Annotated in this window: 52 protein-coding genes, 1 tRNA gene and 1 pseudogene (2 of these 54 only partly in view); 26 read left to right on the top strand and 28 right to left on the bottom strand. The window is 64.0% G+C overall.

Features of this window, described 5'->3' with window-relative positions; genetic code table 11:
• From AC1DPX_RS03105 to AC1DPX_RS03095, 3 genes are all read left to right on the top strand, one after another.
• Positions 1-166: the 3' portion of an acyl carrier protein gene (locus AC1DPX_RS03105; RefSeq protein WP_010912831.1), read on the top strand. The gene continues 89 nt to the left of window position 1, outside the view; the window shows 166 of its 255 coding nt (coding positions 90-255); the start codon falls outside the window, past its left edge; it ends in the stop codon at positions 164-166.
• Positions 167-170: 4 nt separating this feature from the next.
• Positions 171-1379, top strand: a complete 1209-nt coding sequence (locus tag AC1DPX_RS03100) for a beta-ketoacyl-[acyl-carrier-protein] synthase family protein (RefSeq protein ID WP_202356773.1) — start codon at positions 171-173, stop codon at positions 1377-1379.
• A 263-nt stretch (positions 1380-1642) separates the two neighbouring features.
• Positions 1643-2347 (top strand): glutathione S-transferase family protein, encoded by a 705-nt coding sequence (locus tag AC1DPX_RS03095; RefSeq protein ID WP_477234503.1) that lies wholly within the window; start codon positions 1643-1645, stop codon positions 2345-2347.
• 55 nt (positions 2348-2402) lie between these two features.
• Here the strand turns inward: AC1DPX_RS03095 and AC1DPX_RS03090 are convergent, their stop codons facing one another.
• The 4 genes from AC1DPX_RS03090 to AC1DPX_RS03075 all read right to left on the bottom strand — a co-directional run bounded on the left by AC1DPX_RS03090 (position 2403) and on the right by AC1DPX_RS03075 (position 6670).
• Positions 2403-2720 (bottom strand): hypothetical protein, encoded by a 318-nt coding sequence (locus tag AC1DPX_RS03090; protein WP_477234501.1) that lies wholly within the window; start codon positions 2718-2720, stop codon positions 2403-2405.
• Between the two features lie 93 nt (positions 2721-2813).
• On the bottom strand, positions 2814-3425 hold the full coding sequence (locus tag AC1DPX_RS03085; protein WP_477234499.1) for a nucleoside triphosphate hydrolase: 612 nt from the start codon (positions 3423-3425) through the stop codon (positions 2814-2816).
• 97 nt (positions 3426-3522) lie between these two features.
• A complete protein-coding gene (locus AC1DPX_RS03080) occupies positions 3523-4623 on the bottom strand; it encodes a hypothetical protein (protein ID WP_477234497.1) in 1101 nt (366 codons plus the stop codon).
• A gap of 232 nt (positions 4624-4855) precedes the next feature.
• Positions 4856-6670: a methyl-accepting chemotaxis protein gene (locus AC1DPX_RS03075; RefSeq protein WP_477234495.1), complete on the bottom strand. Its 1815-nt coding sequence runs from the start codon at positions 6668-6670 to the stop codon at positions 4856-4858.
• A gap of 216 nt (positions 6671-6886) precedes the next feature.
• Between AC1DPX_RS03075 and AC1DPX_RS03070 the strand changes: the two genes are divergently transcribed.
• The 4 genes from AC1DPX_RS03070 (at position 6887) to AC1DPX_RS03055 (ending at position 10324) form a co-directional block, all read left to right on the top strand.
• Positions 6887-7780, top strand: a complete 894-nt coding sequence (locus AC1DPX_RS03070) for a D-alanyl-D-alanine carboxypeptidase family protein (RefSeq protein WP_477234493.1) — start codon at positions 6887-6889, stop codon at positions 7778-7780.
• A 381-nt stretch (positions 7781-8161) separates the two neighbouring features.
• Positions 8162-9085 (top strand): DUF1003 domain-containing protein, encoded by a 924-nt coding sequence (locus tag AC1DPX_RS03065; RefSeq protein WP_477234491.1) that lies wholly within the window; start codon positions 8162-8164, stop codon positions 9083-9085.
• Positions 9086-9178: 93 nt separating this feature from the next.
• The gene (locus tag AC1DPX_RS03060; protein WP_477234489.1) at positions 9179-10102 is read left to right on the top strand and encodes a DUF4357 domain-containing protein; all 924 of its coding nucleotides are present in this window, start codon (positions 9179-9181) and stop codon (positions 10100-10102) included.
• 145 nt (positions 10103-10247) lie between these two features.
• Positions 10248-10324: transfer RNA gene (locus AC1DPX_RS03055), tRNA-Arg, on the top strand.
• 226 nt (positions 10325-10550) lie between these two features.
• Here the strand turns inward: AC1DPX_RS03055 and AC1DPX_RS03050 are convergent.
• The 6 genes and pseudogenes from AC1DPX_RS03050 to AC1DPX_RS03025 form a co-directional block, all read right to left on the bottom strand.
• The gene (locus tag AC1DPX_RS03050) at positions 10551-12905 is read right to left on the bottom strand and encodes a DEAD/DEAH box helicase (protein WP_477234487.1); all 2355 of its coding nucleotides are present in this window, start codon (positions 12903-12905) and stop codon (positions 10551-10553) included.
• Positions 12902-13282, bottom strand: coding sequence for a hypothetical protein (locus AC1DPX_RS03045; protein WP_477235781.1), 381 nt, complete (start codon positions 13280-13282; stop codon positions 12902-12904). The genes AC1DPX_RS03050 and AC1DPX_RS03045 overlap by 4 nt, the downstream gene beginning before the upstream one ends.
• Positions 13283-13537: 255 nt before the next feature.
• Positions 13538-13600, bottom strand: a pseudogene (locus AC1DPX_RS03040) (hypothetical protein); the annotation flags it as partial.
• Positions 13601-13623: 23 nt separating this feature from the next.
• Entirely contained in the window at positions 13624-14856 is a 1233-nt protein-coding gene (locus AC1DPX_RS03035) for a site-specific DNA-methyltransferase (RefSeq protein WP_477234485.1), read from the bottom strand.
• 237 nt (positions 14857-15093) lie between these two features.
• Positions 15094-15564, bottom strand: a complete 471-nt coding sequence (locus AC1DPX_RS03030) for a hypothetical protein (protein ID WP_477234483.1) — start codon at positions 15562-15564, stop codon at positions 15094-15096.
• Positions 15565-15688: 124 nt separating this feature from the next.
• Positions 15689-16792 carry a LacI family DNA-binding transcriptional regulator gene (locus AC1DPX_RS03025; protein WP_477234481.1) on the bottom strand — a complete coding sequence of 368 codons (1104 nt, stop codon included), beginning with the start codon at positions 16790-16792 and terminating at the stop codon, positions 15689-15691.
• 626 nt (positions 16793-17418) lie between these two features.
• Here AC1DPX_RS03025 and AC1DPX_RS03020 point away from each other — a divergent pair.
• The 6 genes from AC1DPX_RS03020 (at position 17419) to AC1DPX_RS02995 (ending at position 23703) form a co-directional block, all read left to right on the top strand.
• A complete protein-coding gene (locus AC1DPX_RS03020; RefSeq protein ID WP_477234479.1) occupies positions 17419-18381 on the top strand; it encodes a sugar-binding protein in 963 nt (320 codons plus the stop codon).
• Positions 18382-18496: 115 nt separating this feature from the next.
• Complete coding sequence (locus AC1DPX_RS03015; protein ID WP_202359237.1) at positions 18497-20035, top strand: sugar ABC transporter ATP-binding protein; 1539 nt, start codon at positions 18497-18499, stop codon at positions 20033-20035.
• Between the two features lie 60 nt (positions 20036-20095).
• Positions 20096-21091, top strand: a complete 996-nt coding sequence (locus AC1DPX_RS03010) for an ABC transporter permease (RefSeq protein ID WP_020629113.1) — start codon at positions 20096-20098, stop codon at positions 21089-21091.
• Positions 21092-21175: 84 nt separating this feature from the next.
• Positions 21176-21955 carry an SDR family NAD(P)-dependent oxidoreductase gene (locus AC1DPX_RS03005; protein WP_477234477.1) on the top strand — a complete coding sequence of 260 codons (780 nt, stop codon included), beginning with the start codon at positions 21176-21178 and terminating at the stop codon, positions 21953-21955.
• Positions 21952-22542, top strand: coding sequence for an SDR family oxidoreductase (locus AC1DPX_RS03000; RefSeq protein WP_477234475.1), 591 nt, complete (start codon positions 21952-21954; stop codon positions 22540-22542). The genes AC1DPX_RS03005 and AC1DPX_RS03000 overlap by 4 nt, the downstream gene beginning before the upstream one ends.
• Positions 22543-22671: 129 nt before the next feature.
• A complete protein-coding gene (locus tag AC1DPX_RS02995) occupies positions 22672-23703 on the top strand; it encodes a LacI family DNA-binding transcriptional regulator (RefSeq protein ID WP_202356758.1) in 1032 nt (343 codons plus the stop codon).
• Here AC1DPX_RS02995 and AC1DPX_RS02990 read toward each other — a convergent pair whose 3' ends face one another.
• The 4 genes from AC1DPX_RS02990 to AC1DPX_RS02975 are packed head-to-tail and all read right to left on the bottom strand — an operon-like array spanning position 23704 to position 27528.
• Positions 23704-24885 carry a mandelate racemase/muconate lactonizing enzyme family protein gene (locus tag AC1DPX_RS02990; protein ID WP_202356757.1) on the bottom strand — a complete coding sequence of 394 codons (1182 nt, stop codon included), beginning with the start codon at positions 24883-24885 and terminating at the stop codon, positions 23704-23706.
• Positions 24886-24894: 9 nt separating this feature from the next.
• Positions 24895-25884, bottom strand: a complete 990-nt coding sequence (locus tag AC1DPX_RS02985) for a transketolase family protein (RefSeq protein ID WP_477234473.1) — start codon at positions 25882-25884, stop codon at positions 24895-24897.
• Complete coding sequence (locus tag AC1DPX_RS02980; RefSeq protein ID WP_477234471.1) at positions 25881-26729, bottom strand: transketolase; 849 nt, start codon at positions 26727-26729, stop codon at positions 25881-25883. The genes AC1DPX_RS02985 and AC1DPX_RS02980 overlap by 4 nt, the downstream gene beginning before the upstream one ends.
• Positions 26730-26733: 4 nt before the next feature.
• Positions 26734-27528: an SDR family NAD(P)-dependent oxidoreductase gene (locus tag AC1DPX_RS02975; protein WP_477234469.1), complete on the bottom strand. Its 795-nt coding sequence runs from the start codon at positions 27526-27528 to the stop codon at positions 26734-26736.
• Positions 27529-27646: 118 nt separating this feature from the next.
• Here AC1DPX_RS02975 and AC1DPX_RS02970 point away from each other — a divergent pair, with 118 nt between their 5' ends.
• From AC1DPX_RS02970 to AC1DPX_RS02920, 11 genes are all read left to right on the top strand, one after another.
• Complete coding sequence (locus tag AC1DPX_RS02970; protein WP_477234467.1) at positions 27647-28867, top strand: mandelate racemase/muconate lactonizing enzyme family protein; 1221 nt, start codon at positions 27647-27649, stop codon at positions 28865-28867.
• Positions 28868-29004: 137 nt separating this feature from the next.
• Positions 29005-31398, top strand: a complete 2394-nt coding sequence (locus tag AC1DPX_RS02965; protein ID WP_477235733.1) for a thiamine pyrophosphate-dependent enzyme — start codon at positions 29005-29007, stop codon at positions 31396-31398.
• A gap of 30 nt (positions 31399-31428) precedes the next feature.
• Positions 31429-32439, top strand: a complete 1011-nt coding sequence (locus AC1DPX_RS02960; protein WP_477234465.1) for a C-terminal binding protein — start codon at positions 31429-31431, stop codon at positions 32437-32439.
• Entirely contained in the window at positions 32436-33164 is a 729-nt protein-coding gene (locus tag AC1DPX_RS02955) for an E3 binding domain-containing protein (RefSeq protein ID WP_477234463.1), read from the top strand. The genes AC1DPX_RS02960 and AC1DPX_RS02955 overlap by 4 nt, the downstream gene beginning before the upstream one ends.
• 184 nt (positions 33165-33348) lie before the next feature.
• The gene (locus tag AC1DPX_RS02950) at positions 33349-34113 is read left to right on the top strand and encodes a GntR family transcriptional regulator (RefSeq protein WP_202356749.1); all 765 of its coding nucleotides are present in this window, start codon (positions 33349-33351) and stop codon (positions 34111-34113) included.
• A 291-nt stretch (positions 34114-34404) separates the two neighbouring features.
• Positions 34405-35469 carry a sugar ABC transporter substrate-binding protein gene (locus AC1DPX_RS02945; RefSeq protein WP_477234462.1) on the top strand — a complete coding sequence of 355 codons (1065 nt, stop codon included), beginning with the start codon at positions 34405-34407 and terminating at the stop codon, positions 35467-35469.
• 163 nt (positions 35470-35632) lie between these two features.
• Positions 35633-36700 (top strand): substrate-binding domain-containing protein, encoded by a 1068-nt coding sequence (locus tag AC1DPX_RS02940; protein ID WP_202356747.1) that lies wholly within the window; start codon positions 35633-35635, stop codon positions 36698-36700.
• Positions 36701-36767: 67 nt separating this feature from the next.
• Positions 36768-38270, top strand: a complete 1503-nt coding sequence (locus tag AC1DPX_RS02935) for a sugar ABC transporter ATP-binding protein (RefSeq protein WP_477234460.1) — start codon at positions 36768-36770, stop codon at positions 38268-38270.
• Positions 38271-38273: 3 nt separating this feature from the next.
• Positions 38274-39290 carry an ABC transporter permease gene (locus tag AC1DPX_RS02930; RefSeq protein ID WP_477234458.1) on the top strand — a complete coding sequence of 339 codons (1017 nt, stop codon included), beginning with the start codon at positions 38274-38276 and terminating at the stop codon, positions 39288-39290.
• On the top strand, positions 39287-40255 hold the full coding sequence (locus AC1DPX_RS02925) for an ABC transporter permease (RefSeq protein WP_477234456.1): 969 nt from the start codon (positions 39287-39289) through the stop codon (positions 40253-40255). Before AC1DPX_RS02930 ends, AC1DPX_RS02925 begins: the two co-directional genes overlap by 4 nt.
• 2 nt (positions 40256-40257) lie before the next feature.
• Positions 40258-41139: an SMP-30/gluconolactonase/LRE family protein gene (locus tag AC1DPX_RS02920; protein WP_477234454.1), complete on the top strand. Its 882-nt coding sequence runs from the start codon at positions 40258-40260 to the stop codon at positions 41137-41139.
• 87 nt (positions 41140-41226) lie between these two features.
• On the opposite strand, the gene AC1DPX_RS02915 is transcribed toward AC1DPX_RS02920, so the two are convergent.
• The 11 genes from AC1DPX_RS02915 to AC1DPX_RS02865 all read right to left on the bottom strand — a co-directional run bounded on the left by AC1DPX_RS02915 (position 41227) and on the right by AC1DPX_RS02865 (position 51974).
• A complete protein-coding gene (locus AC1DPX_RS02915; RefSeq protein ID WP_202356743.1) occupies positions 41227-41442 on the bottom strand; it encodes a hypothetical protein in 216 nt (71 codons plus the stop codon).
• A complete protein-coding gene (locus AC1DPX_RS02910; RefSeq protein WP_477234452.1) occupies positions 41439-42194 on the bottom strand; it encodes a COG4280 domain-containing protein in 756 nt (251 codons plus the stop codon). The genes AC1DPX_RS02915 and AC1DPX_RS02910 overlap by 4 nt, the downstream gene beginning before the upstream one ends.
• Before the next feature lie 197 nt (positions 42195-42391).
• Complete coding sequence (gene phnN / locus AC1DPX_RS02905; protein WP_202356741.1) at positions 42392-43021, bottom strand: phosphonate metabolism protein/1,5-bisphosphokinase (PRPP-forming) PhnN; 630 nt, start codon at positions 43019-43021, stop codon at positions 42392-42394.
• Entirely contained in the window at positions 43018-44157 is a 1140-nt protein-coding gene (locus AC1DPX_RS02900) for an alpha-D-ribose 1-methylphosphonate 5-triphosphate diphosphatase (RefSeq protein WP_477234450.1), read from the bottom strand. Before AC1DPX_RS02900 ends, phnN begins: the two co-directional genes overlap by 4 nt.
• A 35-nt stretch (positions 44158-44192) precedes the next feature.
• Positions 44193-44900 carry a DUF1045 domain-containing protein gene (locus AC1DPX_RS02895; protein WP_477234448.1) on the bottom strand — a complete coding sequence of 236 codons (708 nt, stop codon included), beginning with the start codon at positions 44898-44900 and terminating at the stop codon, positions 44193-44195.
• A 148-nt stretch (positions 44901-45048) separates the two neighbouring features.
• A complete protein-coding gene (gene iolB / locus AC1DPX_RS02890) occupies positions 45049-45861 on the bottom strand; it encodes a 5-deoxy-glucuronate isomerase (protein ID WP_202356738.1) in 813 nt (270 codons plus the stop codon).
• A 4-nt stretch (positions 45862-45865) separates the two neighbouring features.
• Positions 45866-46084 carry a DUF3329 domain-containing protein gene (locus tag AC1DPX_RS02885; RefSeq protein WP_477234446.1) on the bottom strand — a complete coding sequence of 73 codons (219 nt, stop codon included), beginning with the start codon at positions 46082-46084 and terminating at the stop codon, positions 45866-45868.
• Positions 46085-46127: 43 nt separating this feature from the next.
• Positions 46128-47045 carry a myo-inosose-2 dehydratase gene (gene iolE / locus AC1DPX_RS02880; protein WP_477234444.1) on the bottom strand — a complete coding sequence of 306 codons (918 nt, stop codon included), beginning with the start codon at positions 47043-47045 and terminating at the stop codon, positions 46128-46130.
• A 107-nt stretch (positions 47046-47152) separates the two neighbouring features.
• Positions 47153-49003 (bottom strand): 3D-(3,5/4)-trihydroxycyclohexane-1,2-dione acylhydrolase (decyclizing), encoded by a 1851-nt coding sequence (gene iolD, locus AC1DPX_RS02875; protein WP_477234442.1) that lies wholly within the window; start codon positions 49001-49003, stop codon positions 47153-47155.
• Between the two features lie 35 nt (positions 49004-49038).
• Positions 49039-50973: a bifunctional 5-dehydro-2-deoxygluconokinase/5-dehydro-2-deoxyphosphogluconate aldolase gene (locus tag AC1DPX_RS02870; RefSeq protein ID WP_202356734.1), complete on the bottom strand. Its 1935-nt coding sequence runs from the start codon at positions 50971-50973 to the stop codon at positions 49039-49041.
• A gap of 155 nt (positions 50974-51128) precedes the next feature.
• On the bottom strand, positions 51129-51974 hold the full coding sequence (locus AC1DPX_RS02865) for a MurR/RpiR family transcriptional regulator (protein ID WP_202359235.1): 846 nt from the start codon (positions 51972-51974) through the stop codon (positions 51129-51131).
• Between the two features lie 156 nt (positions 51975-52130).
• On the opposite strand from AC1DPX_RS02865, the gene AC1DPX_RS02860 reads away from it, so the two are divergent.
• Positions 52131-53240 (top strand): Gfo/Idh/MocA family protein, encoded by a 1110-nt coding sequence (locus AC1DPX_RS02860; protein ID WP_477234440.1) that lies wholly within the window; start codon positions 52131-52133, stop codon positions 53238-53240.
• Between the two features lie 12 nt (positions 53241-53252).
• Here AC1DPX_RS02860 and AC1DPX_RS02855 read toward each other — a convergent pair whose 3' ends face one another.
• Positions 53253-53948 carry a helix-turn-helix transcriptional regulator gene (locus tag AC1DPX_RS02855; protein WP_477234438.1) on the bottom strand — a complete coding sequence of 232 codons (696 nt, stop codon included), beginning with the start codon at positions 53946-53948 and terminating at the stop codon, positions 53253-53255.
• 129 nt (positions 53949-54077) lie between these two features.
• On the opposite strand from AC1DPX_RS02855, the gene AC1DPX_RS02850 reads away from it, so the two are divergent.
• Positions 54078-54713 carry a LysE family translocator gene (locus AC1DPX_RS02850; protein ID WP_202356731.1) on the top strand — a complete coding sequence of 212 codons (636 nt, stop codon included), beginning with the start codon at positions 54078-54080 and terminating at the stop codon, positions 54711-54713.
• 48 nt (positions 54714-54761) lie between these two features.
• Here the strand turns inward: AC1DPX_RS02850 and AC1DPX_RS02845 are convergent, their stop codons facing one another.
• Positions 54762-55853, bottom strand: coding sequence for a 3-deoxy-7-phosphoheptulonate synthase (locus AC1DPX_RS02845; protein ID WP_477234436.1), 1092 nt, complete (start codon positions 55851-55853; stop codon positions 54762-54764).
• A 541-nt stretch (positions 55854-56394) separates the two neighbouring features.
• Positions 56395-56404: the final stretch of a PIN domain-containing protein gene (locus AC1DPX_RS02840; RefSeq protein WP_477234434.1), read on the bottom strand. Its footprint extends 413 nt past the window's final position; 10 of the gene's 423 nt are visible here — the last part of the coding sequence; the start codon falls outside the window, past its right edge; the stop codon is at positions 56395-56397.

Below are 56404 nucleotides of genomic sequence, written 5' to 3'. Positions count from 1 at the left end.
GACGTCGCTCGGCATCCATTCGCTGGAGCTGACGGAGATCATCTTCGACCTCGAGGAGCAGTATGGCATCGAGATCGAAATGAACACGGTCGATGCCTGGAGCAATCTCAAGAATGTTGGCGACATGGTCGAGGCCGTTCGCGCGCTGATCGCGAAAAAAGCCTGACCGAATGCTGAAACGCGTCGTCATTACCGGCATTGGCGGGCTGTGCGGACTTGGCGTCGATGCGCAGTCGATCTGGACCGAAATGCGGGCCGGCCGTTCGGCCATCGGCCCGATCGACAATCCCTTCCTGCATGATTTGAAGGTCAAGACCGGCTGCGAGATCAAGGCGCTGCCCGAGCACGGCATCGAGCGCAAGCAGCTGGTGTCGATGGATCGTTTCAGCCTGCTGGCGGTGATTGCCGCAAAGGAGGCCATGCAGCAGTCCGGCCTGGCTCCGCATGCCGACAACACCTATCGCATGGGAACCATCGTCGGCGTCGGCGTCTGCGGCTTCGAGACCGTCGAGGAGAACTATCGCGCCATTCTGGTCGAGGGCAAGAATCGCGCCGGCATCTTCACCGTGCCCAGGGTCATGCCGGGCGCCGCCGCCGGCCAGGTCAGCATGCATCTCGGCCTGCGCGGACCCGTCTTCGGCGTCACCTCGGCCTGCTCGTCGGCCAACCACGCCATCGCCTCGGCGGTCGACCAGATCAGGCTCGGCCGCGCCGACGTCATGGTTGCCGGCGGCACCGAGGCGCCGCTGGTCTGGGGCGTGCTCAAGGGCTGGGAGGCATTGCGCGTGCTGTCGCCCGACACCTGCCGGCCGTTCTCGGCCGACCGCCAGGGCCTGGTGCTCGGCGAAGGCGCCGGCATGGCGGTTCTGGAAAGCTACGATCACGCCATGGCGCGTGGCGCCACCATCCTCGCCGAAATCGCCGGCGCCGGCCTCTCGGCCGATGCCTCCGACATCGTCGCCCCGACCGTCGAGGGACCGGAAGCCGCGATGCGCTTCTGCCTGGCCGATGCCGGGCTCAATCCCGAGGACATCGATTATCTCAACGCGCACGGCACCGGCACTAAGGCCAACGACCAGATCGAAACCAATGCGATCAAGCGCGTCTTTGGCGAACACGCGCGGTCGTTGTCCATCTCCTCGACCAAGTCGATGCATGCCCATTGCCTGGGCGCGTCGGGCGGGCTGGAGATGATCGCCTGCGTCATGGCGATCCGCGAAGGCGTCGTGCCGCCGACCGCCAATTACCGCGAACCCGATCCCGATTGCGATCTCGACGTGACGCCCAATGTCGCGCGCGAGCGCAAGGTGCGCGCCGCCATCAGCAACGGTTTTGCTTTCGGCGGCACCAATGCGGTGCTGGCATTCAAGGCCATCTAATCCCGGGCGGTCACCACCGCCCCGGGCGGTCACCACCGCCCCGGGCGGTCACCACTGCCCCGGGCGGTCACCACCGCCCCGAGGGTCACTGCGTCCGGGCGGTCTTGAGCGCGCTCGGCGATCCGCCGCGTTGGGCTGGTTTGCTGTCCGTGCATGGCGAAACTGTCGCCGACATATTGATCCTGCCTGGCCGTGCGCCTAATTCTTGGCCACCCGCCAACAACCGCGCCATTGGGTGCGAATCCCCGCTCAGGAGTTTTTCGATGGCCGACTTGTCCGCCTTTCCGATCACCGCCCGTTGGCCGGCCAAATATCCCGACCAGATCCAGCTCTATTCGGCGACGACCCCCAATGGTGTGAAGATATCGATCGCGCTGGAAGAGATCGGCTTGCCCTACGAGCCGCATCTGGTCAACATCAGCAAGGACGAAAGCTGGACGCCGGAGTTCCTGTCGCTCAATCCCAATGGCAAGATCCCGGCGATCATCGATCCCAACGGCCCGGACGGCAAGCCGATCGGCCTTTTCGAATCCGGCGCGATCCTGCTCTATCTCGCCGACAAGACCGGCTTACTTATCCCGGCGGACGCAGCGCGGCGTTATGAGACGATCCAGTGGGTCTTCTTTCAGATGGCTTCCGTCGGGCCGATGTTCGGCCAGGTCGGGTTCTTCCACAAATTCGCCGGCCGCGAGATCGCCGACAAGCGCCCGCTGGAACGCTACCGCGACGAATCGCGGCGGCTGATCGGCGTGCTCGATGGCCGCCTCAACGGCCGCAAATGGATCATGGGCAATGACTACACCATTGCCGACATCTCGCTGCTCGGCTGGGTGCGCAATTTGATCGGCTTCTATGAAGCGCGCGAACTCGTCGGCTTCGATGATTTCGCCAATGTGGCGGCATGGCTGGAGCGCGGCCTGGCGCGGCCGGCGGTGCAGAAGGGCCTGACCATTCCGGCAAAAGGCTGAATTGGACCCGTCGCCATGGCGGCGACGGCCTTCGCTTAATGGAGAAGCAGGCCTACTACTTCGCCTTGGCCTTCGAAGCCTTCGAACCGCCCCTGCCGATCACGGAAGCCGCAAGCGAGACGGCACCGCGCGCGGTGGCGACCACCGCGCCGGCGGCGACGTTGGCCGCGGTCCGGACTGCACCGGCTTTGGCAGGCGCCGGCTTGCGCGGGCTTGCAGTCTTCGCGGCCGGCACGACCTTTCTGGGTGCGGCCTTGCCGAAAGCGCCCTTGGCGTCCTTCGAACGCTCTGCAATCGCCGGGCCAGCACCGGTTTTGGCCTGTGTTGCCTTCGCAGGCCTCGTCTTGGCTGGTTTTTTTGCCTTGGTTACCATTGGAAAATCCCTTGCGCCGGACAAATGGGTTCTGAGGCATAACGGCGTGAAACTCTTAAGGTTCCCGCCAAGAAATACCGAAAATTAAGCGTGTTAACCAATGATCAGGTCGGCGGCCAGCCGCCGGGCCAGCACACGTTCGATGTTGGGCATGTCGTTGGAGGCGATCCAGGCGCGCGCATCCTCATCGGAACGCCCATGGCCATGCCAGCGCTCCATCAGGCGGCGCTCGAGCTCTTTGCGCGGCACGTCGACGAAGATCGAGAAATCGAACAGCGGCGCCAGCCGAGACCACGGCTCCTCATCTAGCAGCAGGTAATTGCCTTCGACCAGGATGAACTTGGTCTCGGTCCCGACGATCGCGGCGGCGGCGCGCGACAGCTCCATGCTGCGGTCGAAGACGGGAATGGCGATGTCGGGTTCGCCGGCCCGGATGCGCTTCATCAGGGTCTCGAAACCGGCAAAGTCGAAGGTTTCCGGTGCGCCCTTGCGCGCCCGCAGGCCGCGCGCATTGAGCACGATGTCGTCATAGTGGAAGCCGTCCATAGGCACGACCTCCACCGCCCCTTCCGGCAGAAGGTCGTGCAGGCCGGCCGACAGCGTGGACTTGCCGGAGCCTGGTGGGCCGGCGATGGCGACGATGAAGCGTTTTGCCTTGCCGGCGCGTTTGAAGATGGTGGCGGCGAGGTGGGCGATTTCGGACATGGGAGCCTCACTTGCCTGGAGGAGCGGCATGATATTCTGGCGGCATCTTGGCGGCAGTCGGCGGAAATTTCAAACCCCGCGCTCGCGCAATCGCGGCTCAGGCGGCAGCAGGCTGGCCAATGCGCAGGAACGCGCTGTCGTACGGCACGTCCCTGGTGGAGCCGCCGTCCGCGAGCCGCATCCGGCCGTCGGCCGTGGTGATCTCGCGTGGCGGTTGTCCATCGGAAAGAGGCAGGGCGCCGATGACATGGCGGAACGAGACGCTTCGACCTTCGCCAAGCGCAAAGGCGGTCGCCACGCCTTCGCGTTTCAGCCAGTTGTCGCCGATCGAGGCGGCATGGCCGACAGCGGTGCGGCCGTCCTCGATGCCGAGCACGCCGAGATGCCGGCCGCTCCAGGGCGCATAGTCGCGCCCGCCATTGCTCAGCCACAGCATGGTAACAGGCAGTTCGGCCGGGTTCTTCAACACCAGCACCAGATCGTCCTCGGCCTGGCGCGCCAGCGCCGTCCAGCCCGGTCCGTCATGGTCGGCCTCGACCAGGGTGATGAAATCCTCGCGCCGATCCTCCATGCGGTATTGCGTCAGGTCGAGCGTGCCGCCGCTGGCGGCGGGAAACTGGCCGAGGTCACTGGACCGCGCCGGATAGGCCAGCATGAAGCGGCCGCGCACGGGATCGGGCTCCAGCGGATCAGAGGGCGTCGCGGCAAATCGTTTCGGCGAAAAGGCCAGCCTGCCGCCGCCTTTCATCGCCGTCATCGGGTGATGGGCGACGGAAATCGCACCGGACCCGCCGGAAAACACATGTTCCTGATAGAGGAAGGGGTGGCCGTCTCGCAGCGTGAAGATTTTGTCGACGCTGGCGCCCATCACCTTGTGCCGCAGCCGGAAGACAGCGCGCCATCCGCCATCCGTGGCACAGCTCTCGGCGACATCCCAGGCGCTGTTGGCGGTCCAGCCATGCAGCGGCGCCTCCTCGACATCGCTGCGCGAAAACGGCGCGCAGAGGAAGTCGCCGGACAGCCGGACCGTGCCTTGCGGCAGGTCCTTCGCCAGCGCCTCGCCCGAATCGACCCAGGGCGCGCGGTGCAGCGKCTTCAGCCGCCGTCCGCCGCTCTCGACCGTCATGTCGGCGATGTGACCGACAGTGAGATCGAGCGAAACCGAAATACCCTTGGCCTTGATCGTGCAGATATCCATAGCGCTCTCACCGAATCTGAAGGCGCAGACAGAACCCGTTCGGCGCGGATTGCGCAAGCGCCGCGGCCGGCATTTTGCATCAGCTTCCCTTACCTCCCCCTTGTGGGAGGGTCGATCCGCGAAGCGGATCGGGGTGGGGGTCTTCCTGGGGCGGACCCCCACCCCGGCGAACGGTCTCCGCCCCGCTCCGCCCGTTCGCCGACCCTCCCCACAAGGGGGAGGGTAAGCAGAGCTACTGCCGCTTGTATTCCCGCACCGGCGATTTCGTCCCGTCGGTGTAGGTCACCTGCACCGACATCGATTTCACGCTGTCGGCGATCTTGAAATAGCCCTTGGCGTCGTAGGGGATGGCGTAGGGGTCCTTCTTGTCGCAAGGCGGAATCTCGAGGGACTTGTCAAGCGCGGCACCGTTCAGGCTGTAACGCACTTCCTTGATGGCGCAGCGGTAGGACAGCATCTGGGTGAAATAGACCAGGCCGTGATTGCCGCCGGAATCGAAGGCGATCCACGACGTCCAGAACTGGTCGAGGATCTGCTTGTCGCCTTGCTGCAGCGCGGCGTCCGGGTCGAAACCTATCTCGAACGGTCCGGTCTCGCGGCCCCTGATGTCGAGATATTTGATCGCGATCGTGGTCGCGGCCGTGCTGTCGGGCAGTTCGAAGCTCGGATTGGCCATCGGCTTGCCGGTGGTCTGGTCCTTCATCGCCAGGAAGCCGGTGTCGGTGAAGGGACCGCTGGTGCCCAGACGCCAGGAGATCGCGGTTGCCGGCTCGGGCAGCGAAATGGTCATCGACCAGCCCTGGTTGGAGCGCATCGGCGTCAGCGAAGGCGCGAAGCGCGCGGGGTCGAGCACGTCGCCAAGGGCCGCCAGCCGGCTGCGGCTGCGGTCCAGCCAGTCGGCGAGCTGCGTCTGGTCGACGAAATATTTGAGCAGCCCGCCATCCTTTTCATAGGACACGAACTTGGTCAGCGCCTGGGCTTCGCTGCGCTTGTCGGCCAGCGTCTGGCTGCCGAGGCGGTCTTCCGAAAACTCCTGCGCCTTGAGGAAATAGGCCGGCGCATAGTCGGGATTGGCCGTGATGAAGGCGTTGAGCTTGTCGAGCCGCTGCGCGTCCTCGAACTGCAATATATGCACCAGCTTGATCGACAGCGCCTTGCCCTTGTCGGCCAGCTGCCCGAACACTTCGCGCGCGCCGGCCTTGCCGTCCTGCACGCGAAGCAGCGTGGCAAAGCGCGTATAGGGGTCGATGGCGTCGATATCGAAGCCGGCAAAGGCGAGGTAGGAGCGCCTTGCATTGAGCATGTCGCCCGACAATTCGTAGACGCGGGCATTGTGGTAGAATTCGTCCGGCCGCTTCGGCTCGGCGATCGCTCCGCCTTGCGCCGCCAACTGGGCAAAACCCTTGGCGATGGTGTCGATCGAGGCGGCGATCTGTTCGGTGGTCGCCTGCAGCTTTTCGGCCTGGACCTGCTGCTGTTGCTGGCCGGCGGCGAGCGTGTCGGTCGTCTGCTTGACCGCCTCGACGGTCTTCTGCGTCTGAGCGCCCTGCTGCGTCTGCTGTTGCTGGGCGGATGCGATCTGGTCGGTCTTTTGCGCTACCGTATCGGTCGTTTTCTTGACCTGTTCGACGGTCTTTTGCGTCTGCGTCACCGTCTGCTCGATCTTGGCCACCTTCTCGGAGACGATACCCATCGACTGCTGCAATTGCGCGATCGCTGGCACCAGGCCGGCGATGACGCCGTTCTGCGAATTGGTCTCCTGCTGGACGGCATAGACGCCGCCGGCGACCGCGGCAGCACTCGTGGCGAACAACAGCGCCGGCAGCGCCTTGGTTGCCAGCACGAGCCGCAGCACGATGGCGATGGCGATGATGGCCGCGGCGATGGCCGCGACCAGCGCGATATAGGCGGCGAACGGCGCCAGCGGATTGAGCACGTCACCAACGGCGCCGCTTATGAAAGCGACGCTGCCGGCCCATTTGCCGGTGCGGCTGAGCGATGCCTTGATAAGCGAAGGCGCTGCGCCCCCGGCCCCGATGTCCGTCATGCCACCCCCCAAGCCAGCCAATGCCACGCCCCTTCCCACAGGAAACGCGGTTTTGGCAAGGAAAGACGCAGAAACAGGCGATTTCGGGGCGGGCTGGCAAGCTTGAGAAGGCTCGACAATCCTGGGGCTAACCTCCATTAACCAAATGGACGCATCCAACGCGTTACGTTAGCTTCGCCTCATCTCAGCAACAGCATCGCCAGAACAGTCCCGCCCTTGTCCAAACTGCGTTCCTTCCCGCTCCTCCAGAGAGTTTTCGTCGCCCTTGGCCTGTTGCTGATGGTGGCCGGCTGCTCGACCACGACCCCGCCGGACCAGGTGCTGACTGTCCCGGCGCCGCCGCAGAAATATGCCGCCATCGTCGTCGACGTGAAGACCGGCAAGCAGATGTTCGAGGTCAACTCGACGGCGCAGCGCTACCCGGCCTCGCTGACCAAGATGATGACGCTATATCTTTTGTTCGAGGCGATGGAATCCGGCCGCGTCACCAAGGAGACGCAGATCCCCGTCTCCGACCACGCCGCCTCGCAGCCGCCGACCAAGATGCGCTTCCGGCGCGGCGAGACGATCGATGTCGATTCCGCCATCCGCGCCATCGTCGTCAAGTCAGCCAATGACGTGGCGGTGGCGGTGGGCGAATATCTCGGCGGCTCGGAGGACCAGTTCGCCGCCATGATGACCTCAAAGGCGCGTTCGCTCGGCATGACCAGCACCACCTTCCGTAACGCTTCCGGCCTGCCCGACGATGGCCAGATGACCACCGCGCGCGACATGGCGGTGCTCGGCATGGCGCTGCGCCAGCGCTTTCCCCAGCACTTCCACTATTTCTCCGAAAGCGATTTCATGTTCCGCGGCCGGCTGGTGCGCGGCCACAACGACATGCTCGGCCGCGTGCGCGGCGTCGACGGCATCAAGACCGGCTATATCAGGGCGTCGGGCTTCAACATCGTCACCTCCTACAATGCCGACGGCCGCCAGCTGATCGTGGTGGTGATGGGCGCCGACTCAGCCCGCCAGCGCAACGATCATGTCGAAGCGCTGATCCAGCGCAGCCTGTCGCCGACCATGGACGGCACGAAGACCAGGTTGATGTTCGCCGAACAGCAGTAGCGAGAGAGGGGGCAGCGCTGCCCCCGAGTCTGCGAGGGGTGAGCGGAAGCCGGCTATTGTTTCACGGCTGTCACGCAATTGTCCGGAAGCCATGGCATAGGCTGCGAAAACCGACGGTGGCTATGCGCCGCGCCGTTGGCATATCGCTGCCTGGAGCAATTCCTGCAGAAATGTGAGAATTTTTCTGTAGGAATTGCGAGAGGCAGAAGGCTCTAGGTGTGTTGAGATTCAGGTCAGGCCGAGCCGAAAATGTCGGATTTCGAGAACCGGAGCGGAGCGTACTTTTCGTACGTGAGCACCGGAAGCGCAGAAAGCCGTCGTTTGCAGGCCGGCCTCACCTGAATATCATCACACCTTAGCGCCACAGCAGGAGCCCGCACCATGAGCACCGTCCCCAAGGCATCCGAGCAGCAGGCGGCGGACAATGAGAACGACAGCGGCGGCGAATATTTCGAGGCGCCGATCACGCCGGAGGATTTGCACGAGGGCTCGGACGAGCATTTCGACACGCCCGAAGTGCCGGACTCAGAGCCCGCCGGCCTGGGCGCGTCGCGCATAAAGCCCAAGAAAAAACCGTCGGCGATCTCGGGCCGCAAATTCCACAAGCGCGACCTGGTGCGCATCGACACGTTGCGCCCGAGTCTCGCCGACCGCATCCGCTCCGACCATCCCGACCTGCCCAGGGGCGCTCGCATCAGCCGCGAGGAGCTCGGCCGCTACCGCATGCGCTACATGGAGGAGCTGCTGCAGCAGGAGCACGGCGAATTCTCCGAGCTCGACCGCCAGGTGGTGGAATCGATCGCCCGGCAGGACACGATTTCGGAAAACTCGGAAGAAGAATTCGAGGAGCATCGCACCTTCCCCGACCGCGTCTCCGACAATATGGCCGCCTTCGGCGGCTCCTGGTGGTTCCTGATCTCGTTCGCCACCGTGCTCCTGGTCTGGATCGGCATCAACCTGTTCGAGGGTCTGAACGGCGCCTTCGATCCCTACCCCTTCATCCTGCTCAACCTGCTCCTCTCCTGCATCGCCGCCATCCAGGCGCCGATCATCATGATGAGCCAGAAGCGCCAGGAGGTGAAAGACCGCCTGCGCTCCTTCAACGAATACCGCGTCAACCTCAAAGCCGAGCTCGAAGTGCGCCATCTGCACGAAAAACTCGACTACCTCATCTCCCGCCAATGGACGCGCCTGGCCGAAATGCAGCAGATGCAGCTGGATGCGATGAACGAGCTGGCGGGGACCAAGAAGGTGAAGCGGGCCGTTCGGGGGAGACGGGTGGTGAAGAGTGAGGCGGGGGAGTGAGGTTGATTGGGGCGCGGACCCGTAGACCGTTTCTCAGTTGCCATCTTCACAACGATAAGGGAAACCTTCCGGCAGGACCTTGGGGGAAGCATCGTGACTGAGATCGAGCCGACTGGCCGAGTTGTGAAGATATTCATAACCGGCGATGACCCACGAAGCCTGCGGCATGTCGAACTCGACAATTGGAGCGGATTGGCGGTCACTGGGCAGCCAGAGTACTTCAAAAAGGCTCTTGAGACCGAGGAACTACGCAGATCCTGCGTTTACCTACTTATTCAGACCGGAGGTGAAGACGATCTGCCAAGAGTGTATGTTGGCGAGAGTGACGACTTTACCAAGCGCTACCCTGGTGAAAAATTCCCCATTGAGTTCGACACGTTCATGATCTTTACGAGCAAGGACGACAACCTCACTCGGGCTCATGTCAAATGGTTGGAATTGCACCTCTGGCAAATGCTGACCGAAAACGTCGGTAAGGTTGCTGTTGCAAATGCGAATAGACCATCCGGGTCAAACTTGCCAAGGCCAGATAGGGCGACCATGTCGACTTATCTTGGCAATATGATCTATGTACTCGAGGCGCTTGGTTTCGACCTTTTCACAAAGGATGAACGATCGATGGCCGCGCCAACTGCCGGTCAAGCCGACGAAAGCGATGCGCCAAAGCCTTCGGCCTCGACCACGTTTCAGACAACAGCGCTTCCAAGGTCCCAAGACGCGCTGGCCTATCTCGAACATAAGGATGGCACGTACCTTCTGAAGGCTGGTTCAAAGGTTAGTCCGAAGGCAACCGAAAGTCTGCCCGGAAACGTGCGCCGCCTTCGTGACCAGTTGCTGGCTGACTCGATCCTGATCGATCGTGGAGAATTCCTTGAGCTCACCAAAGACATCTCATTTTCAAAGCCGTCACCCGCCTCGGCGCTGGTCAAGGGGCGCAGTTCTACCGGCCACGGTGATTGGGTAAGGTCTAGTGACGGGTTATCTCTCGGTCGTGCATTGTTGGGCGTGTTCGACTGATCCCATCAGCGTATTGCAGAGGGCCGCCCCGACAGATTCCACACCGCCGGTCACTTGGCCGTTGAAGCTCACGCCGGCTTCCGCTAAGAAGCCGTGACTTGCCGGTTCACCGGCTGGTTCGTTTTCCGGATTGTCGATCCTGAAAGCACCCGTAGCTCAGCTGGATAGAGCGCTGCCCTCCGAAGGCAGAGGTCACAGGTTCGAATCCTGTCGGGTGCGCCATCAGCAGGCGTTGAGCGTAGCACGCAGCAGACGGTCGAGCATATCATTCCAATATCCGGGTCACGAGGTCTCTCTTGTGCACGACTATCTTTACGATGCGCGGAATATTCCTGGCCTTTTGAAGCTGGGAATACTTGTTGCGACGCTGGCCAAACTACTCAATGCGGCCTGCAAAACCTGATATTGGCGTGGCTCACATTGACGTGGGCAAACGTCATGATCTTCATCAAATCTCGGCACACTTTTTCACGGCTTCATCCACGGTCCTATGATGGGTGCATCGGACCTGCCCGGACGTGTTCATCCTCCAGACACTAAAGCCCTCGCTGGCAGTCTTTCGAATCGGGTCGTGGGTCCATCTCCCTTGCGTTACAAACCGAACCAGCAGTCGCTGCCGTCCGCGCTCGTCGCGGATAGCCAGCAGCTTGCGTCCGGCATCACTCTGCAAGAGATGTCCTCCCTTCGGATCTATGGCGACGATTTTATCGCCCTTCCAGACGAGGAAGTCGGGATAGAAGCGGCGACTTTCCCCCTTGTCTAGGAGGGGTATCGAGAAACCGCCGTTGACTGGATTTCGCGCCCATGTGTGACCGGTCGCGTCGATGGCCCGGGCCACTTCCAACTCGCCGGGGTTAAGGTCGGAATATCCATCGTGAAGGGCGTTGTCGAAGCGCTCAATAGAGTCTGGCCTCGCCAGGATTGACGCCACCACGTACGGGTTGGCGTCCTCAAACGTCAGGTCTGAGTTGTTGAGGTAGACGTCCACCAACTGCTCAGCCGCCTCGCGGAGGGCTCCCGCCGCGACGCTCGTCACCTCAATCCTCACCTCAAATTTGGGGTCTGCCCAATCGACTGTCTTCGCAGCTTCCGGATATAGGGATTGCATGTGACGTCGAACAAGCCAACGCGCGACGACGCGATTCGAATGATCCTTCCGAATAGTTTCTATAGTTGCTGCCGTGTTCACACCTACTTGCTGAAGAGCTCGCGTCAATTCGCCGGGTCCAAGCGTGTTTATCACGTCGCCGGTGTAGTCGTGCATCCTCGCTATCGTTTCGATCAACGGCTCAACAGCAGCATCGGAATCAATGTGAATCTCGGGGACAGTCCTCCGTTCCCTAGGATCCAGCCTGGACCGGGTCCGGTCGCGCGGATCCGAATATCCCTCGATCATTACGTCGGGGGTTTCGCCGGCTATGCGGCGCTTCACAGTATCTAGAATCTTCTGAAAGTCTTGTTTGCTTCCAGTACGAATATAGAAATTCGCTGTGTTGAGGGAAGGGTCTGCATAGTGCCTGGCACCGGGCTGGCGCAGGACGCGTCCAATAACTTGCTCGACCTGCGTCGGTGAGGCCATCGATTTATCGATGTAGGCAAATCCGCAAGCTGGGTCGTCCCACCCCTCCTGCAACGCCTGATTGAAGATGATGTGGCGATAGTTGCCGGCCGAAAAAGTCGCGAAGTCGTCCTCTCCTCCCGAGAAGAGCTTGAAGTCTTCCGGTAGCGGAAACGCCTTGTGATCGACTTTCAGGTCGCCATAGACGGCGATTTCCGCAGCAGATACCCCTTTGTGCTCGGTCAGGTACCGCCAGATTAGGATCGGCGGTGCTTTCCGCTCAACAAAGGGAGAATGAGGATTGTCCGTGACGCCGTCCTCCTGCGCTACGTTTGTTCGGCACACATAAATAGCCTTCGGCGTGAAGCCCGCCCCTAGATCGTGCGCAATACCTTCCGTACGCTCAAACTCCTCGATCATGTCATCGATCGAGGTTTCCATCTCTGTCGTGTAGCCGCCGAGAACGATCTGCCGCTTGATGAGACCAGCATCCACAGGTTCCTTCGTCATGACCGATGTAACGAGGGACTTTGTTGGCTGCCCAGGTATGTCGGTCACAGCACGATCAGACCATCCGGCATGGCGCAACCGGTCAATCACTTGACCGAGTTTTCCGGGCGTACGCATGGTGGCGGAAGCTGCCAGGATGGCTTGCGGCTCAAGCTCGAAGAGGAGATCGGTCTGCTGATCTGACAGGTTGTGGGCTTCGTCGTATACGACGATCAGTGGACGACGCTCATTGGCGTTCGCTGCCCTGCGTTCCAGCAACAGCTTCCAGGTTGATCGCCCGTTCTCGTCGGTTGCTGCCTGATGGACGCGCAGAAAGTCCCTTGACGTCTGGCTCCTGTTGAACGTGCCCGCCGTTGCGAACAAGATTACGGCCTGCGTATCGTCTAGGATTTGCCACCAAGTCGCCGTCGATAGGGAAGCCGTGTTGAAGTCCTCGATGAGCTGCGCGTACTTCCCACCAGTCTCAAAATTCGCGAACGTCTGATCTACAACGGCCTTGTTTTTCGAGATCCAGAGTACGATCGGCTCGAGCGTCATGCCGGCGCGTATCTGCGACAATGTGTCGGCAAGAATCACAGTCTTGCCCGACCCTGTGACTGAAGAAAGTGCTTGGTAGAAAGGGACGTCCCATCCCCTATGTTCTGTCGGCCGGCGCGGATCTCCGACGAGTTCGACATATCGGGCAGCGATTTGGTCTGATGCTCTGGCCTGGAACGGCAGGAGTTCAAAGGTCACGCAGCCGATTCCTGTTCAGCTTCGGACGGGTTCCTTGGGATCCCGTAAAGGCCAATTGCTTCGTTGAAGCCCAGCTTCTCGAGCACTTTATTGGGGATCTGATAGAACTCGACGTTAGGACCGCTATAGGTCGAGATACGGGCGTAAACGTGGAACGGTTGTACTAGGCCTTCCGCAGTTGCCTCAGCCGCGATCGCCCGGAAAGCGTCGCGATTCAGGATCGACGGCTGCTTCGGCCCGTTCCAAACCAGGAAGAAGCCTTCACCACGCGAACTCTTCGCAAAGAGGTGGCGATATGTGCCGGCAGGTAGACGTCGCAGATGTCCGTCGGCCCTGGTGGCCTGATCCCAATGGCTAGTAAGAAGAAGGTCGATCATCTCTTCCCGCTCTAGCGCCAACACTGCAGCAGCGTCTACCTTCGCCATCAATCGGGAGAACCGGAAGCCCCCACGCAGTGGGGGTCCAGTTACGGTGGCTATCCCGTCTTTTGAGTAGCGACGACCTGTGATCGCACTCTCAAGACGGTCGTGAGTCAATGTCCGTGCGTAGGGATCGCCACGCTCGGGTCTTCCTTGCTCTATCAGGATGAATCGCCGCTCAGCGCCCGATTCAGAGTTCAGTTCGAGGACGGCGTGTCCGGTAGTGCCTGACCCAGCAAAAGGATCGCAAACGATGCCCTTTGGAGGGCACCAAATTTGGATGATCTTCTTAAACAGTTTCAGAGGCTTACGGTTTCGAAGCCGTGATCGCGCCCAACAAGGACGCCCAACTCGTTGATACCGGACTGACTGTGTCCGCTCTGAGAATGACCCCAGGACGTCGATCCGAGCTCTAGGGGTTCGTCGTAATCGTCTTCCGCCCAGTATGTCGTCGGGACCATGCCCTGCTTTACGCTCTTCAGGTACTTCTTGACGCCGAACGTGCCGATGCCGCCATCGCGCCAATGTCCAATTGGCCACGGACCGGTATCACGGATTTTCTCCGCCCGCCGGCGTGCCTCTGCTAAATCACCGTCAATGACAAGTGCATCGACGCATCCGTCGTCCAGCGATTTGGAGACGTACTCAGACCCGTAGGCCATGAGCAGTTTCTTCAACTTAGGCCGTTCAATCGCCCAGCACCTTCCATCGCTGGGATAAACCATCTTACCCGTGAACGGGTTCTGAATAGCGTAAACTTGGCCGCGATGGCTATCCGCTCCCTGCCCTGTCAGATCGCCTGGCTTCCATGGGTCGGAATCTCCATCCCAGGTGCCGTATCGGGAATTCGTTTCCTCGCTTCTGGGCAACAACTGGGTCGCCGCGCGGTCCGCATTCTTCGCATAAACTAGGACGTATTCCGTCTGCGTTGAAACATGCGCCTTCCTGCCGACGTTGTTCTTCGGCGCGTATGATTTCTGCCAGTTCAGCACGGCGATCCGATTCCGCTCGCCAAAGACCTCGTCTAGGAGCATACCCAGACGGAAAAGCTCGCGATGGTCAATGCAAATTGCGAGGACTCCGCCTGGCTTCAGCATCTCCCTCATCATCCACAGGCGCGGTGTCATGAACCTCACCCATTTGGAATGCCTACTACCGTCGTCTGCGGGCACGATGCTTCCAAGTTCCGGATCGTTGGGATCTTCGTCCCAGCGGTCGTTGTAACGGAAGTCGGATCCGGTGTTGTAGGGCGGGTCGGTTAGAACGAGATCCACTTGCCCGCGATACTTGTATAGGCTGACAAGCGCCTGGAGGTTTTCGCCCTCCATCAGCACATTCGCGGACTGCTCTTCCTCGGTACCTACGGATAGCTTGGCTTCGATACGCTGCGAACGTGGCTCCACTCGTCTGACAATCTGCCAAGGAGGCGTTTGCCCAGGATATGTCATTCGGATGCCGCCGAGGTCCGCCCCGTCTCGCTCAAGCAAGGCGCGAATGAGTTCGTCCCTACTCAGCTTCCCGTAATCCGTCATACAAATTCCTCGAACATCATGCGACCAAACAAAATTTCGCAACCAGGCGTGAAGTCAACCATTCACGGAGTTTGCTCCGCGGAAGCCGTTGGCCCACCTTGACTACTCAAGGATGACACGACATCACCTCGGGTGGAACCGCTTCCATCACCTTATCCTAGGTCAAAAAACTGATCGCCCGCTCGGCACGTCGTCTTTTGCGAAGAGCAGCCCTCTTCGAAGGTCATTTCCATCTACCTACTCAACATCCACCAAGTTTCTCTGATTTGCCAACACCATGCTCCTAGCTGCCAGCGCCGAGAGACTGTTCCTTTTTTGTTCCGGAAAGTCAAGGTTGTCGCTCGGCCGGTTCAGGATCGCCTGCAGCTCGAAGCCGAATTCGATCCAGGCGTCGCCGCTGTTGTTGCGGGTGACGATTTTCAGCGGCAAGAAGCCGGTCGCGTAGTCGCCGGTCGATCCGAAGGGCTGGATCGGCCGCACCGCGCGGATGGTCAGCGTCACCGGGTCGGCGGTGTCCAGTTCCTCGGTGACCACGATCGGGTCGGCGCGGGTGCCGGTGCCCGTGGCCGACAGAATCCGGAAGCCGCCGCGTTCGTCGGAGAAGGCGTAGGCGCCGGCTTCGAAGATCCCGCCGGCTTCGGCGCGCGGGCAGCTCGCGGCCAGCAAGGCCGCGAACACCTGCACACAGCGCAAGCCCGGACGCGTCATGGCCCGAGTATGAACGACAATTGCCCGGCCGCATACTGGCCGGCGATATGCTGGAATGACGATGGCTTTGGCGGCCGTCGAAAGAAATGCCGCCGCTCCCGCGCGACGGGATAGTTCAGCCGACTTAGCCCCCCGCCACGGCGCGCACACTGTCCCGCTCCACCAGCGGGCATTCCAGCTTGGTGATGGGGTAGCGTCCCTGCCCGGGCGTTGCCGGTGCCTCGAGCTGTTCGATCGCCCATTGGCCCATCGCCATATGCGGCAGGATCGAGGTGGTCAGCGGCGGGAACAGATGCCGGGCGATCTCCTCGTCGTCGTAGCCGACGACCGAGATGTCCTGCGGAATGTGCAGGCCGGCTTCCTTCAGCGCCTCGTAACAGCCGATCGCGGTGCGATCGTTCTGGCAGAAGATGGCGGTCGGGCGGTCTTTCAGCGCCAGCAGTTTTACCGTCGCGGCATAGCCGGCGCTGGCCGACCAGTCGCCCTCGACCACCAGCTCCGGGTCGAACGGGATGTCGGCGGTGGCGAGCGCGCGGCGATAGCCTTTCAGCCGGTCCTGGGCGGCCTGCATCCACGGCTCGCCGGTGATGGTGGCGATGCGGCGGTGGCCGTGGCTGATCAGATGCCGGGTCGAGCTCTGGCCGCCGGCGATCTCGGACGGCACCACGGCGGGGAAGGCGTAGTCGGCCGTGTAGCAATTGAGCAGGATCACCGGGATGTCGAGGCTGTAGAGGAAGTCGGGCGCCGTGATCTCGCGGGTGAAGATGGTCATGTAGATCAGCGCCGAAATGCCCCGCCTCGTCAGCGCCTGGATGGCGCGCGGCTCCATCACGGCGTCGCCCATGGTCTGCGCCACCAGAAGCACGTTGCCGGCATTCCACGAGGCCTGGCGCGCGCCTTCGATGGCGACCACCGCCTCCGGGCTGGTCGCCAGCTGGTCGACGGCGAAGCCGATCACCCCGTCCAGCCCGTCGAAGGCGGCGACAGGCTTGCGCAGCGCCGAGAAGGCCGGCGCGCTGTAGCCCAGCGCCCTCGCGGCCTCGATCACCCGTTCGCGGGTCTGCTGCGACAGCTTGATCCCCGGCGAATTGTTGAGCACGAAGGAAACGGTCGCCTGCGAACAGCCGGCGGCCCTGGCGATATCGGTCATGGTGACCCGCCCCTTGGGCTTGGCCGGCGCCTTGCGGCGCCTCGCCGTGTCGATGGCCGTATCCCTGGTCTCGCTCATGGCAGTCGTGTCCCCAATCCCGGCCTGTCTAGCGGCAGCCTGCCGGCCCGACAAGATGGCGCGGCGGCGCCGATTTATAGAAACCGCTGCCTCGTTTATATCTATTAGTGACCGCGGGGTCCATCGATCATAAGGCTCCGGGTGCACAAGGAAGCTTTGCCTGCAGGGCTTTGAGCGTCGTGTGGCCAGGGCATGGGTTCCTCAACGCATCGTCCGCCGTGGCGCCACGATGTGCCCGAACATCGGCTGAAAACTAATAGTGTTTACTAATACAAGAATGCACTGTAACGTCAATCCGTCGCGTCCGGCCTCGCTGGTTTCCAACGCGGCGGAAAAGCGAATGTCGATGGCCCGATGGCGAGCGGAGATTGCCTCCGCGAGCATTGTCTCGGATATGTGATATGTCAGACAAATCCGACTATTTACGAACGAAGGATGAGTCTCTAAAGTCCGTGGCCGTGGCTGGAACGACGCCATTCTCGTGAGTGCCGGGAAACCCTGAGGAGGAGGGGGGGTATTCAAGCCGCGAACGGCAAATTCAGGTGAGCACGCAATTCTAGTGAGCAAGAAGTTCTAGTGAGCAAGACGGGTCAGCCCGACGGCTGAACCAAAAAGGGAGGTTGAACATGAAGTCCTTGATACGCAATGCATCCGTGGCCGCCGCGGCCCTGGCTGTCGGCCTGACGGCGACGGCCATCGCGCGTGCCGACGACAAGCCGACGCTGGCTTTCGTCGTCAATGGCGCTTCCGATTTCTGGAAAGCGGCCGAAGCCGGCGTCAAGAAGGCGCAGGGCGAACTGCCCGACTACAATCTCGAACTCAAATATCCCGAACAATCCTCGGTCGCCATCCAGCAGCGGCTGATGGACGATCTGGTGACGGCCGGCGTCAAGGGCATCATGGTTTCGGCCGTCGATCCCAAGACCTCGACCGATGGCCTGAACAAGATCGCGTCTGAAACCGCGCTGTTCACCACCGACAGTGATGCGCCGCAGACCAAGCGTGTCGCCTATATCGGCTCGTCCAATGTTGACGCCGGCAAGCAGGCGGCCGAAATCGCCAAGAAGGCGATGCCGAATGGCGGCAAGTGCCTCGGCTTCGTCGGCCTGCTCGGCGCCGACAATGCCAAGGAGCGCATCCAGGGCATGAAGGATGGTCTCGCCGGCACCAAGATCGAACTCGTCGACGTGCGCGGCGACGATATCGACCAGGCGCGCGCCAAGAAGAATGTCGAGGATGCGCTGGTTGCCAGCCCAGACGTCACCTGCATGGTCGGCTTCTACTCCTACAACACGCCGCGCATCTATGAAGCGTTGCGCGATGCCGGCAAGCTCGGCTCGATCACGGTCGTCGGCTTCGATGACGATCCGATCACGCTGGGCGGCGTCAAGGAAGGCACCGTTGCCGCCACCGTCGTGCAGCAGCCCTTCGAATGGGCCTATCAGGGCATGAAGCTGATGGCTGCCTACCTAAAGGGCGACAAGTCGGGCATCCCGGCCAACGGCCTGATCATCATCCCCACCAAGATCATCGGCAAGGATGATGTCGACGCCTATGCCGCCAATCTCAAGGCGATGTCCGGCAAGTAAGACCACAGGCAGTTCAGCCGGCTCAACTTCGCTTGAGCCGGCTGCGCGCATTGACGAACCCTTCGAGGATCGTCAGTCTGCCGGAAGGCCGGCCCGCTAACTGCTGTCAGGCATGATGAACTATTCCGATACATCCATCGCAGCGACGACGCCGTTCCTCAGCCTCGAGAACGTGCGCAAGACCTATCCGGGCGTCGTCGCGCTGGATGGTTTTTCGATGGAGGTCAGGCCGGGCGAGGTCATCGGCCTCGTCGGCGAGAACGGCGCCGGCAAGTCGACCCTGATGAAGATCCTCGGCGGCGTCACCACGCCGGACACCGGCACGATCACGGTCGATGGGACCGCTCACAACAGCTTGACCGTCGAAGGCAGCCTGGGTTCGGGCATCGCCTTCGTCCACCAGGAACTCAACCTGTTCGAGAACCTCGACGTCGCCGCCAACATCTTCTTCGGCCGCGAGCCGCTGCGCGCCGGACCGCTGAAACTCGTCGACCGCACGAAGCTGCGCGAGATGGTGGCGCCGCTCTTGAAGCGCGTCGGCGCCAATTTCTCCGCCGATGCGCAGGTCGCCGACCTGTCGCTCGCCCAGCAGCAGATGGTCGAGATCGCCAAGGCGCTGTCGATCAAGGCAAGGCTGGTCATCCTCGACGAGCCGACATCGAGCCTGCCGATCGCCGAGACCGACAAATTGCTCGATGTCATCAAGGCGCTGAAGGCCGACGGCATCAGCGTCATCTTCATTTCGCACCGCCTGCACGAGGTCGAGCGTGTCGCCGACCGCGTCGTCGTGCTGCGCGACGGCATGCTGGCCGGCACGCTGGGCAAGCGCGACATCGGCCACGACCAGATGGTCAAGCTGATGATCGGCCGCATGCTGAAGGAGCGCGAGAAGGCCTCCGAGGCCGCGCGCGCCCCTGGCGCCACGGCACTTGCCGCCAAGGCCATCCGCACGCCCACCTATCCCGGGCGGCCGGTCGACCTCGATGTCAGGCGCGGCGAAATCCTCGGCCTTGCCGGCCTGGTCGGCTCCGGCCGCACCGAACTGGCGCGGGTGTTCTTCGGCATCGACGGCAGCCTTGGCGGCACGCTCGAACTCGACGGCAAGACGCTGGCGCTGGGGTCGGCCGCCGATGCCGTCGCGCACGGCATTTTCCTGGTGCCCGAAGACCGCAAGCTGACCGGCATCCTGCTCGACCTGTCGATCGCGCAGAACATTTCGCTGCCCAATTTGCCGGCGCATTCAAGGCGCTCGCTGGTGTCGGCCAGTGCGGAGACCGCCACTGCCGAGAAGCAGAAGAAAGACCTCGGCATCAAGGCGCCTTCGGTGCAGACGCGCACCGGCACGCTGTCGGGCGGCAACCAGCAGAAGGTCGTGCTCGGCAAGTGGCTGGCCATGAACCCGAAGGTGATGATTCTCGACGAGCCGACGCGCGGCATCGACATCGGCGCCAAGGCGGAAATCTACGGGCTGATGCGTGCGCTGGCCGATGCCGGCGTCGCCGTGCTGATGATCTCCAGCGACATGGAAGAGGTGATCGGCGTGTCCGACCGCATCGCCGTCATGCATGAGGGCCAGATCTCGGGCATTCTCGACAAGGACCAGTTCAGCCAGGAAAACGTGCTGCTGCTGGCGGTGGGCAAGCAGCCGAAATAGTTTTTGCGCCGGGGTCGAGAGACCGCGCACCCTGCTCAGGCAGGCATTGGGGAGAAGACGATGAGCAAGAAAGATCTTGGCCTGCTGATCCTGATCTTGGTGGTCGGGGCCATTGTGGCGATCATCAATCCGCGCTTCCTCTTGCCGATCAATCTCGCCAACACCTCGAACCTGATCGGCCTGTTCGGCATCCTGTCGATCGGCCAGGCCTTCGTCATCATCACCGGCGGCATCGAACTGTCGGTCGGCTCGGTGGTGGCGCTGCTGGGAACGCTGTTCATCGACTTCATCGCCGTGCGCGAATTGGACTGGCCGCTGGCCTTCGTGCTGATCATCGCGCTCGGCGCCATCATCGGCCTGGTGCATGGCTGGCTGATCACCAGGCTGAAGCTGCAGCCCTTCGTCGTCACCTTGTGCGGCCTCTTGATCTATCGCGGCGTCGCCCGCTTCTACACCGCCGACGGCACAGCCGGCTTCGCCTTCGGCCAGAATTTTCCCGAGCTCGAATTCCTCACCGCGGGCCGTTCCTATGGCGTGCCCAACAGCTTCATCGCGCTGATCGTCATCGCCATCGTCATGTGGGTGGTGCTGCACCGGTCGGTGTTCGGCCGCTATCTCTACGCCATCGGCAAGAATGAGGAGGCGGCGAAATATTCCGGCATCCGCACCGGCCGCATCGTCATGGCCGCCTATGTCATCTGCGGCGTGCTGACGGCGCTGTCGGCGATCTATTTCGCCATGTACACGCGCTCGATCTCGCCGGCCAGCCACGGCCAGTTCTATGAACTCTACGCCATCGCCGCGGCCGTGCTCGGCGGCTTCTCGCTGCGCGGCGGCGAGGGTTCGCTGATCGGCGTCATCCTCGGCACCGTGCTGCTGCAGGAGCTGCAGAACCTCGTCAACCTGCTCGGCATCCCGTCCTCCCTCAACTTCGCGGTGATGGGCGGCGTCATTCTCATTGGCGTGCTCGTCGACCAGCAATGGGGTGTGTTCCGCGCACGCCGGCTGATGGTCGATGCCGCCCGCAAGAACGTTGCCGGCGCGCCGGCGGAATAATGGCGCCGGGCGACGCTGCCGCTTGCCCGACTCCTAGGGATATTATAATAGCATAACCCGGTATTGCTCGGGGGTGTGCGGGACATGCGCTGCGATTTGCGAGGCAAGGTGGCGCTGGTCACGGGGGCCGCGGGCGCCATCGGCAGTTCCATCGCCAGACGCCTGTCCGACAATGGTGCCGCAGTCGTCGTCGCCGACATTAACGGCGAGGGCGCAAAAGAGGTGGCGGCCGGCTTGACCGATGCCATGGCTTGCGCCACCGACATCCGTGATGCCGCCTCGGTCGACGGCGCCATCGCCGCGATCATGCGGCGCTACGGCCGCCTCGACATCCTCATCAACAATGCCGGCGTCAACACGCTGGCGCACCGCGTCACCCTGGACGAATTCCCGCCCGAGGAATGGGACCGCATCACCGGCATCGATCTCGACGGCCTCTACATCATGAGCCGGGCTGCACTGGCCCCCATGCTCGCCGCCGGCAGGGGCGGGCGCATCGTCAACATCGCCTCGGTTGTCGGCCTTGCCGCCATGCGCCTGCAGAGCCCATTCGTCGCCGCCAAGGCCGCCATCATCCATCTGACGCGGTCGATGGCGATTGAACTCGGTGCCAAGGGCATCCTGACCAATGCGGTCGCCCCGGGCTCGGTGATGACGGCGCTGACCGCCAAGCTGTTTTATGGCGACGACGGCAAGTTCGCCGGCCGCACGCAGGAATTCCTCGCCCATGTGCCGCTCGGCCGGCCGGCTGAACCGCAAGAGATCGCCGAGGCGGTGCTGTTCCTGGCCTCGCCGGCCGCCAGCTACGTCAACGGCCAGGTGCTGGCCGTCGATGGCGGCTGGACTGCAGGGTACATGATGTGAGCAACGCGATGGAAATCGATCTCAACGGCGCCGCGATAGCTCTCGATGGCGAAACCAACCCGATCGTCGACGCCGTGCTTGCCGCATTGCGTGTCAATGGGGGCACGCTCGTCGAGGCCGGGGATGCCGCCGACATCCTGCTGATGTCCAACCCGCTGCGCCCGGGAACGACGGTGCAGGATCCCCGCTACCAGCATAGCGATGCGCGCCGGGCGGCCGTGGCCATGGCCGAGCGCGGCGGCGGGCGCATCGTCTTCCTGATCTCCGCCACCGCCGGCATGCCGATGCGCCGCCATCCGCGCTTTTCCATGGAGAACGCCGCGATGTTCGCCGGCATGCGTGCGCTGGCCATGGAGTTCGGGCCGAAAGTGCAGGTCAATGCCGTCGGTTTCGGCGCGGTCGAGGATGGAACCCTGGTTTCGGGCGACAAGGCGATGCTCAGCCACACGCCGGTCGGCCGCGCCGGCTGCATCGAGGAAGCGGTCGCGGCCGTGCTGTTCTTCTGCGATCCGCTCAACACCTACACGACGGGCCAGATGCTGGGCGTCGACGGCGGATGGACGGCAGGCTATGGGCGCAATTTCTGAACCGTTGATACCCGCTATCCCCGCGGGGTCCGTCGCTGGAAACCGTCCGCCACACCAGCTATGAGTGGACGTTTCGGCGTGATCCGCGGGGCATTGCCTTGCTGGATCGCGCTTTCTTGGAGCGTGGTGATGGTCGACAAGCCGCCGGCGGGCGAGAAGAAGCCGCAACGCCTCGGCGTTCGCGAGATCGCCAAGCGTGTCGGCGTGGCGCCGATGACGGTGTCGCGCGCGCTGTCCAATCCCGACATGGTCTCGCCGGAGACGCGCGCCAAGGTGCTGGAGGCCATCGAGCAGGCCGGTTTCGTGCCGAACCGGCTGGCGTCCAGCATGCGCGGCAATGGCCGCATGATCGGCACGGTGGTGCCGCCGCTGATCAATTCGGGCATTGCCGAACAGGTGCAAGGCATGTCCGACGAATGCCACGAGAGCGGCTATTCGATGCTCCTGGTGCAAGGCGAATTCACGCAGGAAGCCGAGGAGAAGTCGATCCGCAACCTGCTCGGCTGGCGCCCGGTCGGGATGATCCTGCAGAGTTTCGTGCAAAGCGAGACGGCGCGTGCGCTTCTGAAGAGCAGCGGCGCCCCGGTGGTCGAAATTTCCGAGATCAAGGGCCGCAAGCCGATCGACATGGTGGTCGGCGTCTCCAACTTCGAGACCGCCTATGCCATGACCATGCATCTGGCGGCCAAGGGCTACAAGCGCATCGGCTTCGTCTCGACCCCGATTCACGGCAATGACCGCCTGCGGCAGCGCCGCACCGGCTACCATGCCGCGCTCACCGAACTCGGCATCAAGAACCATGCCGGCATGGAGGTCGAAGTGCCGATCACCGCGCAGGGCGGCGCCGAGGCACTGGTGACGCTGACCTCCCGCCACAGGGATATCGACGCCATCTTCTTTTCCAGCGACACGCTGGCGGTCGGCGCCGTGCAGGAATGCCACCGGCGGCGCTGGGCGGTGCCGGGCAGGATCGCCATCGCCGGCTATGGCGACATGGATCTGGCAGCCCAGCTTTTTCCGCCGCTGACCACGGTGAAGGTCAATCGCTACGAGATGGGCCGGCGCGCCGTGCGGCAATTGCTGGCAAGGCTAGGCGGCGACACCAAGGTGCCGACCATCACCAGCCTCGGCTTCGAGATCGTCGACCGCGAAAGCGCGTAATCAGGACGTCGTCTTCCCCGCCTCTTCCCGACGCCCAAGCCGCTTTTCCCACCCCTCCGCATGGACGTTGAGATAGGCATTGGGATCATAGGGATGATCCTTGATTGCCTCGATGTTGAGATCGATGCCGAGGCCCGGCCCATCCGGCAGCGACAGATGGCCGTTGTCCGGGTTGACGGTCGGGTGCCAGGTCACGAGGTCGCGTGTCCAGGGGTCGTTGAAGGCGTCGAAATGTTCCTGGATGAGGAAGTTCGGCACCGCCGCCGCCAGCTGCAGGCACACCGCTGTCGCCACCGGTCCGCCGCTCTGGTGCGGCGCGATGTGGCTGCCATGCGCGAGCGCCAGATTGGCCACCTGCATCGATGGCGCTATGCCGCCGAGCGACATCGGCTCGGGTTGGAAGATGTTGACGCCGCCGCCGGCCGCCAGCGTGTAGAATTGCCCGACCGTGTCGTACATTTCGCCGGTCGCCACCGGGATCGGCGAGCGATGCGCCACTTCGTGCACGGTCTCCTGCCGGTCGCGCGACGTCGGCTCCTCCCACCAGTAGATATCGAGATCGGCGAATTTCTGCGCCGCCTGCAGGGCGGCGATCTCGGTGAAGCGCGCATGCACGTCGATCAGGATCCGCGTGTCCGCAGGCAGTTCGTCACGCAATGTCCGGCAGATCGCGTAGGAAAGCTGCAGTTCCTCGCGCGAGATAAAACCTTGCGCGGTGCCGAACGGGTCGAGCTTGAACGCCCTGAAACCCTTGGCCAGAACCGCTTTGGCGGCCTCGAGAAAGGCCTCCGGTGTGCGCTCGGTGCGATACCAGCCATTGGCGTAGCCGAGCACGCTGTCGCGCACCTGGCCGCCGAGCAACTGATGGATCGGCACGCCGAGGCTCTTGCCCAGAATATCCCAGCAGGCGACCTCGATCGCCGCGATCACCGTACGGTGGATATGGCCGCCGTCGAGCGAGACGCTGTCCAGCATGCGCCTGGCCAGCGCATTGATGCGGCGCGGATCCTGGCCGATGGCGAGATGCTTGAGCTCGTGCACGCCGGCTTCGGTGGTCTTGATGAAGCCGTTCAGCGTGCCTTCGCCGATGCCATGGATGCCCTTGTCGGTGTGGACCTTGATGAAGAGCCAGTTCTTCCAGCCGGCGCCGACGGTAAACGTCTCGATTTCGGTGATCTTCATGCAATAGCCCTACTTCAGCGCGGCAATCGTTGCGATGACGGCCTCTGTCGTCAGGCCGTATTTCGCCTGCAAGGTCGGCACCGCGCCGCATTCGATGTAGCGGTCCGGCAGGCCGATGCGCGTCACTCTCTTCGCAATGCCGGCATCGAACAAGGTCTCGACCACGAGGCTCGCCAGGCCGCCGACGACAACATGGTTTTCCGCGGTGACGATATGGCTGACGCCGGCTGCGAACGTGGCCACGGCTTCGGCGTCGAACGGTTTTATGGTCGGCACATGCAGCACGCCGGCGGCGATGCCTTGTATCCGCAACGCGTCCGCGGCATCCAGCGCCCGTTCGGTCATGAAGCCGGTCGAGATGATGCCGATATCGGACCCTTCACGAAGCGGCCGCGCCTTGCCGATTTCAAAACGATAGCCGGCTTCAAATACCACCGGCACGGAACCGCGCAGCAGCCGCATGTAGACCGGCCCGCGATGCGCGGCGATCGCCTCGGTCGCCGCATCGATCTCGGTGGCATCGCAGGGATCGATGATGGTCAGGCCGGGGATCATGCGCATCAGCGCCAGATCCTCGATCGCCTGGTGCGTGCCGCCATAGCCGGTGGTCAGTCCCGGCAGGCCGGCGACGATCTTGACGTCGAGGTTGGAGTGGGCGAGCGCGATGGCGACGAAATCATAGGCGCGCCGTGTCGCGAACACGCCATAGGTGGTGGCGAACGGCACCTTGCCGGTGCGCGCCAGCCCGGCGGCGACGGCGACCAGGTTCTGCTCGGCCATGCCGACATTGAAGAAGCGGTCCGGGAAAGCGTCGCGGAACGGCAAGATATCGGTGTATTTGCCGAGATCGGCGGTTAGCCCGACAATGTCGGGCCGGCTCTGGCCAAGCCGCGCCAATGCCTTGCCAAACGGGGCCTCCACGCTTTGCCGGCCGCCGCCAACGGCTTCGTCCTGGCCCATGGCCAGCGTGCGGCCGGCCTCCGTCGCCGCGCCGCTCATTGGGCTGCCCCCACGGTCTTGTCGAACTCGGCTATGATGCCGTCCCACTGCGCCACGTCGATACGGAAGAAGTGCGATTTCTCGGAGGTTTCGATGCGCGGCACGCCTTTGCCGGGCAGCGTGCGCAGCACGACCGCTTTCGGCTTGCCGTTGCGCTCGCGCGCGCCGGCCAGCGCGCCGACTATCGCCATCATGTCGTTGCCGTCGATCTCCGATGTCTGCCAGCCGAAGGCGCGCCATTTGTCGGCCACCGGTTCCATGTCGAGCACCACCGGCCCGTCGGCCTGGATGCCGTTGCAGTCGATCAGCGCCACCAGGCCGTCGAGCCTGAAATGGCTGGCCGACATCGCCGCTTCCCAGGTCGAGCCTTCCTGCATTTCGCCATCGGACAGTTCGACGAAGACGCGCGCGTCCGATTTGTCGATGCGCAGGCCCAGCGCCTGGCCGACGCCTTGTCCCAGGCCATGGCCGAGCGAGCCGCCGATCATTTCGACGCCGGGTGTGGTGTCGAGCGTCGACATTTCCAGCCGGCTGTTGTCGGCGCCGTAGGTGATCAGCTCCTCAACCGGGATGATGCCGGCCTCGGCCAGTGCTGCCCACAGCGCTATGGAATAGTGCCCGGTCGAGAGCAGGAAGCGGTCGCGGTCGGCCCACGCCAGATTGTGCGGGTCGTAACGCAGTTCATGGAAATACAAAGCCGCCAACACATCGGCGATACCAAGACCCTGGCCGATATAGCCCTGGCCCTGACCGCGCGCCATGGTCAGCATGTGGCAGCGCAATTGCGTCGCCTTGCGTTCGAGCGCGCCGATGTCGGCGGTGCCGGGAGGAGAGTTTCGCAGCATGGGGTCAGTCCTTGTCGAGCCCGCCCGACATGTTGAGCCGCTCGGCGGTCATGTATCTGGGGGAATCGAGGCAGAGCCAGACGACGGCCTCAGCGACTTCCCCAATCTCGGCGCGGCGGCCGAGCGGAATGCGGCGCGTGCGTTCGTCGAGGAAGGCCTGCAGGTCGCTGCGGCCATTGGCGCGGGCGAGGTCGACCTCGGTCGAGCGCTGCATTTCGGTGTCCATCATGCCGGGCGCCAGGCTGTTGACCAGGACACCATAGGGCGCCAGCGCCACCGCTGCGGCTCGCGTGATGGAATCGACACCCGCCTTGCTCGCCGTGTAGGCGGTGTAGTCGGGCAGCGCCATGCGCGAACCGGGCGAGGTGATGTTGATGATGCGCCCCGAACGCTGCTCGCGCATCACCCGGCCGGCCGCCTTGCAGGCCATGGCAAGCGCGGTGACATTGAGCGCCAGCGTGCGCGTCCACGCCTTGTAGGTGGCGTCGAGGAACGGCTCGATCACGCCATAGCCGGCATTGTTGACCAGGATGTCGATGCCGCCCCAGCGCGCCACCACTTTTTCGACAGCCGCTTCCGGTGCGCCTTCCCCGGTGAAGTCGCTGACAATGCCTTCGCTTTCCGCACCGGTCTGGCCGATCTGCCTGATGGTCTCGGCCAGCCCCTCGCCATTGATGTCGGTGGCCGCGACGGCACAGCCGCGCCGCGCCAACTGCACCGCCACCGCGCGGCCAAGGCCGCCGGCGGCGCCGGTGACGAGCGCTCTTCGTGGCGACGTATTTTGATTTTCGGCTGGCAAGCAAACACCCTCCCGGTGGCCATCTTGACGCGATTGATACCGGTACCATAAATGGCTGTCAACGGGATGTGCTATTGTCCCGTCGACCGCATGGTCCGCCGCAATGGGGAGAGAAAAGATGAAAGTCGTCGCGCTCGAAACGCTGCAACTGGCCGAATTTCCCTTCCTGTTCTGGCTGCGCGTCCACACCGATGCCGGCCTCATCGGCACCGGCGAGACGTTCTGGGCGCCGGGGCCGGTCGCCGCCTACATCCACGACAATGTCGCCCCCTACCTGCTGGGCAAGGATCCGCGCGACATCGAGCTGCATGACCGCACGCTGGGCAGCGTCTATGTCGGCGCCCGCGATTCCGGCGCCGAGGTGCGCGGCAATTCCGCCGTCAACATCGCGCTGTGGGATATTTATGGCCAGGCGCTTGGCGAGCCGGTCTGGCGGCTGCTTGGCGGACGCACGCACAGGACCGTACCGATCTACAACACCTGCGCCGGCTACAAACATGTCCGCGCCACGAAGAGGAATGCTCTGTTCGAGCGCGGCGAGGACTGGTCGCTGAAAGCAGGCGATTCCAACGAAGGCCCCTACGAGGACCTGCTCGCCTGGCGCTACAATGCCGACGATCTCGCCAGGAGCCTGACATCCGAAGGCATCGGCGCCATGAAGATCTGGCCGTTCGACATCGCCGCCGAGGCATCGAATGGTACCCGCATATCGCTGGCCGATCTCGACAAGGCGCTGGAGCCTTTCCAGAAAATCCGCGACGCCGTCGGCCGCGACATGGAAATCATGGTCGAGCTGCACGGCCTGTGGACCTTGCCGCCGGTGCTGCGCATCGCCGAAGCGTTGAAAGCCTACGACGTCGCCTGGCTGGAGGAGCCGATCCGCTACAACGAACTTGATGCCATGGCCGAGCTTGCCCGGCACACCTCCATCCCGATCGCCGCCAGCGAGCGGCTCGCCTCGCGGCAGATGTTCAAGCAGCTGATCGACAAGCGCGCGGCTTCGGTGATCATGATCGACCTCGCCTGGTGCGGCGGGCTCTCTGAAGCGCGCAAGATCGCCAACATGGCCGAAGCCAGCGAACTGCCGGTCACCTTGCATGATTGCACCGGTCCGATCGTCTATGCCGCCAGCTGCGCGCTGTCGGCGACCCTGCCGAACGTCAACTACCAGGAAGCGGTGCGCGCCTATTTCACCGGCTGGTACACCGAGATCGTCGCCGACATTCCGCCGGTCAAGGACGGCCACGTCGCGCCGCTCGAAGGGCCGGGGCTGGGTCTCAGCCTGCGCCCGGAGCTGTTTCAGCGGCCCGACGCGACCGTGCGGATCACCAGAATCTAGCCATCGCCTGGTTCCGTTCGGAGCCAGTAGACATTATGCTATTATAATCTATGATGCGCCAAAGCGAGCGACCAACAAGCTCGCCGCCGGTGCCCTGCCGCCCGGCGCCAGACGCATTCAGGGAGGCTTTGGTGGCAATGTCTGCGGCGCGCGCACGCGACGATTTCAAGGGCGCTCCAAACCTGCCCGACCCAAAAATCCTGCTCGACCTGTTCGAACGTATGGTGCTGTTGCGCCGTTTCGAAAGCATTGCCCAGATCGCTTGCCGCAAGGGCGAAACGCCCGGCTTCCTGCATCTCTATATCGGCGAGGAGGCGACGGGCGTCGGCGTCTGCGCGCATCTCAGGCCAACCGACTGGGTGACGTCGACCCATCGCGGCCATGGCCATGCGCTGGCCAAGGGCGCCGATCCCGGCCGGGTGATGGCTGAATTGTTCGGCAAGGCTGACGGCATTTGCGGCGGCCGTGGCGGCACCATGCATCTCTACGACCGCTCGGTCGGCCTGTTCGGCACCAATGGCATCGTCGCCGCCGGCATCGGCCATGCCGTCGGCATCGGCATGAGCGCCCGCCAGCAGGGCCGCGACGATATCGGTGTCGCCTTCTTCGGCGACGGCGCCGCCAACCATGGCGGCTTCCACGAGGCACTCAACTTCGCCGCCGTGCAGCGGGCGCCGGCGGTCTTCATCTGCGAGAACAACCTCTACGCCACCGCCACGCCGCTGGCGTCGATCACGCTCAATCCCGAGATCGCCACCAAGGCCGCCTCCTACGGCATGCCTGGGGTCGCGGTGGACGGCAACGACGTCTTCGCCGTCTGGCTGGCCATGAAGGAGGCCACCGAGCGCGCCCGCGCTGGCAAGGGCCCGACGTTGATCGAGGCAAAGACCTACCGCACCGTCGGCCACCACGAAGGCGATCCGGTCATCGGCACTTACCGGACGCAGGAGGAACTCGACGCCTGGATCAAGCGCGATCCGATCGACATGTTCCGCAAGAAGCTGATCGAGGACTATGGCATCGCCGACGCGGAAGCGCTTGCGGCCATCGAGGCGCGGATCGAGAAGGTGGTCGAAGAGGCGCTGGCCTTCGCCCGCAATTCGCCCGAGCCCGATCCTGCAACGGTGCGCCTGCATGTCTTTGCCGATCCAATCAATCCGCCGGCTGCGTTGCAGCCGCGCGCCTTCGGCGAGACGCGCACGCAGGGATGGCTCGAAGCGGTGCGCGACGGCATCGCCGAGGAGATGCGCGCCAATCGGGCGATCCTCTATTTCGGCGAGGGCACAGGCGAACGCGGCGGCAGTTTCGCCCACACCAAGAACCTCTGGCAGGAATTCGGCGCCGCGCGCATGGTCGATACGCCAATCTCCGAACAGGGCTTTACCGCCGCCGCCGTCGGCGCCTCGGCCACCGGTGCCCGCACCGTTTCCGACCTGATGTTCGCCGACTTCGCCTTCGAGACCGCCGGCCAGATCTTCCTGCAGGCGGCCAAACTGCGCTACATGACCAGCGGCCTGATGAGCGCGCCGATGGTGGTGCGCGTCGGCGCCGGTGCGCTGCGCAGCTCCGGCCCGCATCACAGCGGCATCTATCATCCGGTCTTCGCCCACATACCGGGCCTTATCGTCTGCGTGCCCTCGACCCCGGCCGATGCCAAGGGCCTGATGAAGACGGCGCTCAGGGCCGGCGATCCCGTCATCATGCTGGAACCCAAGGCACTGTTTGCCTCCAAGGGCGAGGTGCCGGTCGGCGAGCACTTTGTGCCGTTCGGCGTCGCGCGCATCGCGCGGGCCGGCGCCGACATCACCATCGTCGCCGCCGGCCAGATGGTGCAGCGTGCGCTGGAGGCTGCGGAAGCGCTCGCCGCCGAAGGCATCGAGGCGGAGGTGATAGACCCGCGCACCATCATGCCGCTCGACATCGACACCATCGTCGCCAGCGTTCGCAAAACCCACTGCCTGCTCATCGTCGACGAAGCCTGGGCGATGTGCGGCCTTGGCGGCGAGATCGCCCAGGCCATCAACGAACTCGCCTTCGACGAACTCGATGCGCCGCCAGGAAGGCTGCACACCGCGCCGACCTCGCATCCCTTCGCGCCGGTGCTGGAGCGGGCCATGCTGGTCGACACGGCGCGCATCGCCCAGGGCGTGCGTGATGTCATTGCTGGCAAGCCGCCGGTGCCGGACCATTGGTACACAGTCGGTCTGAAAAGTGCCGCGCCGGCTAAACCGGCGCCTCCCACGGTCAAGTCGCAGCCTCCCGCGCCAGCACTTGCCGCCGCCTCCGCTGCCGGCGACGACGAGCCGGTCACAATGCCGTTCGGCGATCTCACCGTCAGCGAAGGCACTGTCGTCAAATGGCTGAAGGCGGTCGGAGACGCGGTCAAGCAAGGCGAGCTGATCGCCGAGATCGAGACCGACAAGGCCGTGGTCGAGATCGAGGCGCCGGTCAGCGGGACACTCAGTGCCATCGATCAGCCGGTCGGCGCCGTGGTGCCGATGGGCGGCCGCATCGGCGGCGTCAGGAAGTGACCACCGTACCCTGAAATCCGAAGGACTGGCATGAAGATCCTGTGCGCCAACTGGCAAGCCGCCGACGAGGCCGAACTCGAACGGCAGCATTATCCCGACATCGAATTCATCCTCGCCCGCTCGACCAACGACAAGGCCGCGGCACTCGATCCGGTGATCTGCGAGGCGGTCGATGCCGTCATCAACTATTCGCCCACGCACAATGTCGCGGCCGCCCCGTCGGCGTTTCCCAAGGCCAGGATCGCCGTGCGCTCCGGCGTCGGCTTCGACAACATCGACACGCCGGGCTGGGGCGCGCGGAAAATTCCGGCCTGCAACGTGCCGGACTATGGCACCACCGAGGTCGCCGACCACGCCATCGGCCTGATGCTGGCGCTGACGCGCGGCACGTCGGCCTATGGCGCGGAGCTTGCCGGCCATGGCACTGAGGGCTGGGATTTCTCCAAGGCGCCGCTGGTGCGCCGGCACAAGGGCGCCACCTTCGGCATTGTCGGCCTCGGCCGCATCGGACTGGCTACTGCGCGTCGCGCCGCCGCCTTCGACATGAAGGTGGTGTTTTACGACCCGCATCTTCTGTCCGGCGTCGACCTGTCGACCGGCTATGAACGCGTTCATTCGCTGGCGGAACTGGTGGCGCGCGCGGATGTGGTGAGCGTCCACACGCCGCTCAGCGAGGAAACCCGCAAGCTGCTTGGCGCTGCCGCCTTCGCCGCCGCCAGGCCTGGCCTTGTGCTGGTCAACACCGCGCGCGGCCCGATCGTCGATCTCGATGCGCTCGAAGCGGCGATGCGCAAGGGCATCGTCGCCGGCGCGGGCCTCGACGTGTTGCCGAACGAACCAGGCGATCTCGATCATCCGCTGCTGGCCGCATGGCGCGCCCGGGAGCCCTGGATCGCCAACCGCCTGATCGTCACGCCGCACGCTGCCTTCTACAGCCCGGCATCGATACGCGACCTCAGGTTGAAATCGATCGAGGTCGTGCATGCCTATCTCGTCGAGGGACGGCTGACCAACTGCGTCAATACCGAGTTCCTGAAATGAACATCGCTGCGGCGCAAACCGGACGCGTGGCTGTTTCTCCCTATGCCCGTCGGCTGGCGCGCGAACGTTCTCTCCCGCTCGAAGCACTTCGCGGCAGCGGCCCTGGCGGGCGTATCCTGGCCGCCGATGTGCAAGCCTTCGTTCCGGTTGCCCCGCCGGTCGTTTCGCCCGATGTCGCCACCCTTGCGGCGCCTTCCCCCGCCGTATCCCGGATCGCCGCCTTCGCGACGTCCGTTGCCTTCGGTGCGCTGCAAGACCTGCTGGCGGCGCTTGGGAGTTCGGGCCATGTGTTCGCCCTCGACGACGTGCTGCTGCGCGCTGCCGGTCGCGCTTTTGCCGAGATGCCTGATACCACCAAAGTCGGCACGAGTTCCGTGGCGCTGGAACTGGCCGGCCGGCAAACCGTCTTCGCCATGGACCCCGAAATGCCCCTGGCATCGCTGCGCGCAATGCGGCTTGCGGCATTGGCCGACAACCGTGATGAGACCGAAACAACCCCGGCAGCCCTATCCCTGCGGCTGCTGCCGGCGAGCGACATCCTGCCGGTGATGACGCCACTCCTGCCGGGCCGTTCCATGCGCCTGACCGTTTCGCTCGACACGCCGGGCGACCGGGCCGAATGCCTGCTGACGGTGGATGCGGCAAGCGTCGACGAGGCCGCCGCTGCCGGGTGGCTGGCGACCCTGAAATCGGCGATCGAGCAGCCGCTTCGGCTCTTTGTCTGAGACGGTTGATCGTCAACAGCCTTGCCTAGCCTCCTGCGAAGGAAGCTATTATAAAAGCTTCGACATTGGAGCAATTCCAGGAAAAGTGCGAAGCGGTTTTCCGTCCGGAATTGCGTCAAACAAAGAGATAGAGCGGTTCGCCGTTTCCGTGAAACGGTGAAACGCTCGAGGCGCGACGAGGCACATGGACCACCCGACCATAGACAGTCTTCCCAGGCGCACGCTCGGCCGCGCCAATGGCCCGCTCTATCGCCAGCTCGCCGATATATTGCGCGAGCCGATCGGCAACGGCACCTTCCCCGTCGGCGGCGAACTGCCGAAGGAAGCGACCATTGCCGAGCATTTCGGCGTCAGCCTGATCACGGTTCGCCAGGCTCTGCGCGATCTCGAGGCCGACGGGCTGATCCGCAAGCGCTCGGCCAAGCCCGCGGTGGTCGCGGCGCGCAGCCCCTCGGTCAATCTGAGCTGGAAGTTCAAGAATTTCGCCGACATGGCGGCCTTCACCAAGGATGCGCAACTGACGGTGAAATCCTACCGCAAGGAGGTTTCGCCGGTGCTCCAGCGCCATTTCGGCATGGGCAAGGACGAGGCCGGCTATTGCCTGCGCAGCGTCTTGTCGATCGGCGAACAGCGCAAGGCGCAGATCACCACCTATTTCCCGCCCGACATCGGCGCGCGTCTGAAGCGGGAAGATTTTTCCGACGTGCTGATCTTCCGCTCGGTGCAGAAACATCTCGGCCTGCGGCTCGACGTGGCGCATGTCACGGTGCGCGCCGAGATCGCCGACGAGGCGGTTGCCGCCGATCTCGGCATCACGCTCGGCAGTCCGGTGCTGACGGTGGAGATGCTCTACCAGTCGGCGGACCAGCGCAGCATCGAATTCTCCGTTGCCCGCCACCCCGCCGACATCTTCAGCATCACCTACGACGCCCCGAACGACCTGTCCTGAACCTTGTCGGCGGCATTGGCGTCCGCCGATTCCCTGGTCCCGGCCATGGACAGACTTATAAAATTATAATAGCATCATAGCTAGGATGAATGCTGCGCGGAGGACCACGATCCAACGTGGATGCGAAGCCGCATCCGACGCTGAGCATTTGCCTGGTGCATGTCACCCAAGATGCGCTGCGGTTCCGGGGCATGCATAGGAACAAAGTCTGTCGAATGGGGTGTGCCTGGAAGGCGCTTGAAAGGCGGCGGGCGTTCGCATGGCAGACACCAAACACGGGAGGAGGAAATGATGAAAGCAGGCGCATTCCTTGCCGGGCTTGCGGTGATCGCGACGGCTTTGCTGTCGATCGCTGCCGTACCGGCCAACGCACAGGACAAGAAACCCTACACCATCTATCTCTCGAACAATTTCGTCGGCAATGATTGGCGCCAGCAGATGCTGCGCAGCGCCGACATCGCGGTCAAGAAGCCGCCGCTTGCCGGTCGCGTCGATCTCAAGGTCGAGGTGGTCGAAACCACGGTCCAGGCGCAGATCAATTCCCTCAACAACATCATTCGCAACAAGCCCGATGCCATCGTCATCGACGCGGGCTCAGGCGAAGCCCTCAACCCGACGATCCAGAAGGCTTGCGATGCCGGCATTTTGATCATCGCCTTCGACCAGATCGTCAGCGCGCCCTGCGCCTACACGATGGAGTCGGACTGGGGCCGGGCGCCGCGCGTCGAGGCCGAGTGGCTGGTCAAGAAGCTCGGCGGCAAGGGCAAGATCCTCGTTGACCGCGGACTTGCCGGCGCTCCAATCTCCGCCCAACTGCAGGGTGGTTTCGAGGAAGTCATCAAGAAATATCCCGGCATTGAAGTGGTCGGCTATTTCAACGGCGACTATGCGCTGGGGCCGGAACAGGCAGGCGTCGCCAGCTTGCTGGCGGCGCACCCGCAAGTCGACGCCATCTTCGTCCAGGGCTACGGCGCCGGAGCGATCAAGGCGCTGCAGGATGCCGGGCGTCCGATCGTTCCCGTCACCGGCAGTCCTTTCAACCTGACGACGACGAGCTGTGTTCAGATCCAGGGCGCCCAGTGCATCCTTGCACCCAACCCCGCCTATCTGTCGGCCGAGGCCCTGAAGCTCGCGGTGGAGATCCTCGACGGCAAGAAGCCGGCGGAGAAGAAGATACTGCTGCGCAACGCCTTCCTCACCACCGATCCGGTCCCGTCGGAATTGTACCCCGACGCGACCATGCAGAAGATAGAGGTCGGCAAGAATGCCTTTCCGGATATGGCGCCGGGCCTGTTTCTTCCGGTTAGCCCGGACTGGGTCGAAATCACCCCGGCCGAAGCTGCCGGATCGAAATGACGATGCCTGCCGGCGGCGGCGAAATGGTCGCTTCAGGCCTCTCCAATGCGCCTTGGCTCAAATTGACAAGGCGTATTGGTACCGGTATCAATTTACGCGCACACCCACCAAGATGGCGAAGTCCGTCACCGGCTGATGCAGGAAACACGAAGGAGGAGAGATCATGAAATTGAAGACAGTTTGCGCCGGATTGGCAGCGCTTGCCATCTCCGCAATCGCCGTCGGCACGGCGCCGAGCCACGCAGAGGACAAGAAGCCCTACACCATCTATCTCTCGAACAATTTCGTCGGCAATGACTGGCGCCAGCAGATGGAGCGTGTCGCCACCGTCTCGGTCAACAAGGGGCCGCTGAAGGGCCGGGTCGACCTCAAGATCGAGAATGTCGAGAACACCGTCCAGGCGCAGATCAACTCGCTGAACAACATCATCCGCCAGAAGCCGGACGCCATCCTCGTCGATGCCGGCTCGGACTCGGCCTTGAACCCGACCATCAAGAAGGCCTGTGACGCCGGCATCGTCGTCATCTCGTTCGACCAAGTGGTGACCGAACCCTGCGCCTATGCCGTCGCGTCCGACTGGGACCGCATCCCTTCCGTCATGGCCGAGTGGATGGCCACGCAGCTTGGCGGCAAGGGCAACATCATCCTCGACCGCGGCCTCGCCGGCGCGCCGATCTCGGCGCAGCTGCAGGGCGGGTATGAGAAGGTGCTGGCCAAATATCCCGACATCAAGGTCGTCGGCTACTACAATGGCAACTATGCGCTCGGCCCGGAGCAGTCCGGTGTCGCGGCCCTGCTTGCCGCCAACCCGAAGATCGACGGCATCATGACGCAAGGCTATGGCTCCGGCGCCATCCAGGCGCTGAAGGATGCCGGCCGGCCGATCGTCCCGGTCGTCGGCTTCTCCTACAATGTCGCCGCCGTCACCTGCGCGCAGACGCAAGGCGCCAAGTGCATCCTCGGCTCCAACCCGGCCTATCTGTCCTCGGAAGCGATCAAGCTGGCGGTCGATATTCTCGACACCGGCAAGAAGCCGGCCGAGCGTTCCGTCTCGGTCAAGGGCGACTTCGTCACCACCGACCCCTTCGAGTCCAAGCTCTATCCGGGCACCAAGATGATCAAGATCGCGATTGGCGAAAATGCCTTCCCCGACCAGGCACCCGGCCTGACGCTGCCGATCACGCCCGACTGGGTCGAGATCACCGCTGCGGAAGCCGCCGGGGCGAAGTAACATCCGTGACCACGACCCTGTCTCCCGGCATCGCAAGATGTCGGGAGAGCTTTTCGAAGGCGCATTCATGGACCTTGTCACCGTCAACGGCCTTTCCAAACGCTATGGCGGCATTGTCGCGCTGAGCGAGGCGACATTCAGCGCCCGCGCCGGCGAGGTGCATGCGCTGCTGGGCGAGAACGGCGCGGGAAAGAGCACCTTCATCCAGATCCTGTCGGGCGCCGTGCAGCATGATGGTGGCTCGATCCTGGTCGATGGCCAGGAGTATCGCCCGGCCAATCCGGATGCGGCGCAGGCGCGCGGCATCGCCGCCGTCTTCCAGGAACTGTCGCTGATCCCCGATCTCAGCGTCGAACAGAACATCTGGTTCCGCCACGAGCCACGAACGTGGCTTGGCATCGTCAACCGCGCGGAGATGCGCCGCAAGACGCTGGCGCTGCTCGAAAAATACGATTTCCCGGCACTCCGTCCCGACCAGGAGCTGCGGCGGCTGACACTCGCCGAACGGCAGATCGTCGAGATCGCCAAGGGCTTGGCCAAGGATCCGCGCATCCTGATCCTCGACGAGGCGACTTCCGCCCTGCCGGCGCGCGAGGCCGAATGGCTGTTGAAACTCACGCGGCAGCTGGCCGCCGAAGGCCGGCTGGTCATTTTCATCTCGCATCGCATGGCCGAGGTGCGCGCCATCGCCGACCGGCTGACCATCTTTCGCAATGGCAGCACCGTCGCCGCGCACGAGGCCAATGCGGTGTCCGACAACGAGATCGTCACCCAGATGATCGGCCGGCATCTCGACCGGCTCTATCCCGAGCGCGTGCCGACAGCGACCGACCGTATCGCCCTGGGGGTAAAAGGGTTTTCGAGCGGCAGCCGGCTTTCCGGTGTCGATTTTGCGTTGCGCGAAGGCGAGGTGCTCGGTGTCGGCGGCCTGCAGGGCCACGGCCAGCGCGAACTGTTCCAGGCTCTGTTCGGCGCCACCAGAGCGAGCGGCACGATCGAACTGTGGGGCAAGCCGGCTTCCATTGGCAATCCGCGCCAGGCGCTGACCGGCAAGGATGGCATCGCCCTGGTGCCGGAGGACCGGCGCGGGCAGGGCCTGCTTTTGACCAAGAGCGTGCGCGAGAATCTGACGCTGTCGGTCATCAAGCGCTTCACCGAAAACGGCTTGCTGAGCCGGCAAAAGGAAGCCGCCCTGGTCAAGGAAATGGTCGACTTCCTGCGCATCAAGGCGGGCACGCCGGAACAGCTTGCCGGCACGCTGTCGGGCGGCAACCAGCAGAAGGTGATCTTCGGCAAGATGCTGCTCACCGAAGCGCGCGTGCTGTTGCTTTACGATCCGACGCGTGGCGTCGATGTCGGCACCAAGGGCGAGATCTTTCAGCTGATGCGCGATCTCGCCGCCAAGGGCTATGCGATCCTGTTCCACTCCAGCGACATGCCCGAACTCGTCCATGTCGCCGACCGCGTGCTGGTCATGCGCAACGGCCGTATTGCCGCGACGCTGGAGGGAGATCACATTTCGGAGGAGGAAATCCTGCGCGCCGCCATGCTTGAAACCAGGGCGGCCTGAACCATGATGATGTCTATGGAGATGGCGCCAAGGCCGGCCGAAGTGAAATCCGCAAGACCGGGCATCGACTGGCGCGGCCGGTTGCTCGATCGCGCGCCGTTCCTGGTCGCCTGCCTGATGCTGGCCTTGATCATCGGCATCTACGGCAGCCTGCAATCCGGCGTCTTCACGCTGGACGAGCTCAACCTCGACACGGCGGCGGCGATGACGCTGATGCTGGCCGCGACCGGGCAGACCATCGTGCTGCTGCGCGGGGGCATCGACCTGTCGATCGGCGGCATGATCAGCCTCGGCACGGTAATCGCCGCGACGCGCTTCACCGACGATCCGTCGACCACGGCCCTTTGGGCGCTGATCATTCTGGCGCTCGGCTTTGTCATCGGCGCGCTCAACGGTCTGCTGATCTCGCTGCTCAAGCTGCAGCCCTTCCTGGTGACGCTCGCCACCTGGTCGATCCTGAACGGCGTCGCCATGATCATCCTGCCGACCGATGGCGGCAGCGTTCCCGGCTGGTGGGTCGGCTTCGCTTCCGCGCAGCTCCTCGGCCTGACCAGCCCGGTCTGGATGCTGCTGGTGCTGCTCGTCTTCTGGTGGTGGTTTCGCGCGACGCGCGTCGGCATTGCCATCCAGGCAACCGGCTCCAACGAAAAGTCGGCCTTCCTCTCCGGCGTCTCGATCACAAGGGTCAACCTCCTCACCTATGGCCTGTCCGGCCTGTTCGCGGCGGGTGCTGCGCTGTTCCTGGTGACCCAGACCGGCGCCGGTTCGCCGACCATCGGCAAGGACTATATCCTGCCCTCGGTGGCGGCGGCGGTTATCGGCGGTGTCAGCCTGTTCGGCGGCCGCGGCCATCTCGCCGGAACGCTGATCGGCACCTTCGTGCTGACCCTGATCGGCAATCTGGTCTTCGTCCTGCATGTATCGAGCTACTGGCAGCCGGTCGCGTCCGGCGTCATCCTGCTGCTCTCTGTGCTGGCGAGCTCCGTCGCCGAGAAAGCCGCGAGGAACCGCGTCCAATGAGCGTTTTCCTCACCCGCAACCGCCTGATCGTGCTCGCTTATGCCGGCATGGTCGTGCTGCTCCTGGTCACGGCGATGTTCTCGCCGGGCTTCCTCTCGGTCTCCAACATGCGCTCGACCGTCGTTCTCGCCGCCTTCGTCGGCATCGTCGCGCTCGGCCAGACCTTCGTCATCATCGGCGGCGGCATCGACCTGTCGGTACCCTGGGTGCTGAATTCGGCCGCCATCATCATGGCGCTGCTGTGCGGCGGGCAGGATCTGCCGCTGGCCTGGGTCATGCCGTTGCTGCTCGCCGGCGGCGCCTTCATCGGCCTCATCAACGGCATCGGCGTCGCCCAGTTCGGCGTGCCGCCGATCATCATGACGCTGGCCACCAATGTCATCCTGCAAGGCCTGATCCTGGTGCTGACCGGCGGCTCGCCGACGCCGTCGGCGCCGGCCCTGATCCAGTTCCTGTCGGTCGGACGCATCGGTGGCTTCCCGGTCATCGCGCTGATCTGGCTGGCGCTGACGCTGGCGGCGACGCTGCTGCTCTCCAAGGCGGCGTTCGGCCGCCATCTCTATGCGCTCGGCACCAGTGCCACGGTCGCCGAATTCTCCGGCGTGCCGACGGCGCGCACCACCATCCTCACCTATGTCATCTCTGGCCTCACCGCCGCCTTCGCCGGCATGCTTTTGACCGGCTATTCCGGCCAGGCCTATCTCGGCATGGGCGACGCCTACCTGTTCACCTCGATCGCCGCGGTCGCCATCGGCGGCGCCTCGATCCTCGGCGGCAGCGGCCACTATCTCGGCACCGTCGCCGGCGCCATGGTGCTGACCATCCTCACCGGTCTTTTGCCGGCACTGAACCTGTCGAGCGGCGCACTGCTCATCGTCTACGGCGCGGTGATCCTGCTCACCGTGTCGATCGGCAGCGAGACGTTCGCCGGCCTCGGCGGCAGGCTGCGCAGAAAGGAGGGCTGACCATGGTTCAAATCACGTGCGTCGTCGATGCCAGGGCCGAACTCGGTGAAGGCACGCTCTGGGACCCCAAGGCCGGCGTGCTGTGGTGGATCGACATCTGGAAGAAGCTGATCCATCGCTACGACCCAGTGACCAAAAAGGACGAGACCTTCGAGGCACCGGAATATCTCGGCTGCCTCGGCCTGCGCGAAAAGGGCGGCCTTGTGCTGACCATGACCAACGGCTTCCATTTCTTCGATCCGGCGACGGGCACATTCGAGGCGATCGTCGACCCGGAAGCGCACATGCCGAAAACCCGCTTCAACGACGGCAAGCCGGACCGCCAGGGCCGCTTCTGGTCGGGTTCGATGTTCGAAGTGCCGGGCCAGCCGATCGAATTCATCGGCGCACTTTACAGGCTCGATCCGGATCTATCGGTGCACAGGATGATCGACGGCATCGGCTGCTCCAACGGGCTCGCCTGGAGCCCGGATTCCAAGACCATGTATTTCTCCGACAGCCATGCCGGCGCGGTATGGGCCTATGATTTCGACCCCGCCACCGGCGACATCGAGAACCGCCGCACCTTCATCGACATGACGGTGACCGGCGGCGTCGCCGACGGCGCCACCGTCGATGCCGAAGGCTGCTACTGGGTGACGATCCCGGTGACCGGCAAGGTCTGCCGGTATGATCCTGATGGCGAACTGATGCAGACCGTGGTTCTGCCGACCGACCTGCCGACGTGCTGCGAATTCGGCGGCAAGGACCTCGACATCCTCTATGTCACGTCAGCCGTGCTCAAGCGCCCGGCCAGCCACTTCGTCCGCCAGAAGAATCCCGGCGGATTGTTCGCGCTCGATGTCGGCGTCAAGGGCCTGACCCTGCCGGCCTTCAAGGGATAGCTGCGTTGGCCCGCTTCCGTCAGAACGGACAGGCCAAACAGCATGTATCGTTCCGAAACCGAAACGATACCGAGTATGTGGCTGCCTTTAACGTTTGACCGCGCGGGCGGCGCGGTGAACGCTTTGCAGCAGGATGGCGAGGCAGCCGACCAGCAGCAGCGCGCCGCCGAGCAGCGGCGGCAGGGCCAGCAGCTTCACCGCCGCCGCGACGGCGGCCACCAGCACCAGCGCCAGCAGCGCCAGATTGCCGTCGTCGACGAACATGCCGAGGAATTCCCTGGCGACAAGACGAACGGCGTTCATCGGGCGAGCCCTCCGGCCGATACGGGGTAGGTGCCGCGCAGCCAGCGCACCATGGCAAAGGATGCCAGCGCGACGGTGGCGAAGATGGCGAGCAGCGCGAGATCGGCGCCCGGCCAGTCGGCGCCGATGCCTTCGCCGGTCCAGAAAATGCCGAAGCTGGTCAGCATCAGCCCGACCACGAATTTCAGCGCGTTCTCCGGCACGCGCGCCAGCGGCCTGTGCACCGCCAGGCCGATAAGCATCACCAGGATAAACGCCGCCAGCGCGCCGAGGCTGGCGTAGAGCGTCTGCCCGTGCGCCGCGCCGACGGCAATGACGATGAACACCACCTCGACGCCCTCGAGCAGCACCGCCTTGAACGAGGCCAGTCCGGCGAGATAGTCGGCGCGGCGGTCATTGGCCTGCTGGTTGAGGGCGGCGGTCTCCTTGGAGAAGGCCGCCTCCTCGTCATGCAGCGCGATGACGCCGACGCTGCGCAGGATAGCCTTTCGCAGCCAGCGCATGCCGAACAGGATCAGCAGCACCCCGACGACGAATTGCAGCGTGGTGATCGGCACCAGCGCCAGCAGCGGTCCGAACGCCAGCACCAGCGCCGCCAGGAGCGCCAGCGCCAGGGCGGCGCCCGTCAGCGCCGGGCGCCAGCTGCGCGTCACGCCGACCGCGAGCACGATGGTGAAGGCTTCGACGACCTCGACGAAGGAGGCGAGAAATGCCGCCGTGACCGTCGAGAGGATGGGCGTCAGCGTCTGCATAAAAGCGTCCTGTCCTGTCTCGTTCGCCCCCGGATTCTCTGAGCGGGTGTCCCGGGACGCGTAGCCCGGAATCACTTCTGTGGTCAGCACCACATAGCGCTCCGGAAGCTGCGGGAAAGCAAGTGAGCGCTGCTGGGCGGCGCTTGGGCCAATCGGGCTGCGGGCTGCGTGACGTGGCTGCAGCACGCACTCTTGAATCAGATCAGGCCTGAAATGTCGGAAAAGGCCATTGCCTTGCGCAGCAGCTCGGCGAAACGCTCGCCGGCCACTTCGCGCGGGCCGCTATTGTCGATCGTAGTGACGCCGGGGCCGGTCAGGGTCACATTGGCGCTGCGCGCGAGCCGCGCCAGCACTTCGCCGCGCGACTCGCGGCCGCGCATCGCCAGCCGCTCGGCCAGCACATCGGCCGAGGCGGTGATCTCGACAATGGCAAGATTGGCATAGCGCTCACGCAACACCGGGATAATCGCGCGAGACACATTCGCCACCGCGACATGGCCATTGGCGACCGACCAGTCGACATCGGCAGGCAGGCCGTAGCGCAGGCCATGCGCTTCCCACGAAATGGCGAAGGCGCCGTCGGCCTCGGCCTCGACAAAGGCGGCATCGGCCAGCGTGTCGTGATCCTCGCTTGCCGTATCGCTCGGCCGGGTGATGACGCGGCGGACGAACTCCAGCCGGCTCTCGTCGGCGAAGAGGGTGCGGGCGTAGCCGATCACCGTGTCCTTGCCGGCTCCGCTGGGCCCCACGACGGCGACAAAGACGCCATGACGGACAGGGAAGGTTTCAGCGGACAACTCACGCTCGATCAAGGCCGACACCATCATGCGACGCGGCGTCCCTGCCGCCAGACGGTGCGCACCACCGGAACATGGTCGTCGACGCGCACGCGCACCAGATCGGCGCGGCGGCCCTGTTCGATGACGCCGCGGTCGGTCAGGCCAATGGCCTCGGCCGGGTTCTTCGACACCATGGCGACCGCCTGCGGCAGCGAAATGCCTTCGACCATGTCGCCGAGGAAGAAGGCCGACTGGATCAGGCTGAAGGGGATATAGTCCGAAGACAAGATGTCGAGCAGGCCGTCGCTGGCCAACGTGCGCGCCGAGACATTGCCCGAATGCGAGGCGCCGCGCATGACGTTGGGCGCTCCCATCAGCACGCCAAGGCCTGCGGCCTTCGAAGCGCGCGCCGCTTCCTCGGTGGTCGGGAACTCGGCGACGCGCACGCCCTGCTCGACCGCCTCGTCGACATGGCTCGACGTGGCGTCGTCATGGCTGGCCAGCACGATGCCGCGTTCTTGGCAGGCGGCGGCGATCACCGCGCGGTTCGGCGTCGAATAGCGCGCCGATTCCGCCATCCGCTTCTCGCAGAACAGTTTGAAGTCGCGGTCGGTCAGCTTCAGCTTGCGCTGGTAGTAATAGGCATAGGTTTCGAGATTGACGAACTGCCGCTGGCCGGGCGCATGGTCCATCAGCGAGGCCAGCTTGACCCGGTCGTCCTCGTCGAAATTGGCGAAGGCCTGCAGGCAGTCCGGCGCCGAAACCTCGCAGCGCAGATGCAGGAAATGATCGGCCCGCAAACGATCCTGCGCGACGCTGTCCTCGATCGCGTCGGCCAGTTTGCGGATATCGGCTGAGGTGAGATCGGCGTCCTCGTCCATGCCGACGCGCAAGGCGTCGAGCACGGTGGTGATGCCGGCGGTCGCCACCTGCGCGTCATGGGCAAGCACCGCCGCGATCGGGTTCCAGCGCACCTTCGGCCGCGGCGCGTAATGGCCCTCGAGATGGTCGGTGTGCAGCTCGACCAGCCCGGGAATGACATAGTCGCCGCCCATGTCCTCGCCGTTGCGGCTGCTACCCGCGTCGATGCCGGCGATAAAGCCATCACGCAGCACCAGCGAGCCCTCGACGATCTCGTCGGCAAGCACGATGCGGGCGTTGGAAAGAACGGTCTCGGCGGTCATTTCGGGCAGTCCTCTGGTTCTTCGAGCAGGGTTGTTCAGGCGGTCTTCCTCGCCGGGCGGCGTCCCAGCGCGTGCTGCGAAAGGACCATGAACGGTGCGCCAGGTTCGGTTTCGACAAACAGCGTCAGCGCGTCGACCAGCACCGGCTGCCGCAACACATCCGCGAACAGGCTGTCGATTGCTGCGCGCAAACGAGGGCTTTCCTGTGGCCCGGCCCGGCCCGACAGCGTCATGTGGAAGCGGAAGGTTTCGAAGACATAGGGGTAGCCCCACTGGCAGAGATTGCGGAACTCGGCCGGTTTCAGCGAATCCGGGCTGCGCCGCTCGATCTCGGCCTCGGTCAGCGGCGCGCGGAACCGGTCGAAATCGCGCACGACATCGTCGGCGAAACGGTTGAGTGGCGGCAACGGACCCTCCGGCACCAGCGCGAAAAAGCTGTCGATCTGGCTGACGACGAGACGCGGGATCGTCACGACAGGCGTCACCTCGGCAAAATGGTCAAGCCCATCGCGCAACGAGGTCTCGGTCTCGTTGGCGGCCAGGCGGAAGGGAGCCTTCAGCGTCGCGTGGAAGCCATAGCGGCGGGCAGAGGCGGTGTGGAAGGCGACTTCCGCGGCCGACAGATCCGCCACGGCCTCGACCGGCCTTGTCGCCGCGCCGAACGGGTCGCGGCCCAGCCAGTTGGCGGCGATCCGCGCCAGCGGTTCGTCCTGCCGGGGGGTGAAGTAGATGGCATAACGCATGGGAAGTCCTCGTCAGACCGCTGCCATAGGTGATTTCCATGACGGATTGACGAAGCTTTGAAGGGTTTTCGAAGGCAAATCGACCCAATAGGTCCTTAGCCGACGATTTTTCCGAGCTGGACCAATAAGTTCAAGCGGAATCGGACTGTCAGGCCTTCATCAACCATTCGTGCTCGGGCGCGTTGTGGAATTTCCACGTCCGCTTCGGCCCGGCCATGACGTTGAGATAGTAGAGGTCGTAGCCATGGCAAGCGGCGCAGGGGTGATAACCCTTGGGAACCAGCACGACATCGCCATCCTCGATCGCCATCGCTTCGTCCAGCGCGCGATGGCCGTTCGTGTCGGCATCGGTGTAGACGCGCTGGAAGGCAAAGCCCTGCGGCGGGTTGAGGCGATGATAGTACGTCTCCTCAAGATAGGATTCATCAGGCAGGTTGTCCTGGTCATGCTTGTGCGGCGGATAGCTCGACGTGTGGCCGCCGGGCGTGATGACCTCGACCACCAGTAAGGAATCCGCCGGCTTGCCTTCCGGCAGGATGTTGGTGACGTAGCGCGTGTTGGTGCCCTTGCCGCGCACCTCCTGGCCAAGATCGTCCGGCCCGATCACTCGAACCGGCAGCCCGCCGCCAAGGCCAGGCGCCGAGCAGACCGCGAGTTCGAGATCGGTGTCCGCTGTCACCGACCAGTCCGATCCCTCGGGAACATAGACCGACCACGGCTTGCCTTCGAAAGGCGACATGCGCTCGCCGAGCAGGCCGAGATCCTTGCCGCCTGCCTTCGCCGTGCCCTTGCCGGTCACGAACACCAGGCAGACTTCGCGGTCTTCCGTCCTCCCCGAGGCGCTTTCGCCGGGTTGCAGCCGGTGCAGGTCGAAACCGACATAAGTCCAGCCGGCGCTTTTCGGCGTCACATGGGCAACGCGGCCATGGCCCTTGTCGGCCTTCACCAGCAGCTTGGACATCCGCTTACTCCTTCGGTTCGGACTCGGCCGTCGCCTTGTTCTCGTCGACAGGCTTGTACAGATAAAAAAACTGCCAGACGGCATAGCCGGTGAAGCCTAGCGCGATGGTGCCCCAGAATGGCGTGCCGGTGGCGAACTCGATGATCGACCAGATGACGCAGACCGCGACGACGGCGACACGCCGCCATAAGGGCCGGAAGAAGGGGTGCTCGTAATCTTTCATCGGGCCAATCTACAGCAACCTGCCTCGCCGTGAACCCGTCGCGTCAGGCATTCGGAAAACCCTGGGTTTCGACGGTGTAGCCGGCTGATGTCATCACCCGCATCAGTTCCTTGTGGCCGACCTGCGCCATCTTGAGCGGCGGGTTCTTCTTCGGATCCTGCTCGGCCTCGACCACGAACCAGCCCTCATAGCCATGGTGGGCGAAGCGCTGCACGATGGCGCCGAAATCCAGCGAGCCGTCGCCCGGCACGGTGAAGGCGCCGAGCGCCACGGCGTCGAGGAAAGATTGTTTCGTGCGGTCGAGCTTGTCGATGACGCCCATGCGCACATCCTTCACATGCACATGGCTGATGCGCTTGTGGTGGTTGTCGATGGCGCGCAGGACGTCGCCGCCGGCGAAGGCCAGGTGTCCGGCATCGAGCAGCAGCGGAATGCCCTCGCCGGAATGGCGCATGAAGGCATCGAGTTCCGGCTCGGTCTCGACCACCGCCGCCATGTGATGGTGATAGGACAGCGGCATGCCTTGTTCGGCGCACCATTCGCCGAATTCCGTCAGGCGCCTTGCGTAGGCCTTCATCTCGTCGCCCGACAGTTTCGGCTTGGTGGCAAGCGGCTTGGAGCGGTCGCCCTGGATCGAGCGGCCGACCTCGCCATAGACGATGCAAGGCGCGTTGACTGCCTTGAACAGCTCGATCATCGGCTGGATGCGGTCCTTGTTCTTGCTCATCTCCTCGTCGACCAGCGTGCCGGAAAACCAGCCGCCGCACAGCGTCACGTCGGCCGCCTTGAGGATCGGCAGCATGACGGCGGGGTCGTTGGGGAAACGCCGGCCCATCTCCATGCCGGTGAAGCCGGCCGAACGCGACTGGCGCAGGCACTCTTCCAGCGACACGTCATCGCTCAGTTCCGCAAGATCGTCGTTCCACCACGCGATGGGGGACATGCCCAGTTTGGCTTTCAAGTCGTCACTCCAGATTAGAACAGTTCATTCTTTGGCCGCTGGCGCCGCCCCTCATCCGCCTGCCGGCACCTTCTCCCCGTATAGGGACGGGGAGAAGGGAGCTAGCATCAATCGCCGACGCTCTGCATCTGGCGCTTCTCGTCATAGGCCTTGCGCGCTGCGTTGACCTGCGGCCGTGCCGACACTTCCGGCACCGCCACATCCCACCAATGGCCGCCGGCATCGGTGGAGACCAGCGGATCGGTGTCGATGACCAGAACGGTGGTGCGGTCGTTGGTCTTGGCCTTCTGCAGCGCGTTTTCCAGCCCGGCGATCGACGGCACTTTCTCTGCTATCGCGCCCAGGCTCGCCGCATGCGCGGCGAAGTCGACATCGGGCAGGATCTCATGGCGCGAGTCCTTCAACAGATTGTTGAAGTTGGCGCCGCCGGTCGCCATCTGCAGCCGGTTGATGCAGCCATAGCCACGGTTGTCGAGCAGTACGATGGTCAGCTTCAAGCCGAGCATCACCGACGTGGCGATCTCGGAATTCAGCATCAGATAGGAGCCGTCGCCGATCATGACGACGACCTCGTCGTCCGGCTTGGCCATCTTGGTGCCGAGCCCGCCGGCAATCTCGTAACCCATGGTCGAGAAGCCGTATTCGGCATGGTAGGAGCCGGGTGCGCCGGCCTGCCAAAGCTTGTGCAATTCGCCGGGCAAGCCGCCGGCGGCATGCAGCAATGTCGCGCCTGATCCCATGGCGCGTTGCACGGCGCCGATCACCTGCGCGTCCGACGGCAAGGCGGCATTGGTCGAGGCCGTCACCTTGGCCGCGTCGGCTTGCCAGGCCTTCTTGCCCTTGGCCGCATTGTCGGTCCAGGCGGCAGGCGCCTTCCAGCCCTTCAGCGCGGCGCCGAGTTCGGCCAGTCCCTCGGCCGCGTCGGCGATCAGCGGCAGCGCGCGGTGCTTGCCGGCGTCGAAAGGCTGCACGTTGAGCCCGATGATGGTCTTGCCGGAGTTCTTGAACAGCGCCCACGAGCCGGTGGTGAAATCCTGCAGGCGCGTGCCGATGGCGAGCACCACATCGGCCTCTTCGGCCAGCCGGTTGGCCGCCGACGTGCCGGTGACGCCGACCGCCGCCATGTTGAGCGGATGATCGTCCGGAAGCGAGGACTTGCCGCCTTGCGTCTCGCAGACCGGAATGCCGGCGCCTTCCGCGAACCTGGCCAGCGCATCGGAGGCCTGCGAGTAGAGAACGCCGCCGCCGGCGATGACCAGCGGCTTCTTGGCGCCCTTCAGTGCCGCGACAGCAGCGGCAAGCTCGTGGCGGTCCGGGCGGGGCCGGCGCTGGTGCCAGACCCGCTCGGCGAAAAAGCTTTCGGGATAGTCATAGGCCTCGGCCTGCACGTCCTGGCAGAGTGACAGCGTCACCGGCCCGCAATCGGCCGGATCGGTCAGCACCTGCATGGCGCGGCTCAGCGCCGGGATGATCTGCTCCGGCCGGGTGATGCGGTCGAAATAGCGCGACACCGGACGGAAGCAGTCATTGACCGTCGCCGTGCCGTCGGAAAAATCCTCGGCCTGCTGCAGCACCGGGTCGGGAATGCGGTTGGCGAAGACGTCGCCGGGCAAAAACAGGACGGGCAATCTGTTTACATGCGCAAGGGCTGCCGCCGTCACCATGTTGAGCGCGCCGGGGCCGATCGACGAGGTCGCGGCCATGAAGCGGCTGCGGAAATTGGCCTTGGCATAGGCGATAGCCGCATGCGCCATCGCCTGTTCGTTGTGGGCGCGGAAAGTCGGCAGCTCGTCGCGCACCTGGTAGAGCGCCTCGCCGATGCCGGCGACATTGCCGTGCCCGAAGATCGCCCAGACGCCACCGAAGATCGGCGTCTTCTTGCCGTCTATCTCGGTCATCTGGCGGGACAGGAAGCGGGTCAGCGCCTGCGCCATCGTCAGGCGGATTGTCTTGCTCATGGTGTTTTCCTCCGCAGTCCTTGTGCCGCGCCTTCTTATGCCGCCTTGCGGCCGCGCGCGGCAAGCCACGCCTCGGTCAACTGTTCGAAGCGCGACGCCATGTCGGCGACGGCCTCGTCGTCCGACATCCTGCCGGCCAGCCACTCCTCCGCCGCGTGCACGAAGATGGTGCGGCCGACGGCAAAGCCCTTGACGATCGGCGCCTTGGCGGTCGCGGCAAACGCCGCTTCCAGCTCGTCCTGCGGGGCTTCCAGGCCAAGCAGCACGATGCCACGGCACCAGGGATCGTGCTTCAGGATGACCGCTTCGATCCTGGCCCAGGCGCCGGCAGACGCCTGCGGCTCGAGTTTCCACCAGTCCGGCTTGATGCCGAGCGCATAAAGCTCTTCCAGCGCGCGCGGAATGGTCGTGTCGTCGAGCTTGCCGTGCTTGCCGGCGATGATCTCGACGAGCAGTTCCCGGCCGACTTTCCGCGCCGCCTCGAACAGTGCGCGCAATTTCTGCTGCTGCTCTTCCTTCAGGGCCGCCGGATCGTCGGGATGGTAGAAGCACAGGCACTTGATGCAGTGATCGACCGGCCATTCCACCAGTTGCGAGCCGATATCCTGCGAGAATTCGAAGCGCAGCGGCCGCGAGCCCGGCAGTTCCACCGGGCGGCCGAGCCAGGCGAAGGGATGCCTGGCGAATTCGAACATCGCCTCGCGGCCATGCTTCTCGTCGATCAGCATGCCATAGCCATCGCGGCCAGCGGCAACCTTTGCCGCCGCTTTAACCGCCAGCACCTTGAAATCGCGGATGCGCGCCGGATCGGCGCCGGCCTTCGCCGCGACGTCCTCGAGCTGCACACGGTGGTCGCAGGCGAGCGCCATCAGCGATGGGATGTCGCGCCGGCGGGTGGTTGCCCAATGGATGTGGTTGATCGCCTCGTCCTTGCGCAGCGCCCTGTATTTGCTGCCATTCTTGAGGAAGAACTGCAGCTCCTCGAAGGTTGGATATTCCGGCGCGCACAGCAGGCGCGACACGGCGAAGGCGCCGCAGGCGTTGGCCCAGGTCGCCGCCGTCGCATGGTCTTCGCCGCCCAGCCAGCCGCGCAGGAAGCCGGACATGAAGGCGTCCCCGGCGCCCAGCACATTGTAGATCTCGATCGGGAAACCCTTGCCGACGATGCCGTCTTCCAGATCGTCGCTGATCGGTCCGTCATAGACGATGCAGCCCATGGCGCCGCGCTTCAAGACGATGGTGGCCGCCGACAGGGCGCGGATCGTCTTCAGCGCGCTCAGGCAATCATCGGCGCCCGAGGCGATCATGATCTCTTCCTCGGTGCCGACGATGAGATCGCAATCGGGCAGCACCGTCTTCAGCTGGGCCGAGACCCGGTCCGATTTGACATAGCGCTCGAAGCCTTCGGCATGGCCGGCGAGGCCCCACAGATTGGGCCGGTAGTCGATGTCGAAGACGACCTTGCCGCCCTTGGCTTTCATGATGCGGATCGCCTTGCGCTGGGCGGCGTCGCTGTTGGGTCGGGAAAAATGCGTGCCGGTGACGACGATCGAGCGCGCCGAAGCGATGAATGCCTCGTCGATGTCTTCCGGCGCCAGGGCCATGTCGGCGCAGTCCGAGCGGTAGAAGATCATCGGCGAAACGCCTTCGCTCTCGACCGAAAGCAGCACCAGCGCTGTCAGCCGCTCCTTGTCGGTCTTCAGCCCGTCAGTGTTGACGCCTTCGCGCTTCAGCTGTTCGCGGATGAAGCGGCCCATCTGCTCGTCGCCGACGCGCGTCAGCAGCGCCGAACGCAGGCCGAGCCTCGCCGTGCCGACGGAAATGTTGGCCGGGCAGCCGCCGACCGATTTGGCGAAGGAGGTGATGTCCTCCAGCCGTGAGCCGATCTGCTGGCCATAGAGGTCGACGGAAGCGCGACCGATGGTGATGACGTCGAGCGGCGTCTGTCTGGCGTCCACGGCTTCGCTCATTGGAACCTCCCGTCAGTCTTGTTGTCAGGAACAACATTGTTTGGGTAACACGCGCGAGCGGCGGCGTGGTGCCGGGGAATATGAAATAATAATTCCAATCCATAGTCAATATGGAATGAGCATTCCCTGGTCCAAAATTGCCTCTTGATGTGGGCTTAGGCCTTGCGCTTGCGGCCCATATCACGCCGTTTCTCGCCGACGCCGACGGTCAGCGCCATGGCCAGCGCCATCGTCGCCGACAGCGAGCGGAAGCCGGCGAAATCGGCCTCGGCAACCTCGAACCAGACGCTGGCGAACTGGGCGAGCGGCGAGAACGAGCTGTCGGTGATGGCCACGATCGGCACGCCTTGTTCCGAAATGGTGCGTGCTTCCTCGATGGTGGCCGGTGCATAGGGCGAGAAGGAGATGGCGATGACGGCATCCGCCGGCGTGGCGAAGGCGATCATCTCGGCGTTCAGCCCGGCGGCCGATTCGATCAGCTGGTTGCGGATCTTCAGCTTGCCCAGCGCATAGGCGATATAGGTCGCCACCGGATAGGAGCGCCGCTTGGCCAGGACGTAGATGGTCTGCGCCTTCGCCAGCAGCGAGATCGCGTCTTCCAGATGCGCGTCGTCCAGCATGCGGGAAATGTCGTTGAGCGAGGTGCTTGCGGCGTGGACGAAGCCGTCGAAGATCGCCCGGTGGCCGGCGCCGCCCTCGGCCTTGGCGCGTAGCGCCTGCAGCCGCTCGTCATAGGACGAGTTGCGCTCGCGTAGCCGCTCGCGGAACACCTGCTGCAGGCTGGTGAAGCCGTCGAAGCCGAGCTGCTGGGCAAAGCGGATCAGGGTCGAAGGCTGCACGCCGGCCGAGGCGGCGATGCTGGCGGCTGTGCCGAAGGCGATGTCGTCGGGATTGTCGAGCGCGTAGGCGGCGATCTGGGCGATGCGCTTGGGCAGGCTTTCGCGCCGGTCAAGGATCGTGGCGCGCAGCGTCTCGAAGTCGCGAGGTACCCGTTCGTCCATCGTCGGCCCGTCCAAGCTCATCCGTGAAGCGTCCTCTCTGCCCCATCATAGCGAGCCAGCGCAAGAACGCCATTAAAAATGAGGCAGACATTCCATTTCGAAAGAAAATGGACTAATTCATCCATGCAATGCGTCAGGCAGCGGAGAAAACGGAAAATGGTCGGCGTCGGTCTTATCGGCACGGGTTTCATGGGCAAATGCCACGCCATCGCATGGAGCGCCGTCGGCGCCGTCTTTCCCGATGTCGCCAAGCCCCGGCTCGTCCATCTCGGCGAGGTCAATGAGGAGCTTGCCCGGCGCAAGGCCGGCGAATTCGGCTTCGCCAAGGCCTCCGGCGACTGGCGCGCCGTCGTCAACGACCCGGATGTAGACATCGTCTCCTTGACCACGCCCAACCAGTTCCATCCCGAGATGGCCATAGCCATCCTGGAGGCCGGCAAGCATCTGTGGTGCGAAAAGCCGATGGCGCCGAGCTTCGCCGAAGCCGAGGCGATGGCGCAAGCGGCCAGGAAGTCCGGCAAGGTCGCGGCGCTGGGCTACAACTACATCCAGAGCCCGGCCATCCGTCACATCGGCGCGCTGCTCGACGAGAAGATCATCGGCGAGGTCAACCATCTGCGCATCGAGATGGATGAGGACTTCATGGCCGATCCCGAGGCGCTGTTCTTCTGGAAGCACGAGGCGGCTTCCGGCTACGGCGCGCTCGACGATTTCGCCGTGCATCCGCTGTCGCTGGTCTCGATCCTGTTCGGCCGCGTCGCCAGCGTCATCTGCGACATGGCCAAGCCCTATGCCGACCGCAAACTGGCGACGGGCGGACGCCGCGCGGTCGAGACCTATGATATCGCCAGCGTCCTGATGCATCTGGAAAACGGCATTGCCGGCACGCTGCAGGTCAACCGCTCGGCCTGGGGCCGCAAGGGCCGCATCGCCATCCAGATATTCGGCTCGAAAGGCTCGATCCTGTTCGACCAGGAGCGCATGAACGAATTGCAGCTCTATCTCACAGCCGATCGCCCGACCGAACAGGGCTACCGCACCATCCTGATCGCGCCGCACCACAGACCGTACGACGCCTTCCTGCCGGCGCCCGGCCATGGCCTGGGCTTCAATGACCTCAAGATCATCGAGTGCCACGAATTGCTGACGCGCCTTGCCGGCCGGCCGGCGCGGCTCATCGAATTCGCCGAGGGGCTGGAGATCGAGCGCACCGTGCACGCCATGGCGCGCTCCTTCGAGGAAAAGCGCTGGGTGGATGTGCGGTAATACAAGCGCGCCTTAACCGGCGACGGCCGGGGTCTCCCAGCCGTCGACCCAGATCTGGCGCAGCCGGTCACCCTCGCCCTTGAACCACAGGCCGGTCGGCTGACAGTCTTCGATGCGGTCGCTGCGGAAATTGCGGATGGCCTGGCGCAGCTCGCACCAGGCCACCGTGTTCACCGCCTCTGCGTAATAGATCAGCGCGATCGGCCGGATGATGCGTTGCGTGGTCCGGCCCGCTTCGTCGCGATAGGAGAGGTCGAGCTTCTCCTCGTCGCGGATGGCGCGGCGCACCAGCGCCAAATCGATCGTGCCGGCCGACGGTGCGGCAAAACCCCAGGCATGCAGCGCGTTGGCTTCGAATGTCTGACGCAAAGGCTGCGGCACGGCGCCGGCGATCTTGCTGCTGACGCGCTTGGCCGCCTGCTTGAGCTCGTCGTCTCCCGTGCGCTCCAAGAGCGCCAGCGACAGCACGATCGCCTCCATCTCCTCGATCGAAAACATCAGCGGCGGCAGGTCGAAACCGGGGCGCAAGATGTAACCGATGCCGCGCCCGCCCTCGATCGGCACGCGCATCGCCTGAAGCGCCGCGATGTCGCGATAGATCGAACGTATCGTCACTTCCAGCCGCTCGGCGATCATGGCCGCCGTCACCGGCTGCCGCGCCAGCCGCAGGATCTGGATGATCTCGAACAGGCGTGACGCCTTGCGCATTTTCCTCACCCGGCTTCGACCGCAACTGACACACCATTGTCAGTTGGGTCGACCTATAGGACTGCCTATCAAATTGAAAATCAACAGGTTCCGCTACGGCTTGGTGGAACGAGGCGACGGGCAACTGACATGGGCTACGCGGAAAATCTCTGGCTTTTCTTTATCCTGCTGTTCGGCATCATCGCCGTTCCGGGCATGGACATGCTGTTCGTGCTGGCCAATGCGCTGACCGGCGGCCGCGACAGGGGCCTGGCCGCGACCGGCGGCATCATGGTCGGCGGCATGGTGCACACGCTGAACGGAGCGATCGGCGTCGGCCTGCTCATGCATTTCGTGCCGATCCTGTTCACGCCGCTGCTGATCGCCGGCGCCGCTTACATGGCCTTCATCGGCATCACGCTGATGCGCAGCTCCATCACCGTCGGCCAGGACGGGCCTGTCGGCAGCCGCTCGGCATGGAAGGCGTTTCGCCAGGGGCTGGTGACCTGCCTGATCAATCCGAAGGCCTATCTGTTCGTGCTTGCCGTCTATCCTCAGTTCCTGAGGCCGGACTACGGCCCGATCTGGATGCAGGCGACAATCATGGGCCTGATGACGGTCCTCACCCAGGCCGCGATCTATGGCGGACTCGCGATCACCGCCGGCCGCAGCCGCAATCTTCTGATTGCCAATCCGCGGGCGACCATCCTTGCCGGCCGGGCGGCCGGGCTGCTGCTTTTTGCGGTCTCGGTGTTCACCGCCTGGGAAGGGCTGAAGGCGGCGTGATCCCCGACTGAAACGGGGATCACGCCCCTGCCTTTATCTCCGACCGGATCAGGCGGCGCCCTGCCGGTTTTCCAGCATCGCCCGGCGTTCCGAGCGGCGCCACTCGACGGCGCCGGCAAGGCCGTGCAGCACGGTCTCGGTGGTCGCCCAGTCTATGCAGCCATCGGTGATGCTCTGGCCGTAGACCAGCGGCTTGCCGGGCACGACATCCTGCCGGCCAGCGACGAGATTGCTCTCGATCATCAGGCCGATGATGCGCTCGTCGCCCGCCGCCACCTGGCCCGCCACATCGGCCGCCACCTTGGGCTGGTTCTCCGGTTTCTTGGACGAGTTGGCGTGGCTGACATCGATCATCAGCCGCGGCGCGACGCCGATGCGGGCGAGTTCGACCGAGGCCGCCTCGACGCTTGCCGCGTCATAGTTGGGCTGAACGCCGCCGCGCAGGATGACATGGCAGTCCTCATTGCCGGTGGTCGTGGCGATGCCGCTGCGTCCGCCCTTGGTCACCGCCATGAAATGATGTGGCTGGGCGGCCGACTTCACCGCCTCGCCGGCGATCCTGAGATTGCCGTCGGTGCCGTTCTTGAAGCCGACCGGGCAGGACAGGCCCGAGGCCAGCTCGCGGTGGATCTGGCTCTCGGTCGTGCGCGCGCCGATCGCGCCCCAGGCGACGAGGTCGGCAATGTATTGCGGCGTGGTCATGTCGAGGAATTCGGTCGCCGCCGGCAGGCCGAGATTGTTGACGGCCGACAGCACGTTGCGCGCCATCCTGAGCCCCTTGTCGATGTTGAAGCTGCCGTCGAGGTCGGGATCGTTGATCAGGCCTTTCCAGCCGACCGTCGTGCGCGGCTTCTCGAAATACACCCGCATCACGATCTCGAGCCGGTCGGACAGGGTCTCGCGCAGCGCCGCCAGACGGCTGGCATAGTCAACGGCCGCGACCGGGTCGTGGATCGAACAGGGGCCGACGACGACAAGCAACCGGTCGTCGGTGCCGTTCAAAATGGCGTGGATCGCATTGCGTGATGCGCTCACGGTGCGCGTCGCCGTCAGCGTGCGCGGGATCTCCCGCATCACCTGGTCCGGCGTGCTCAGTTCTCGGATTTCCTTGACCCGAAGGTCGTCTGTGGTGGTCAACACGGCTTTCTGCTCCTGGTTTAGGAGACCTGCCGGCTGAAACAAAAAAGCCGCCAGGTCTGGCGGCTGTTCGGATCTTGTTGCTGCAATCTTCAGATCGAGCGCAATCCTCCCGCCGCCAGCGAGCTGCTAAAGTACCAATAGGTGGCGGACAGGTGGATCATGCGGCTCATATAGTCGAAGTGGAGGCGTTTGTCACGTCCCCTTGGCGACAGGCAATTTCTGGGTAGGCCGAACCCTCGCGATTTCGTCATCCTATGGCGAAGCAAGGAGCGTAGCGACGCGGCGCAGACCATAGGATCCATTCCGTGACGCCGGCCGAAGAGCGCAGCGGAGCAGAATTCTGCGCCGCAGCGGCGCTCGGAAGTCCCGGCATGGATCCTCGGGTCTGCGCGGCGTCGCTACGCTCCTTGCTCCGCCCGTGGATGACGAAGTGTGGGCGTTTCCGCTAAGCTACGTCGATGATGTCCGTACAAGGGTCTGGCACAAGTCGACCAGCGATCCGGGTCGTCATGCCCGATTACGGCATGCTGCACCGAGCGGTTCATGCCGTC

The organism is Mesorhizobium sp. 01N446 (assembly GCF_056399285.1).
This window is presented reverse-complemented; position numbering and strand designations above follow the sequence as displayed.

Bases quoted from the DNA above. Each gene is read 5' to 3' on its own strand.
- AC1DPX_RS03100 (WP_202356773.1), top strand. From the start codon at position 171: ATGCTGAAACGCGTCGTCATTACCGGCATTGGCGGGCTGTGCGGACTT.
- AC1DPX_RS03095 (WP_477234503.1), top strand. From the start codon at position 1,643: ATGGCCGACTTGTCCGCCTTTCCGATCACCGCCCGTTGGCCGGCCAAA.
- AC1DPX_RS03090 (WP_477234501.1), bottom strand. From the start codon at position 2,720: ATGGTAACCAAGGCAAAAAAACCAGCCAAGACGAGGCCTGCGAAGGCA.
- AC1DPX_RS03085 (WP_477234499.1), bottom strand. From the start codon at position 3,425: ATGTCCGAAATCGCCCACCTCGCCGCCACCATCTTCAAACGCGCCGGC.
- AC1DPX_RS03075 (WP_477234495.1), bottom strand. From the start codon at position 6,670: ATGACGGACATCGGGGCCGGGGGCGCAGCGCCTTCGCTTATCAAGGCA.
- AC1DPX_RS03065 (WP_477234491.1), top strand. From the start codon at position 8,162: ATGAGCACCGTCCCCAAGGCATCCGAGCAGCAGGCGGCGGACAATGAG.
- AC1DPX_RS03045 (WP_477235781.1), bottom strand. From the start codon at position 13,282: ATGATCGACCTTCTTCTTACTAGCCATTGGGATCAGGCCACCAGGGCC.
- AC1DPX_RS03035 (WP_477234485.1), bottom strand. From the start codon at position 14,856: ATGACGGATTACGGGAAGCTGAGTAGGGACGAACTCATTCGCGCCTTG.
- AC1DPX_RS03030 (WP_477234483.1), bottom strand. From the start codon at position 15,564: ATGACGCGTCCGGGCTTGCGCTGTGTGCAGGTGTTCGCGGCCTTGCTG.
- AC1DPX_RS03025 (WP_477234481.1), bottom strand. From the start codon at position 16,792: ATGAGCGAGACCAGGGATACGGCCATCGACACGGCGAGGCGCCGCAAG.
- AC1DPX_RS03020 (WP_477234479.1), top strand. From the start codon at position 17,419: ATGAAGTCCTTGATACGCAATGCATCCGTGGCCGCCGCGGCCCTGGCT.
- AC1DPX_RS03015 (WP_202359237.1), top strand. From the start codon at position 18,497: ATGAACTATTCCGATACATCCATCGCAGCGACGACGCCGTTCCTCAGC.
- AC1DPX_RS03010 (WP_020629113.1), top strand. From the start codon at position 20,096: ATGAGCAAGAAAGATCTTGGCCTGCTGATCCTGATCTTGGTGGTCGGG.
- AC1DPX_RS03005 (WP_477234477.1), top strand. From the start codon at position 21,176: ATGCGCTGCGATTTGCGAGGCAAGGTGGCGCTGGTCACGGGGGCCGCG.
- AC1DPX_RS02995 (WP_202356758.1), top strand. From the start codon at position 22,672: ATGGTCGACAAGCCGCCGGCGGGCGAGAAGAAGCCGCAACGCCTCGGC.
- AC1DPX_RS02990 (WP_202356757.1), bottom strand. From the start codon at position 24,885: ATGAAGATCACCGAAATCGAGACGTTTACCGTCGGCGCCGGCTGGAAG.
- AC1DPX_RS02985 (WP_477234473.1), bottom strand. From the start codon at position 25,884: ATGAGCGGCGCGGCGACGGAGGCCGGCCGCACGCTGGCCATGGGCCAG.
- AC1DPX_RS02980 (WP_477234471.1), bottom strand. From the start codon at position 26,729: ATGCTGCGAAACTCTCCTCCCGGCACCGCCGACATCGGCGCGCTCGAA.
- AC1DPX_RS02970 (WP_477234467.1), top strand. From the start codon at position 27,647: ATGAAAGTCGTCGCGCTCGAAACGCTGCAACTGGCCGAATTTCCCTTC.
- AC1DPX_RS02965 (WP_477235733.1), top strand. From the start codon at position 29,005: ATGTCTGCGGCGCGCGCACGCGACGATTTCAAGGGCGCTCCAAACCTG.
- AC1DPX_RS02960 (WP_477234465.1), top strand. From the start codon at position 31,429: ATGAAGATCCTGTGCGCCAACTGGCAAGCCGCCGACGAGGCCGAACTC.
- AC1DPX_RS02955 (WP_477234463.1), top strand. From the start codon at position 32,436: ATGAACATCGCTGCGGCGCAAACCGGACGCGTGGCTGTTTCTCCCTAT.
- AC1DPX_RS02950 (WP_202356749.1), top strand. From the start codon at position 33,349: ATGGACCACCCGACCATAGACAGTCTTCCCAGGCGCACGCTCGGCCGC.
- AC1DPX_RS02945 (WP_477234462.1), top strand. From the start codon at position 34,405: ATGAAAGCAGGCGCATTCCTTGCCGGGCTTGCGGTGATCGCGACGGCT.
- AC1DPX_RS02940 (WP_202356747.1), top strand. From the start codon at position 35,633: ATGAAATTGAAGACAGTTTGCGCCGGATTGGCAGCGCTTGCCATCTCC.
- AC1DPX_RS02935 (WP_477234460.1), top strand. From the start codon at position 36,768: ATGGACCTTGTCACCGTCAACGGCCTTTCCAAACGCTATGGCGGCATT.
- AC1DPX_RS02930 (WP_477234458.1), top strand. From the start codon at position 38,274: ATGATGATGTCTATGGAGATGGCGCCAAGGCCGGCCGAAGTGAAATCC.
- AC1DPX_RS02925 (WP_477234456.1), top strand. From the start codon at position 39,287: ATGAGCGTTTTCCTCACCCGCAACCGCCTGATCGTGCTCGCTTATGCC.
- AC1DPX_RS02920 (WP_477234454.1), top strand. From the start codon at position 40,258: ATGGTTCAAATCACGTGCGTCGTCGATGCCAGGGCCGAACTCGGTGAA.
- AC1DPX_RS02915 (WP_202356743.1), bottom strand. From the start codon at position 41,442: ATGAACGCCGTTCGTCTTGTCGCCAGGGAATTCCTCGGCATGTTCGTC.
- AC1DPX_RS02910 (WP_477234452.1), bottom strand. From the start codon at position 42,194: ATGCAGACGCTGACGCCCATCCTCTCGACGGTCACGGCGGCATTTCTC.
- phnN (WP_202356741.1), bottom strand. From the start codon at position 43,021: ATGATGGTGTCGGCCTTGATCGAGCGTGAGTTGTCCGCTGAAACCTTC.
- AC1DPX_RS02900 (WP_477234450.1), bottom strand. From the start codon at position 44,157: ATGACCGCCGAGACCGTTCTTTCCAACGCCCGCATCGTGCTTGCCGAC.
- AC1DPX_RS02895 (WP_477234448.1), bottom strand. From the start codon at position 44,900: ATGCGTTATGCCATCTACTTCACCCCCCGGCAGGACGAACCGCTGGCG.
- iolB (WP_202356738.1), bottom strand. From the start codon at position 45,861: ATGTCCAAGCTGCTGGTGAAGGCCGACAAGGGCCATGGCCGCGTTGCC.
- AC1DPX_RS02885 (WP_477234446.1), bottom strand. From the start codon at position 46,084: ATGAAAGATTACGAGCACCCCTTCTTCCGGCCCTTATGGCGGCGTGTC.
- iolD (WP_477234442.1), bottom strand. From the start codon at position 49,003: ATGAGCAAGACAATCCGCCTGACGATGGCGCAGGCGCTGACCCGCTTC.
- AC1DPX_RS02870 (WP_202356734.1), bottom strand. From the start codon at position 50,973: ATGAGCGAAGCCGTGGACGCCAGACAGACGCCGCTCGACGTCATCACC.
- AC1DPX_RS02865 (WP_202359235.1), bottom strand. From the start codon at position 51,974: ATGGACGAACGGGTACCTCGCGACTTCGAGACGCTGCGCGCCACGATC.
- AC1DPX_RS02860 (WP_477234440.1), top strand. From the start codon at position 52,131: ATGGTCGGCGTCGGTCTTATCGGCACGGGTTTCATGGGCAAATGCCAC.
- AC1DPX_RS02855 (WP_477234438.1), bottom strand. From the start codon at position 53,948: ATGCGCAAGGCGTCACGCCTGTTCGAGATCATCCAGATCCTGCGGCTG.
- AC1DPX_RS02850 (WP_202356731.1), top strand. From the start codon at position 54,078: ATGGGCTACGCGGAAAATCTCTGGCTTTTCTTTATCCTGCTGTTCGGC.